44 protein-coding genes, 2 tRNA genes and 3 pseudogenes are annotated in these 53,697 nt (G+C 47.5%); 23 read left to right on the top strand and 26 right to left on the bottom strand.

The annotated features are described in order from the left end of the window. Window positions 1-121: 121 nt before the first annotated feature. From QUA02_RS33685 to QUA02_RS21010, 8 genes and pseudogenes are all read right to left on the bottom strand, one after another. Window positions 122-226 (bottom strand): annotated as a pseudogene (locus QUA02_RS33685) (transposase family protein); the annotation flags it as partial. Window positions 227-918: 692 nt separating this feature from the next. Beyond that, window positions 919-2,265, bottom strand: coding sequence for a dihydrolipoyl dehydrogenase family protein (locus tag QUA02_RS20980; RefSeq protein ID WP_333030338.1), 1,347 nt, complete (start codon window positions 2,263-2,265; stop codon window positions 919-921). 275 nt (window positions 2,266-2,540) lie between these two features. After that, on the bottom strand, window positions 2,541-3,290 hold the full coding sequence (locus QUA02_RS20985) for a glucose 1-dehydrogenase (protein ID WP_333030339.1): 750 nt from the start codon (window positions 3,288-3,290) through the stop codon (window positions 2,541-2,543). A gap of 114 nt (window positions 3,291-3,404) precedes the next feature. Further along, window positions 3,405-4,229, bottom strand: coding sequence for an alpha/beta fold hydrolase (locus QUA02_RS20990; RefSeq protein ID WP_333030340.1), 825 nt, complete (start codon window positions 4,227-4,229; stop codon window positions 3,405-3,407). A 366-nt stretch (window positions 4,230-4,595) separates the two neighbouring features. Next, entirely contained in the window at window positions 4,596-4,931 is a 336-nt protein-coding gene (locus tag QUA02_RS20995; RefSeq protein WP_333030341.1) for a hypothetical protein, read from the bottom strand. A gap of 507 nt (window positions 4,932-5,438) precedes the next feature. Next, window positions 5,439-5,837: pseudogene (locus QUA02_RS21000) on the bottom strand (ISAs1 family transposase); the annotation flags it as partial. Between the two features lie 27 nt (window positions 5,838-5,864). Next, window positions 5,865-6,140 (bottom strand): hypothetical protein, encoded by a 276-nt coding sequence (locus tag QUA02_RS21005; RefSeq protein ID WP_333030342.1) that lies wholly within the window; start codon window positions 6,138-6,140, stop codon window positions 5,865-5,867. Next, the gene (locus QUA02_RS21010; protein ID WP_333030343.1) at window positions 6,137-7,300 is read right to left on the bottom strand and encodes a DUF4347 domain-containing protein; all 1,164 of its coding nucleotides are present in this window, start codon (window positions 7,298-7,300) and stop codon (window positions 6,137-6,139) included. Before QUA02_RS21010 ends, QUA02_RS21005 begins: the two co-directional genes overlap by 4 nt. Window positions 7,301-7,582: 282 nt before the next feature. On the opposite strand from QUA02_RS21010, the gene QUA02_RS21015 reads away from it, so the two are divergent. The 5 genes from QUA02_RS21015 (at window position 7,583) to QUA02_RS21035 (ending at window position 18,666) form a co-directional block, all read left to right on the top strand. Further along, window positions 7,583-8,710: a protein kinase domain-containing protein gene (locus QUA02_RS21015; RefSeq protein WP_333030344.1), complete on the top strand. Its 1,128-nt coding sequence runs from the start codon at window positions 7,583-7,585 to the stop codon at window positions 8,708-8,710. Between the two features lie 641 nt (window positions 8,711-9,351). Then, window positions 9,352-12,864 carry a PAS domain-containing sensor histidine kinase gene (locus QUA02_RS21020; protein WP_333030347.1) on the top strand — a complete coding sequence of 1,171 codons (3,513 nt, stop codon included), beginning with the start codon at window positions 9,352-9,354 and terminating at the stop codon, window positions 12,862-12,864. Between the two features lie 245 nt (window positions 12,865-13,109). After that, entirely contained in the window at window positions 13,110-14,381 is a 1,272-nt protein-coding gene (locus QUA02_RS21025; RefSeq protein ID WP_333030348.1) for an FAD-dependent hydroxylase, read from the top strand. Window positions 14,382-14,719: 338 nt separating this feature from the next. After that, complete coding sequence (locus QUA02_RS21030; RefSeq protein ID WP_333030349.1) at window positions 14,720-15,397, top strand: DNA-binding response regulator; 678 nt, start codon at window positions 14,720-14,722, stop codon at window positions 15,395-15,397. An 80-nt stretch (window positions 15,398-15,477) separates the two neighbouring features. After that, window positions 15,478-18,666: a CHAT domain-containing protein gene (locus QUA02_RS21035; protein WP_333030350.1), complete on the top strand. Its 3,189-nt coding sequence runs from the start codon at window positions 15,478-15,480 to the stop codon at window positions 18,664-18,666. Here the strand turns inward: QUA02_RS21035 and QUA02_RS21040 are convergent. The 5 genes and pseudogenes from QUA02_RS21040 to QUA02_RS21060 form a co-directional block, all read right to left on the bottom strand. Continuing rightward, window positions 18,663-19,043: a hypothetical protein gene (locus QUA02_RS21040; protein WP_333030351.1), complete on the bottom strand. Its 381-nt coding sequence runs from the start codon at window positions 19,041-19,043 to the stop codon at window positions 18,663-18,665. The two genes, QUA02_RS21035 and QUA02_RS21040, sit on opposite strands and share 4 nt — an antisense overlap. Window positions 19,044-19,283: 240 nt before the next feature. After that, window positions 19,284-19,871 carry a hypothetical protein gene (locus tag QUA02_RS21045; protein WP_333030353.1) on the bottom strand — a complete coding sequence of 196 codons (588 nt, stop codon included), beginning with the start codon at window positions 19,869-19,871 and terminating at the stop codon, window positions 19,284-19,286. Continuing rightward, complete coding sequence (locus tag QUA02_RS21050; RefSeq protein WP_333030354.1) at window positions 19,868-20,437, bottom strand: hypothetical protein; 570 nt, start codon at window positions 20,435-20,437, stop codon at window positions 19,868-19,870. The genes QUA02_RS21045 and QUA02_RS21050 overlap by 4 nt, the downstream gene beginning before the upstream one ends. Window positions 20,438-20,458: 21 nt before the next feature. Beyond that, a pseudogene (locus QUA02_RS21055) lies at window positions 20,459-20,671 on the bottom strand (helix-turn-helix domain-containing protein). Between the two features lie 190 nt (window positions 20,672-20,861). Beyond that, window positions 20,862-20,945 (bottom strand) — tRNA-Leu (locus tag QUA02_RS21060). Window positions 20,946-21,173: 228 nt separating this feature from the next. Between QUA02_RS21060 and accC the strand changes: the two genes are divergently transcribed. After that, on the top strand, window positions 21,174-22,529 hold the full coding sequence (gene accC / locus QUA02_RS21065) for an acetyl-CoA carboxylase biotin carboxylase subunit (RefSeq protein WP_333030355.1): 1,356 nt from the start codon (window positions 21,174-21,176) through the stop codon (window positions 22,527-22,529). Between the two features lie 130 nt (window positions 22,530-22,659). Here accC and QUA02_RS21070 read toward each other — a convergent pair whose 3' ends face one another. Beyond that, the gene (locus tag QUA02_RS21070; protein WP_015176974.1) at window positions 22,660-22,944 is read right to left on the bottom strand and encodes a YggT family protein; all 285 of its coding nucleotides are present in this window, start codon (window positions 22,942-22,944) and stop codon (window positions 22,660-22,662) included. Between the two features lie 124 nt (window positions 22,945-23,068). Here QUA02_RS21070 and psbX point away from each other — a divergent pair, with 124 nt between their 5' ends. Further along, window positions 23,069-23,188, top strand: a complete 120-nt coding sequence (gene psbX / locus QUA02_RS21075; protein WP_333030356.1) for a photosystem II reaction center protein PsbX — start codon at window positions 23,069-23,071, stop codon at window positions 23,186-23,188. Between the two features lie 20 nt (window positions 23,189-23,208). On the opposite strand, the gene QUA02_RS21080 is transcribed toward psbX, so the two are convergent. Then, window positions 23,209-23,397, bottom strand: a complete 189-nt coding sequence (locus tag QUA02_RS21080; protein ID WP_333030358.1) for a hypothetical protein — start codon at window positions 23,395-23,397, stop codon at window positions 23,209-23,211. Window positions 23,398-23,471: 74 nt separating this feature from the next. Here QUA02_RS21080 and QUA02_RS21085 point away from each other — a divergent pair, with 74 nt between their 5' ends. From QUA02_RS21085 to QUA02_RS21100, 4 genes are all read left to right on the top strand, one after another. Next, on the top strand, window positions 23,472-24,284 hold the full coding sequence (locus QUA02_RS21085) for a Ycf66 family protein (protein WP_333030360.1): 813 nt from the start codon (window positions 23,472-23,474) through the stop codon (window positions 24,282-24,284). A gap of 283 nt (window positions 24,285-24,567) precedes the next feature. Next, a complete protein-coding gene (locus QUA02_RS21090) occupies window positions 24,568-25,692 on the top strand; it encodes a redoxin domain-containing protein (RefSeq protein ID WP_333030361.1) in 1,125 nt (374 codons plus the stop codon). Between the two features lie 111 nt (window positions 25,693-25,803). Then, complete coding sequence (locus tag QUA02_RS21095) at window positions 25,804-27,252, top strand: trypsin-like peptidase domain-containing protein (RefSeq protein ID WP_333030362.1); 1,449 nt, start codon at window positions 25,804-25,806, stop codon at window positions 27,250-27,252. Window positions 27,253-27,365: 113 nt separating this feature from the next. Then, window positions 27,366-27,992: a pre-peptidase C-terminal domain-containing protein gene (locus QUA02_RS21100; RefSeq protein WP_333030364.1), complete on the top strand. Its 627-nt coding sequence runs from the start codon at window positions 27,366-27,368 to the stop codon at window positions 27,990-27,992. A gap of 397 nt (window positions 27,993-28,389) precedes the next feature. Here the strand turns inward: QUA02_RS21100 and QUA02_RS21105 are convergent, their stop codons facing one another. Then, complete coding sequence (locus QUA02_RS21105; RefSeq protein ID WP_333030366.1) at window positions 28,390-28,578, bottom strand: CAB/ELIP/HLIP family chlorophyll-binding protein; 189 nt, start codon at window positions 28,576-28,578, stop codon at window positions 28,390-28,392. Between the two features lie 94 nt (window positions 28,579-28,672). Then, a complete protein-coding gene (locus QUA02_RS21110; RefSeq protein WP_333030368.1) occupies window positions 28,673-29,689 on the bottom strand; it encodes a succinate dehydrogenase/fumarate reductase iron-sulfur subunit in 1,017 nt (338 codons plus the stop codon). 238 nt (window positions 29,690-29,927) lie between these two features. Here QUA02_RS21110 and QUA02_RS21115 point away from each other — a divergent pair, with 238 nt between their 5' ends. The 4 genes from QUA02_RS21115 (at window position 29,928) to QUA02_RS21130 (ending at window position 32,862) form a co-directional block, all read left to right on the top strand. Then, window positions 29,928-30,170: a hypothetical protein gene (locus tag QUA02_RS21115; RefSeq protein WP_333030370.1), complete on the top strand. Its 243-nt coding sequence runs from the start codon at window positions 29,928-29,930 to the stop codon at window positions 30,168-30,170. 628 nt (window positions 30,171-30,798) lie between these two features. After that, on the top strand, window positions 30,799-31,347 hold the full coding sequence (locus QUA02_RS21120) for an excalibur calcium-binding domain-containing protein (RefSeq protein WP_333030371.1): 549 nt from the start codon (window positions 30,799-30,801) through the stop codon (window positions 31,345-31,347). A 121-nt stretch (window positions 31,348-31,468) separates the two neighbouring features. Beyond that, window positions 31,469-32,200 (top strand): RadC family protein, encoded by a 732-nt coding sequence (radC, locus tag QUA02_RS21125; RefSeq protein WP_333030372.1) that lies wholly within the window; start codon window positions 31,469-31,471, stop codon window positions 32,198-32,200. A gap of 317 nt (window positions 32,201-32,517) precedes the next feature. Further along, window positions 32,518-32,862, top strand: a complete 345-nt coding sequence (locus tag QUA02_RS21130) for a DUF1815 family protein (RefSeq protein ID WP_332984844.1) — start codon at window positions 32,518-32,520, stop codon at window positions 32,860-32,862. A gap of 844 nt (window positions 32,863-33,706) precedes the next feature. On the opposite strand, the gene QUA02_RS21135 is transcribed toward QUA02_RS21130, so the two are convergent. Next, complete coding sequence (locus QUA02_RS21135) at window positions 33,707-34,768, bottom strand: endonuclease/exonuclease/phosphatase family protein (protein WP_333030373.1); 1,062 nt, start codon at window positions 34,766-34,768, stop codon at window positions 33,707-33,709. Between the two features lie 236 nt (window positions 34,769-35,004). On the opposite strand from QUA02_RS21135, the gene QUA02_RS21140 reads away from it, so the two are divergent. From QUA02_RS21140 to QUA02_RS21160, 5 genes are all read left to right on the top strand, one after another. After that, the gene (locus QUA02_RS21140) at window positions 35,005-35,484 is read left to right on the top strand and encodes a DUF4079 domain-containing protein (protein ID WP_333030374.1); all 480 of its coding nucleotides are present in this window, start codon (window positions 35,005-35,007) and stop codon (window positions 35,482-35,484) included. Between the two features lie 212 nt (window positions 35,485-35,696). Then, window positions 35,697-38,291, top strand: a complete 2,595-nt coding sequence (locus QUA02_RS21145; RefSeq protein ID WP_333030375.1) for a ComEC/Rec2 family competence protein — start codon at window positions 35,697-35,699, stop codon at window positions 38,289-38,291. Between the two features lie 60 nt (window positions 38,292-38,351). Further along, window positions 38,352-38,436 (top strand) — tRNA-Ser (locus QUA02_RS21150). 363 nt (window positions 38,437-38,799) lie between these two features. Next, window positions 38,800-39,204 (top strand): hypothetical protein, encoded by a 405-nt coding sequence (locus QUA02_RS21155; RefSeq protein WP_333030376.1) that lies wholly within the window; start codon window positions 38,800-38,802, stop codon window positions 39,202-39,204. Window positions 39,205-39,291: 87 nt separating this feature from the next. Beyond that, complete coding sequence (locus tag QUA02_RS21160; protein ID WP_333030377.1) at window positions 39,292-40,788, top strand: TIGR04222 domain-containing membrane protein; 1,497 nt, start codon at window positions 39,292-39,294, stop codon at window positions 40,786-40,788. A 236-nt stretch (window positions 40,789-41,024) separates the two neighbouring features. Here the strand turns inward: QUA02_RS21160 and QUA02_RS21165 are convergent, their stop codons facing one another. From QUA02_RS21165 to pilM, 7 genes are all read right to left on the bottom strand, one after another. Then, window positions 41,025-42,503: a dihydrolipoyl dehydrogenase family protein gene (locus QUA02_RS21165; protein WP_333030378.1), complete on the bottom strand. Its 1,479-nt coding sequence runs from the start codon at window positions 42,501-42,503 to the stop codon at window positions 41,025-41,027. 331 nt (window positions 42,504-42,834) lie between these two features. Next, window positions 42,835-43,983 (bottom strand): threonine-phosphate decarboxylase CobD, encoded by a 1,149-nt coding sequence (gene cobD / locus QUA02_RS21170; RefSeq protein WP_333030380.1) that lies wholly within the window; start codon window positions 43,981-43,983, stop codon window positions 42,835-42,837. 15 nt (window positions 43,984-43,998) lie between these two features. Then, on the bottom strand, window positions 43,999-44,289 hold the full coding sequence (gene hbs, locus QUA02_RS21175) for a non-specific DNA-binding protein Hbs (RefSeq protein WP_333030381.1): 291 nt from the start codon (window positions 44,287-44,289) through the stop codon (window positions 43,999-44,001). Between the two features lie 561 nt (window positions 44,290-44,850). Beyond that, window positions 44,851-47,247 carry a secretin GspD/PilQ domain-containing protein gene (locus QUA02_RS21180; RefSeq protein ID WP_333030382.1) on the bottom strand — a complete coding sequence of 799 codons (2,397 nt, stop codon included), beginning with the start codon at window positions 47,245-47,247 and terminating at the stop codon, window positions 44,851-44,853. Window positions 47,248-47,510: 263 nt separating this feature from the next. Continuing rightward, window positions 47,511-48,341: a pilus assembly protein PilO gene (locus QUA02_RS21185; RefSeq protein WP_333030383.1), complete on the bottom strand. Its 831-nt coding sequence runs from the start codon at window positions 48,339-48,341 to the stop codon at window positions 47,511-47,513. After that, entirely contained in the window at window positions 48,338-49,240 is a 903-nt protein-coding gene (locus QUA02_RS21190) for a PilN domain-containing protein (RefSeq protein WP_333030384.1), read from the bottom strand. The genes QUA02_RS21185 and QUA02_RS21190 overlap by 4 nt, the downstream gene beginning before the upstream one ends. Before the next feature lie 426 nt (window positions 49,241-49,666). Further along, window positions 49,667-50,761: a type IV pilus assembly protein PilM gene (gene pilM, locus QUA02_RS21195; protein ID WP_333030386.1), complete on the bottom strand. Its 1,095-nt coding sequence runs from the start codon at window positions 50,759-50,761 to the stop codon at window positions 49,667-49,669. A gap of 173 nt (window positions 50,762-50,934) precedes the next feature. On the opposite strand from pilM, the gene QUA02_RS21200 reads away from it, so the two are divergent. Together QUA02_RS21200 and QUA02_RS21205 are read left to right on the top strand one after the other, a co-directional pair. Continuing rightward, window positions 50,935-51,153, top strand: a complete 219-nt coding sequence (locus tag QUA02_RS21200) for a hypothetical protein (protein WP_333030387.1) — start codon at window positions 50,935-50,937, stop codon at window positions 51,151-51,153. Then, window positions 51,143-52,426, top strand: a complete 1,284-nt coding sequence (locus tag QUA02_RS21205; RefSeq protein WP_333030388.1) for an ABC transporter substrate-binding protein — start codon at window positions 51,143-51,145, stop codon at window positions 52,424-52,426. Before QUA02_RS21200 ends, QUA02_RS21205 begins: the two co-directional genes overlap by 11 nt. A 307-nt stretch (window positions 52,427-52,733) precedes the next feature. Here the strand turns inward: QUA02_RS21205 and QUA02_RS21210 are convergent, their stop codons facing one another. Further along, window positions 52,734-52,988, bottom strand: coding sequence for a transposase family protein (locus QUA02_RS21210; protein WP_333030390.1), 255 nt, complete (start codon window positions 52,986-52,988; stop codon window positions 52,734-52,736). 30 nt (window positions 52,989-53,018) lie between these two features. Between QUA02_RS21210 and QUA02_RS21215 the strand changes: the two genes are divergently transcribed. Then, window positions 53,019-53,697: IS630 family transposase (locus QUA02_RS21215; RefSeq protein WP_333030389.1), on the top strand; the 679-nt coding region annotated here is incomplete at its 3' end.

Raw genomic sequence — 53,697 nt, forward strand, 5'->3', positions numbered from 1 at the left:
TAGTCTTACCCGATGGTAATATCTGATTGCCTCTTCTATGATACATTATTGCGTTGACAATTAATCCACCCTGCTTTGCAAGGGGGGCTAGGGGGGGTCGAAGAGTGTTGCACGATTTTAGAGAATTAGTATTAGTTACAATTCGGCAAATCGTTGAAGAGGATACTCCCCAATTTGTCCCCATAGGAAAATAGGTTCGATATTCTCGCCAATATTCCCAAGCCACTCTTAACTTGTTCTTCAAGAGTTAAAGCGCTTCGGCGTCAAGAGTCGATCTTGAGGATTTTCATTCCCGGAATTGCTCTCAAGTGTTAACCATTTCTTTAAACGTTTGAATCTGGACACCAAATCTCCGTTTAAATTGCTCCGGTTTCAAATTTTGATAAAATCGCTTGTTCATGATTGATTTATTGTGTAACTACAAAACACCTTTTTAGCATTTTATGCTGTTTTTAGCATCATGTCCTGAAAATCAGCTAAACCTGCAATTTCCTACACTTAAGCCAAACCATTTATTAGAGCATATTTTTTTGTGCAAGAGGTCTAGTGATGCACAGAAAGCTTTTAAATTGAACAGGGTTGAAAGAAGCTAAAAAAGACTAACTCGTTGAAATTATTTAAGGATATAAGCCAAAAACTTAGGATTCCGACCGAGAAGCTTTAAGCGGAACTACCCCGCAGGGGGTAAGTTCCGTTTTAACCATTTAGTTCAAGAAACTCCCCACGTCTTCTCTCTTTTAAACAGCCTATAAACTGAAGCTGACATTCAATTTAAATTCGGGAATCAACCTTCAGTTCGCTAGCCGAAAATAACTCTCAATCGAGATTTTCTTTTTTGGCACTATTTTATTCTACATTTTGAAGTGCCGAGTGTGGGATAAAACCTCTTCATATATTCGGACACCCAGGCATATTATCTCAAAGCAGCAACCGTGCCAGACTGGGTAAAGCTTCACCATAGGTGGGATGGATGTGAACAGATCGCTCTAACAACTGCCAAGTTGCTCCCGCTTCCATCAGGGATAAAAATACATGAACCAGTTCCGCAGTTTCGTAGCCTACTAGGGTTGCTCCCAGGATTTTGTCTGTGTCGCTGTCGATTACCATGCGATAAAACCCCAGGTCATGCCCCCACTCGATCGCGCGTGCAATTTGGCTCATAGGTAACGTAACCGCACGCGCGTTGATGCTTTGTTTATGAGCCTGTTCTAACGTCATCCCCACTCGCCCAACCTGGGGTTCTGTGTATACCGCATAGCCAAGAACGCGATCGCCTCGCGTCCGGTTTTCTCCACACAAAATAGCTTTTAAACGGCGATAGTCCTCCCATGAAACGTGGGTAAAGGCAGGCTGTTTGGCAGCATCCCCGATCGCGTAGACACCAGCACAGGTTGTATGAAACTGGTCGTCAATTTTGACAAACCCTCGATCGTCTAACTCAATCCCACTGGCGGCGGCATTTAATGCACCTGTATTGGGTTTCCTTCCAATCGCAACTAGCAAAGCTTCTCCCTGAAGTTGCTCACTATTGCTCAGCGTCAGACTAAATACATTATTCTCATAGGCAACCTGATTTACATTCACCCCAAAATGGAGCTGAATTCCATCCTGCTTGAAGGCTTCTGCTAAGACCTCGCTGACATCAGCTTCTTCTCGATCTAAAAGGCGTGAGCCCCGCACAATTAAGTGAGTCTTACTGCCCAAACGCGCCAATCCCTGCCCTAATTCCAAGCCAATATAGCCACCTCCGATCACCAATAAACGGGCGGGTTTAGTGCTCAAGTCAAAGAAATTGCGGTTGGTCAGGTAGGGAGTTTCTGCCAGACCGGGAATCTCAGGAATCAGCGATGACGTACCCGTGTTAATAATTACTAGAGGAGCCTGAACGGTGACATCCCCACCTTTGACCGTCCGTTCACCCACAAAAGAAGCTTCAGCACAAATCACTTTGACATCCGCAGTTTCCAAACGGTTGCGAATCCCCTGATTAAAGTCGCTGCGGATTCCCCGAACTCGCTCCATAACAGCGGGAAAATCCACTTCAACCTCCGCATGGATGCCTAACTTCTTGGCTTGACGCGCCCTACCTGCTGCATGAGCCGCTGCTAAGAACGCTTTGGACGGAGTGCAGCCATAGTTAATGCAACTACCGCCTAAAGCATCCCGCTCAAACAAGACAACCTTGCGCCCCTCATTGGCAAAATCAGTCGCCAGTGGAATGCCGCCTTGACCGCTCCCTATGACAATGACATCTGCTGTTTCCATTAGCGCTAAACTCCTTGGGGATAGTTTACTTTCATAACTCTCTCACACTCCAAGTTCAAAACTCTCTGCTCGTTGAAATAAAGTTTTGATTAAGTTATCACATCCTCATTCGGCATTGCTGAAAAGTAATGATTTTCTTACGTAGGAATTTGCTTTTGAAATAGCTAAATCATTACTAAATCAGCAATGCCTTGCATGGAATGGTGCCGACTGCGGTTAGGATGCTTTAGCTTGGCGCTGTACTTCGTATAGAGAAAAATGCAGCGCTGTCAAAGCTAGTGAAGCCCACCCGAGATGTACAGCGTTTCGCCAGTAATCCATCCTGAATCAGAGGACGCGAGGAAAACAACGGCAGGTGCAATGTCCTGCGGCTGTCCGATTCGACCCAGCGGAGTTTGCGCTTCCATCTGTTTGCGATCTTCGCTCTCAGTAATTCCTGCTGTGTGCGTACCCTCCGTTTCCACCATGCCAGGATTGATGGAATTGACGCGGATGTGGCGTGAACCGAGTTCTTTGGCAAGCGACTTCGTGATGGCATCGACCGCCGCTTTGGTAGCGCTATAGACTGAGCCGTTCGGGGGCGCGAGAGTGCTGACGATCGAACTGATATTGATAATGCTACCACCCTCTGGTCCGAAGTGCTTTACGCCTTGTTGTGAGGTGAGGATCAATCCCAGCACATTGAGGTCAAATTGCTTGTGGAAGTGCTCTTCCGTGATGTTTTCCAGTGGGGAAAATTCATAAATGCCAGCATTGTTGACCAAGATATCTAGCTTGCCGAATGCTTTTTGCGTCTCTGAAAAAAGATGTTCGATCTCTGCTTTTTTGGCAACATTTGCTTGTACTGCGATCGCCTTACCGCCTGCGCTGGTAATTTCATCAACCACGCGATCGGCCCCTTCTTTGCTTGATGAATAGTTAACGACAACTGCTGCACCTTCGGCTGCCAGATGTTTGGCGATCTCGGCACCAATTCCTTTAGACGCACCTGTGACGACTGCGATTTTTCCTTCTAGTTTTTTCATCGTTATAAGTGTTGTGATTGTTGAGTTTGAACCAACTGTCCGAAACGGTTGCGAACCTACGAGAATGCACCCGTTCGGATCTTTAACTGTGATCTCTCACATTCGCGCATCGAGTCAGGACTTGAGGAATTCCAACAGGTCGGCGTTGAGTTGGTCTTTACTCGTGTCCCCCAAGCTATGCGACCCGCCGGGATATATCTTCAAAGTCGAATTCTTGACCAGCTTCGCAGACAACAGGGCAGAAGCACCAATCGGCACGATCTGATCGTCATCGCCATGAATAATCAGCGTCGGTACGTCGAACTTCTTCAAATCTTCGGTGAAATCTGTTTCCGAAAACGCTTTAATGCAGTCATAAGCGTTCTTATGACCGGCCATCATCCCCTGCATCCACCACGACTGGATCAGACCTTGGGAGACTTTGGCACCGGGTCGATTGAAGCCGAAAAACGGGCCACTAGCCACATCGAGGAAGAACTGCGATCGGTCAGCCAAAAACGACGCCCGAAAGCCGTCAAAGACCTCAATGGGCAGCCCGCCAGGATTCGCCTCCGTCTTGACCATGATCGGCGGTACTGCGCCCATTAGCACCGCCTTGGCCACCCGCGATGTTCCGTGCCGCCCGATAAACCGCGCCACTTCGCCACCGCCGGTAGAGTGTCCGATCGTCACCGCATCCTTTAGATCCAGCGCCTCAAAGAGCTCCGCCAGATCGTCAGCGTAGGTGTCCATTTCATTGCCGTTCCAAGGTTGGCTCGATCGCCCATGACCGCGACGATCGTGGGCGATGCAGCGATAGCCGTGCGAGGCGAGAAAAAACATCTGCGATTCCCAAGCATCCGCACTCAGCGGCCAACCGTGACTGAAGACAACGGGTTGTCCTGTACCCCAGTCTTTGTAATAGATTTGCGTACCATCCTTAGTAGCGATCGTGCTCATGGGGCTCCTATGTAAATTGTGCTGATAGTTTCCCAGTCTGTATCTGATTTGGATAGTAAAGACGACTGCATCTGCGATCGGTATCCTATCGCTCAATTACTACTTTATCAGTTGATACATAACTGATTTCAGCAGTCTTATTTTGATGACCCGACGATCGCTTGCGAAGGTGGCCGATCCGCCTTTCAATCAGTTGTCTTCATTCTTCTATTTCGGTTGAATTTAGACCGCTCAAGTTCTTTGAGTTAAGATGCCAGTTAATCTTAGGACTTACGTACTTTGTGACATCAACGAGTAACGATCAGGGCAGCTAGAGCGATCGCGACAACATCCTCAACAAGGGCAGCAGGAATTGCACCAATCCGCTCAATGGCGGCTATCCGCACCGTCCGACCACCATACGCACCGACAGCGAGCACCTAGAACACCCAGGAGCGCTCCAACGAGTGCAACACTGCTGTTTGCTCCAGTGATGAACCATCCCACAATGCCACCACTAAGAATCCGAGCAATCAACGCAGGGGGACTGGTGCGGGAGGGAATTTGCGGCAGCATATCGCCAATTAGCTCAGCCACTGCCAGGACAGCCAGAACGATCCCGATCGTGCCGCCGCGCGCCAGAAATAAAGCAGCCGGGGCTGTCAGCGATCGCAGTCCCGCCACTAACCCAAGGCCAAATGCAAAAATCAATGTCACGAACATAAATAGCCCTCTTGGTAGGTTTGGATGCCATCTTGAGTTCAAACGCAACTTACAGCAGATTCCACATTTATGAAGTACACCCGCCTATCGTGAGCTTCCCATCCCAGGACACGGCAGTGCCGTGTCCCTACACTTCACAAACCTGGAATACGCTGTATCAAGTTGTGGGTGATATTTTTTGTAAAAAACTGAAGGATTGCCCGTGCGACTAGCACAAAGCATAACTGTGAAACAATTGTCCATCGCTTCATAGGTGAGTATTTTACGCTGTTCTCTACTCTTAATGCCCAACTATGGATTCCAACTGGAAAAAATCCAGGCACAATCGCCCTGCTTCAAGACGGGTTCGAGGCCAGGGCTATTTCATTCTAAATAATTCCTTGAGTGTGTTAAGACCAAAGCCAGCAAGTCGTTGAGCTTGAGCCATATTCTGAAATCCATACTCTCGATATAAATTGAGTGCAAAATTACGGGCCGTTGCCCAGATTTGCACGCTTTGGGGTAGTTCTAATCCGTGAAGCATCTTCTACGCCGGGTCACATCCCGTACATAATGCACTTTATTCTCTACTCCCCAATAACCACGGATTCTTTTTCCAAAAGCTTCTGCTGTATCAACAAATGAAGCTATATAATAGCGGGTTTCTGTGGCATACTCGATGATGTTGGCACGATATACTTGTCGTTCTGATTCAACTCTAATCAAGGTCTTGAGTCCAGGAAATTTGGGAAGGTCTGTCAAATCCTGTGTAATACTCACTGTCCTTTTTTCAATACGACCATGACCTTTGTTCATTTTTTGAGCGCTCTGTTGTGATTTAAAACAGCCTTTGACTGCTTTTAGTAATCCAGATTGGTTGCCCTTGAGCGCACCCACGCAATCATTCTCACTGTCAACGATCGCCTGAAGTGTTTTTTTTGGGTGCTAATGGCATCAAAGGCAAAAAACCACGCCCTTGACTGCCATCTGTTCGATAAATGCAGGAATTGCTGTGATTTCGTTTGTTTTTGAATCCACCTCATAAGGTTCCAGAATCAAGCCCCGCTCAACAATGTAGGCGCTAACCAGCATAATAGCTGGATGTGAATCCAGGTAAGGATTCAGGTCTAAAAACTTGCGGCTCCAACGCTTGTCTGGCAAGGGTTTTAGGGCAAAACAAGGGTTTTTGTCTTTCGTGGTTATTGTCAATAAAGGACGAAAAACTGTCATTTTTTGTCATTTATTGAGAATAGAGATTTATTTAGCATCAAGCTCCAGATATAAAGTCTTTGCCCAGCAAGGAGTTCAGTGACCTGAATCCTTACGAATCCAGATGCGGGATCATCGCTGATTGCCTCATATGAACCTCTTACTACTTTACCGTCCATAGCGATTGTTTCTCTTGGCAATGGTTGAACACCAAAAAAAATACGAGTAACTAGGTCAAGCTTGTCATCGCCGTTAAACTCTCCCCAAAAGACGCCGGTGAAAGATGAACCCAAATCAAAGTTGGTGGCCGGACTAAAGCTGCCTTTGCCGTCTCCTAATAAGACAGAAAAGTTTTTATAACTCAAGTTAGTAATGCCTAAATCAAGCTTGCTGTCACCATTAAAGTCTCCTGCCGCAAAGTCGTAAGGAGCTACTCCTAAATTAATTTTGGGGCCAAAGTTAAATGTGCCATTGCCATTTCCAAAGAGAATGCCAATGTTGTTTGACAAAAGATCCATAGTGGCTACGTCAGGCTTACCGTCACCGTTAAAGTCTCCGGCGGTGATATTGGTGACGTAGATTTCTGGATCGTAGTCATTAATTTTAAAGAGTGAGAGAACGTGGCTGTAAGCAGCCAATACCTCTGGTTTCAAGGCTAAAGGTGTTTTGATTTTTCCGGTTTTGATTTCGAGTTCCCAATCGCCGCCCTTGGCTGCACTTCCTGTCAGATTCTGGGAGGCGGCAACGCTGGCTCCGGTTAGTTCGCTCAGCCTTTTGACAAAGGCCATACCTGTGTCGCCTGCTGCTACTTGGCAGCCATAAAGCAGAATTTCTGGTTGAATCTGTTCTGCGCTAGGGCTTGGAAATTGCGAATTTTCTGCACTAATTGGTGTCGCAAACCACTGCTGTAAGGAAATGGCATCCGACTCGATGCTGTCTGCATTCAAGTTGCTGCTGCCCAATTGCAAGCAGCTCGGCGATCCGTGGGAAATTATGTGAATTGCTGAGACACTGCGATTTTGCAAGGCTTCGGCAATTTGTTCGACGCCGCTGCGACTGGCATCTAGTTGAATGACTTCGATTTCTGGGTTAATGCCGTTGGTTAAGGTTTGGGATTCGGGTACGGCACTGTCGATAAATGCGATCGACCTTGTAATTGTCTGAGTGATTGAGTTTGCCATGATACACCTCTAAATATTTTGCTGAAATTGGGTACAGTCAAATTTGCGATGGCCGATCCGGGAATGTATTCCCTAATTAAAAGTTGTCATTGATATAATTATCGAAACTATGGATGATGTCAATTCATAAAAGTCATAACTTAAAGTCATAAAAGTCATATTTGTAAAAATATATTTCAATCAGTAGGCAAAGCTATCAAACTTAAATCAAATCCTGTATAACAGGAATCTAGCGATAGAAAAATGCGTGGCTCCTGTACCAATCACTTAACACCTGAAACTATGACGGTAGAAGAAGCAATAATTTTTTTGGACGATCTTGTATACGAACAAACGGAAAAACACCTGACTCGTTTGCAGCAGTCAATAATTAAAGGCGTTTTAGGGGGTTTGACGTACAAAGAAATTCAGCAAAACGATCCGATCGCCCGCGGCTACACAGTGTGCTACCTAGGTCGCTACGTCGGCTACAACTTGTGGAAAGACCTCACCAAGGTACTGAAGCAAGCAGGAATTATTGAAACAGAAGAAAGAGTAGTCGGAGCAAATCTTTGGGACTGTATGATGAGAGCTGTAGAAAAAGGCACACAACCTGCTAAATCTGTAAATGTGTTCTTGCAAAAGCTGCTGCGGATGCGTTACCGAATCAGAGAACATTTAGTCAGCACCGAGTACAGCGATACATATCTGGCTGAAGATGAGAATTTGCCCGATCGACCTTTGTGCCTCGTCAAGCGCCTGAAAAACCAGTGTGAGAGAACCAGCCAGCTATTCGATCGAGAAACGCGGGTTTTATATCGATTGGGCAAACACGATCGGATACCGGAATTGTTAGCTCGCTTTGAAGAAGATGGATATTTTTATTTAGTCTATCAATTCATCGAAGGGCAGCCCCTGTATCAAGAACTAATCGAAGGTCAACCTTGGGAAGAACATCAGGTTATTGCTTTGTTGAAAGATATCTTGGAAGTGCTTGTATTCGTTCACAAACAAGATGTAATTCACCGCGACGTTCACCCTCAAAACTTAATCAGGCGAACATCAGATAGCAAGATTGTATTAATTGACTTTGGAGCAGTTAAAGAAATTAACACTTCACAAAACAGCACTGGTCAAACGAAATCGCGCGGCGGCACTCAGCAAGACTACATTCCCCCCGAACAAGCCATCGGCTCGCCTAAATTTTGCAGCGACATCTATGCTGTCGGTATCATCGGGATTCAAGCCTTGACAGGGATGCAGCCGAAACAACTCAGAGTTGATAATTTAGGCAATCTCATCTGGCAGAAAAATGCAACTGTCACCCCGGGGTTGGCTCGTGTTTTAGACCAGATGGTGCTGTACGCTTTCCCCCAGCGTTACCCCTCAGCAACCGAAGCTTTGGAAGCACTTCAAAATTTGGGAAAATAAGCTCGAATCCGTCAATCGATTTGAGATTTGAGATTTGAGATTTTAGATTGGAGAATTGAAGAATTGAAGAATTAACCCCGTCCTGAGTCTGCGAAAGAATAAATCCGTTCTCCGGTCGATCCGATACCATGTTGGGAGCATCCCAATTTGGTAAAAAGCGTTTTTTAGGAGTGCGAGCGTCTCGCTCGCGGTAGGGATCGCGAGCGAGACGCTCGCACTGAATACGATCCAAATATATTATTCTGATGCAACCGTCCAGGATCTGAAAGCAAAAATGGGATGCTCCCACCATGTTTTTTATTTCTCCCCGGATTCATCCCTGCTCTTTCATTCTAAAATCTAAAAGCGGCTGACATTTTACGCACAATTTCGGTACAAAACCCGCCCCGCTCAAAATCCGCTCTGATTGCCCCTCCCTAAACTAAGTAAAAAACACTTATATCGGTGGATTGAATCGGGCATCGCGGTTATTTCCCAGATTGATGCCTTCAGAAAACTTAGAGCGAGCATCAAGTATTGTCTGTGACAATAGTGGCTTAATATTTTCTTAAGCCGCTTTTGTATAGCTGGAAACATTAAAAGCTTAGTGTCATTGTTACCATCAATAGGTAACAACAAAAAAAAATTGAGGCAGCGAGAAATTGGAACTTTTTGAACGATCGCAACAAGTGCAAAGGCCCTCAACCCCAATTGCTAAAGTCCAGCCTTTTTCCAAAAAAGCTAGTATTGCAGTAATCGCGATCGGCTGTACAGTCATTTTGGGTTGGATATTCGATCTGCAACTCTTAAAGAGCATTCTGCCCGGACTGGTGACTATGAAAGCCAATACTGCGGTCTGCTTTATTTTGGGCGGGTTTTCTCTGTTCATCCAACAGAGACGGCGCGCCGAATCAACAGCAATAAAGCATCAAAAAATCACTACATTTTTAAATTTTATTTGCTCATTTTTTCTTATATTAATTACCTTCTTAACCATAGTTCAATATAGCTTTAATTTAGACTTAGGCATCGACCAACTGCTATTTAAAGAAAGTTACACCTTGACAAGCCCCGGAACACCAGGACGCATGGCACCGAATACTGCTGCTGCTTTTTTATTGCTGGGAACAGCCCTGCTGCTGCTGTCAGAACGCCGCCCTAAATACCTGCGGGTTCAAATCTTAAGCTGTTGTGCATTTTTAATTGCATTTCTGGGTTTGATAGGCTACATCTACGGCAAAGCTTTATTTTACAGAATTGGCGATTATACAGGCATGGCTTTGCACACGTCCGCAGCATTTATGTTGCTGAGCTTCGGCATTTTATTGGCCAGTCCAGACCGAGGATTGATAGCAGTAATTACCAGCGATCGCGCGGGCGGCATCATGGCGAGGCGCTTGTTGCCGCAGGCAATTATTATCCCGCCTTTAGTGGGTTATTTCATCATATCGGGAGAGCGGTTACAAGCCTATACGCCGGAGGTAGGGATATCGCTGTTAAGCGTATTAAACGTGATTATTTTTACAGTTCTGATTTGGCAGAATGCAAAAACTCTCTGCACCGCCGACCGGAAGCGCTATCGAGCGGAACTGGGACTGAGGAAAGCTAAATCAGACTTAGAAACTAAAGTTGAGAAACGGACTCTCCAACTGCAACTCGCCAACGAGCAATTGCAGCAGCAAATTCTCGACAGTCAAACAACAAAGCAGGCGCTCCAAAACAACTACAACCTGTTGCTGACAGTCATCAACAGTACGCCTGCAGCCCTATTTGTCAAAGATATTCAGGGCCGTTACCTGATGCTAAACGCTGCGGGAGCCAGTATAATTGGCAAGTCTGCAGACGACATTATCGGCAGAGATGACAGCGAGTTATTTCCGACGGAAATTGCGGGCAATATTAGGAAAACAGATCGCCAGATCGTGACAGGGGGAAAAACGCAAGTTATCGAAGAAGAACTGCCAATTAAAGGCAATTTCCAGACATTTCTTTCTACAAAAAGCGCTTACCGGGACGGGCAAGGAAATATCATCGGTATAGTTAGCATCGCGCGGGATATTACCGATCGCAAACAAGCCGAAATCGCCAACAGCACTCTGGCAGCAATTCTGGAAGCAACACCGGATTTTGTAGGTATCTGCGACCTCGAAGGACGCGCCGTTTACATCAACAAAGCAGGCAGAAAAATGGTGGGTATAAACGAAAACGAAGATATATCCAACCGACCAGTTGCAGAATTCACGGCAGCGCCAGCCCGCAGCGCTTTGAATCAAGCGATCGCCACCGCTGTTTCCGAGGGCTTTTGGAGTGGAGAAACAGCCTTCGTGTCAGCATCGGGACTCGAAATTCCCGTCAGCCAAGTTATCATCTCCCACTCCGCACCGGGCGGCAAACTCGCATACATTTCGACGATCGCCCGCGACATCAGCGATCGCTTCCAAGCTGAACAAGCGCTGCAACTGTCTCAAGCTCGTTTCGCCGGCATTGTAGAAATTGCCGACGATGCGATTATTTCTGTAGATGCAAACCAAAAAATTATCTTGTTCAACCGAGGCGCAGAACAGATTTTTGGCTGGGAGGCGGCGGAGGCGATCGGGCAATCCCTGAGCCTGCTGTTGCCCGAAGCTTTTGCCGCCCCTCACAGCCACCTCGTCAGCAATTTCGGCGGCGGCGTTAAACAAGCCCGAAAAATGGGCAACCGCAAAGAAATTTTCGCCCGCCGCCGAGACGGTACGGAATTTCCCGCCGAAGCTTCTATTTCCAAACTCGAAGTTGCAGGCGAAATCATATTCACAGCAATTTTGCGCGACGTGACAGCCAGCCGGCAAGCCGAAGAATTTGTGCGTCTGAGCGAGGAAAGATACCGATCGCTGGCAATGGCCACCGCACAGATGGTTTGGATGACAAACGCTAGCGGAATCCCCGAAGGGCCTCAGCCTGATTGGATAGCTTATACGGGCATGAGCTTTGAAGAGATGAGGGACAACTGGATAGAAGCAGTACACCCAGAAGACCGCGATCGCACAATACAAGGTTGGAAGCGCGCCATAGAAACAAAAAGTCTCTATGAAATCGAGCACCGCTTGCGGGCCGCAGACGGCAGCTACAGACACTTCTGGGTGCGCGCAGTTCCAGTTTTAGTAGCCGACGGCAGCGTTCGCGAATGGGTGGGAACTTACACCGACATTAGCGATCGGGTGGAAGTTTTGGAAGCACTCAAGCAGTCCGAGGGACAGTATCGATCGCAAGCAGCCCAGCTCGAAAAAGCTGTCCGCCAGTTGCACCAAGCTCAAACTCAACTAATCCAAACCGAAAAAATCTCTTCTCTCGGGCAGCTAGTCGCCGGCGTCGCCCACGAAATTAACAACCCGATTAGCTTCATCTACGGTAACATCACCCACGTCAGCCAATACGCCAGAGACTTGTTCGATTTACTCCACCTTTACCAAAAAAAATACCCAAAGCCCCTCCCGGAAATTGCAGAAGCAGCCGAAAATATTGAAATCGATTTCTTAATGGAAGACTTTCCGAAGATTTTGGAATCAATGAAAGTAGGAGCCGATCGCATCCGCGACTTAGTTATATCCTTGCGCAACTTTTCCAGACTCGACGAATCGCAGATGAAGCTAGTGGATATTCACGAAGGAATAGAGAGCACTTTGTTGATTTTACAGCACCGGCTGAAAGCTAATACAGCTCGTCCAGCTATTGAGATTATCAAAGAATACGGCAAATTCCCAAAAGTAGAGTGCTATGCAGGTCAGCTCAATCAAGTATTTATGAATCTTTTAGCAAATGCGATCGACGCCCTCGAAGAGTACAACAGCAATCATTCTTCAAACGAAATATATTCTCGCCCCAACACAATTCGGATTAGCACCAGTGTTAATTCAGACACAGTAACCATTCGGATTGCCGACAACGGGATGGGAATCAATCAAGAAGTTATTCACAAATTGTTCGATCCATTTTTTACTACTAAACCCGTCGGCAAAGGCACAGGCTTGGGACTGTCAATCAGCTATCAGATTATAGTTGAAAAACACCGAGGCAAATTCCAGTGTTTTGCCGTTCCCGGAGAGGGTGCAGAGTTTGTCATCGAGATTCCCCTTTGCCAGCAAGTACCGCCCCCAGTCTCCGAAAATAATCAATTAGCAGTAGTTGGTACTCATTAATCATTAGTCCAGGAATTGATATCAAATCCGGTGGCATCGGAATTAATATTACCCGAAATCAGGACACGGCAGTGCCGTTTCTTGCGCGCCAGATTAATCGTAGGGAAACGGCACTGCCGTGTCCTCTATATCATTCCGGCCCAGCCGGAATTGATATGACTCTGGCTCAAAACTGCCCTAAATCGAAATAATTCTTTACAATAAAAAAGTAACAATCCAATTAACTTTGACAACCTCCCTTGAAAATGCCTGTAAACCAACTTTCTCCAACAACAGCCTCCACACAAACACAGACACTCGACTTTGACATCGCGATCGTCGGAGGCGGCATAGTTGGGGCAACCTTAGCCAGCGCCTTAAAAGATTCCGGCTTAAAAATCGCCATAATCGAAACCCAACTCCCCGCAGTCGCAGCAGCAAAAAAACAAGCTTATGCAATTACCTTACTATCAGGAATGATTTTAGAAGGTATCGGGGTGTGGCAACAAATCTTGCCCCAAATTACCACCTTCGAGCAAATTAGCCTCTGCGACGGCGACTATCCCGGTGTCGTCGAATTCCACCGCCCAGACTTGGGAAATACTGGCAAATTGCCCGTACCAAAAGCAGCTTTAGGTTACGTTGGCGAGCACCGAGTCATGCTGTCAGCTTTGTACGAATCTTTGGCAAAAAACCCGAATTTTAGTTGGGTTTGTCCCGCCGAAGTATTGCAGGTAAAATATTTAACTAATTGCGCCGAAATTGAAGTAAAACAAAACGGTGAAACTCGCACAATTCGCACCAAATTATTAGTCGCCGCCGACGGTTCGCGATCGCGCATCCGCACCGCAGCAAACATTACCACTCGCGGCTGGAAATACTGGCAATCCTGCGTTGCTATCACCATTAAAGCAGAAAAACCGCACAACGATATCGCTTTTGAGCGCTTTTGGCCGAGCGGCCCGATGGGAGTCTTACCATTACCGGGGAACCGCTGTCAAGTAGTTTGGACAGCACCCCACGCGGAAGCGAAAGCTTTGCAACAAATGGATGAAACAGAGTTTTTGACTTTGTTGGAACAGCGCACGGGCGGGCTTTTAGGGCGTTTGGAATTGGAGAGCGAGCGGTTTTTATTTCCCGTGCAGTTAATGCAGAGCGATCGCTACGTTTTGCCCAGATTAGCACTAATTGGGGATGCGGCCCACTGCTGCCATCCCGTGGGCGGCCAGGGATTGAATATGGGCATTCGAGATGCAGGGGCGATCGCCCAAATCTTGCAGCAAGCGCACCAAAAAGGCGAAGACATCGGCGACTTGCGAGTATTGAAACGGTATCACAACTGGCGCAAAAAAGAGAATTTAATCGTGTTAGGATTTACCGATTTTCTAGACAGATTATTTTCTAATACTTGGCTGCCAATTGTAGCATTTCGCCGCTTTGGATTGTGGTGTTTGCGGACAATTCCGCCTGTGAGGTTTTTAGCCTTGCGCTTGATGACAGGCTTGATGGGGCGGCCGCCAGAATTAGCCAAAAATTAGAAGAAACCCGGTTTTTTCCTATGTTGCTTGCACTCTAGCGGTGTTGCCACAACCGCCAAGGGTTGAAACCCCTGGCTAATAGCGAAAGTCGGTTGAAACCGACTGAAAATCCGAGATAAAAATGAAAAACTCTTTAGTCCTCTTCAGAGGACTTTCGCTATGAGACAGGGGTTTCAACCCCTGGCGGACTATCGGGCTAACCGAGGTTTCTCGCCACTCGCACCATCAAAGAAACCGGGTTTTTTTCTCAATCTTTGCAATGTTACGAAGTTGGTCGCAAAAACGCGGTACAATGATCCACTCAGCTCAAACCCAGCCCTGACGGCAATAGACAAACCATGCAACCCGAACAAGAACAAGAAATTCTCAACCTGCGCGATCGCCAATTAACGCCCAAACAAATTGCCCGAAAGTTAGGATTGAAAGCATCCGAAGTCAGTACCTTTATTCAATCTCATGCAGAACAAACAGCCCTCGCTAGCGCCGAAAAAGGAGAGTTATTGCCCGTTGCTCAATGTCTCGTGGATGTAAATTTTGCGAAGGTATTGTTGGGGAATGAAACCCCTGAAACGAGCGGTTTGGGTTTAGTGGTGGTTACCCGTTCCAAGGGATACAATCGTTTTGTTGCAGCCTCTTATTTGATCGACTACTGGTGTTTGGGAGTTAAGGATACCATCCCGCCACGTAACTGCAACGATAGCCAATATAAAAATTTCGTTCAGCTTTGTTACTCGCAGTTTATGCAAGAGTACGAGGAGATTAGTTTAGAACAAGCACAAGCCCTGGTTTGGGGTGCGATCGCTTATGCCAAAACATTAGGCTTTGAACCGCATCGCGATTTCGAGCAGTCGAAGGCTCATTTAGGAGAATCAACCAGCGAAATTGGCTTGAAATTCGGTCGCAATGGAAAACCTTGTTATATTGAAGGGCCTCACGATAATACAAGGAAAATTATCAATACGCTTAAAAACTCTGTGGGAGAGGGTAATTTCGATTACTTGTTCGGGATGGGGTAGAAATTGATACGGGGGAGCGTCAACCGCCAAACCACCAATCGTGATAAAATAAACATCGGTGTTACTGACAACTCCCCACAATGGAAGAAACCCGCGCCCAAGCTTATCTGCAATTGATTGAGACACTTCTGAATTGCCCCAAAGGTGAGAAACAGCAGATTTTAGAGGCTAACTTAGAATTGGTAGATTCGGGGTTTCTGCAAGTTTGCGAGGTAGTAGCAGAAAAGTTGGCAGAGGAAGGACAGGAAAATCAGGCTAATTATTTACGAAATATTGCCAGTCAGATAGAGCAATTCTTGGGGATGAATGATGAGGGAGATAGCGATAACTCTGAAGGTGAAAATCCCCAAGAGTATTTAGAGTTTATCGGAGACTTATTGCAAGCAGAAGCAGAAAGCAAGGGCGATATTAAAGTAGTTTACCCCATGCTGGCCGGGCGGCAACATCTCCTCAATGACCGTTTTGCCGAGATTTTACAGCAAGTGGCCCAGAATTTAATTGCCGAACATCCCGAAGCAATTGAATTAATTCTCGACCTCATTGGAAACTTGAGTAATCATATTAGTAAATTTCCGCTGGGGAAAAGAGCGAATAATCTTGAAATTGCCATTACCGGTTATCAAATACTTTTAAGTAATTGGGAACTCGGAAGCGAAAAATGGGCAACGACGCAACATAATCTGGCAGCAGCCTACAGTCACAGAATCAGGGGAGAGAAAGCAGAGAATATCGAACTGGCGATCGCATCTTACACTGCTGCATTATCCGTCCGCACCCGCGATGCCTTTCCCCAAGATTGGGCGGCGACGCAAAATAATCTGGCAATTGCCTACCGTAACAGAATCAGGGGAGAGAAAGCAGAGAATATCGAAGTTGCGATCGCATCTTGCACTGCTGCATTATCCGTCTACACCCGCGATGCCTTTCCCCAAGATTGGGCTATGACGCAAAATAATCTGGCAGTAGCCTACAGTAACAGAATCAGGGGAGAGAAAGCTCAGAATATCGAAATGGCGATCGCATCTTACACTGCTGCATTATCCGTCCGCACCCGCGATGCCTTTCCCGAAAAATGGGCTAGCACGCAAAATAATCTGGCAAATGCCTACAGTGATAGAATCAGGGGAGAGAAAGCTCAGAATATCGAAATGGCGATCGCATATTACACTGCTGCATTAACCGTCTACACCCGCGATGCCTTTCCCGAATATTGGGCTAGCACGCAAAATAATCTGGGAGAAGCCTACCCTAACAGAATTAGGGGAGAGAAAGCAGAGAATATCGAACTGGCGATTGCATCTTACACTGCTGCATTAACCGTCCGCACCCGCGATGCCTTTCCCGAATATTGGGCCGACACGCAAAATAATCTGGCAAATGCCTACTGTGACAGAATTAGGGGAGAGAAAGCAGAGAATATCGAACTGGCGATCGCACTTTATCGCAATGCTTTAACTATTAGAACTCGCGAGGCTTTCCCACAACGACATACAGAGACTTTATCTAATTTAGGTAATTTTCACCGAAGTAACCAGCAATGGCAACTCGCTTATGATACCTATGCCGCAGCGATTGAAACAGTAGAATTTTTACGGGGCGAGATTCAATCTGGGGATGAAACCAAACAGAAATTAGCCGAAGAATGGAATCAACTCTATCTGGGCATGGTAGAAGTTTGCATCGAACTGCAACGCTACACCGAAGCTGTGGAATATGCCGAACGCAGCAAAGCCCGCAACCTTGTAGAACTCTTGGCCAACCGTGACATCAAACCTAAAGGCAATATCCCCGAAACTGTTCTCAACGAATTGTCGCGCCTCGGTCGAGAAATTGAGGCCGAACAGCGACAACTGGAAATCGAACAGATAAACCGTAACAGTAATGGTGGCAGAATATTGGGAGAACGCAGCCTCACAATCGACAGCCTAACCACTAGCCGCGATTTTACTCATCTCACCAAACTGCGTAAACAACTCGATGAATTGATTGCTCATGAAATTACACCAATCGATCGTGATTTTAGCCTAACCCAAAAAGTTAAGCCCATCCTCTACAAAGACATTCAAACTCTGACAGGTGAAAACACCGCTATTCTTGAGTGGTACATCATGGGCGATAAATTTCTAACTTTCATCATCACCCCACAATCCCCAACACCAATAATCTGGCAATCTTCAAAAGCAGACTTTCAAGCCTTGGTAAATTGGGCTAACGAGTATCGAAAAGAGTACAAAGAGATAAAACCCCAATGGAAGCAAAAACTAGCCTCCCGCCTCCAAAACCTAGCTGAGATTTTGCATCTTGATGAGATTTTAAAGAATATTCCGAAACCGTGCGATCGACTGATTTTAATTCCCCATCGCTTCCTGCATCTTTTCCCCCTTCATGCGTTGCCAATCTCCCACAAAAGGGATTTTGAAAGCGGATGCACCGATGAAATCGATTCTTCTATCACTGTATCCCTGTTCAAATCCGAATCGTGCCTTCTCGACTTATTCCCTGGTGGAGTCAGCTATGCCCCCAGTTGTCAACTATTGCAACAGGCGAAACAGCGACAACGCCCTAATTTTTCTCACCTATTTGCTATTGCCAATCCTACCAAAGACCGCTACTTACTTGAACTGCAAGCCGCTAACATCCGTCACAAATTCAAGTCTAATGATTTCTTGGCAAAAGATGATGCTAATAAGAACGCAATTCTAAAGGCGAAACTCAGCTTTGCCAACTGCGCCCATTTCGGTTGTCACGGCAAGTTCGAGCCTGACTCGCCTTTGGAATCATCCCTGGTATTCGCCAATAAAGAACGTTTGACACTGTTGGAAATCTTTAATCTTGACCTAAATCAATGTCGTCTTGTCACTCTCTCCGCCTGCGAAACTGGATTGACAGAATCCAGAACCAGCGATGAATATATTGGCTTACCTTTCGGATTTCTCTTAGCAGGTAGCCCTAGTATGGTCAGTACCCTTTGGAAAGTAGATGAACTCGCCAGCACTTTGTTACTGATTCGGTTCTATCAAAACCTAGAAACTCTATCAACGGTTACTGCTCTCAATGAGGCACAACAATGGCTGCGGAATCTGACCTCAGAGGGGCTTGAAGCATTATTAAAATGCCTCAAACCGCAAATCGATCAAACATTTAAACTGTTGCCCAAAAAAGAACGCACACGCTTTGTTAATGCTCCTCTGGATGGTGCAGTAAACCGCAAACCGTTTCCTTTTGCTGAACCTCATTACTGGGCTGGCTTCACTGCGATCGGCGTTTAGCAATCCTGACAAAACTTGTCCAAATTTTTCCTGCTTATGTAAATAAGTACCAGTGTTAATGGTACTCCTTGGTAAACGCCAACAGTTATTAGCCAACCCAATGCAAAAGCAAAACCTTGACTCAATACGTCTTTAAAGGCTGGCGTACAAATATGAGGACGTACTTTATCGGCTAATTTTTGTAACCAGCTAGGCTCATTTGGGTTTCTTGCATCTAGATCGTTGTCTAATTCTCCTGACTTAATTGCTAAGGTTTCGGCTGCATATTCTAAATCGCCTTCACACTCTTCAAGTACATCAAGCTCTTTTAGAGCATCGGGATATTCTTGTAATTGGGAGCGGTACTGCTCAATTTCGGCTTGGGTAACGGTAATCATTGGGATAATGGCGATTGAATAAATGAGTAATTCTTATTTTGCCATAATTATTGTACTTCTTTTGTGTAGAAACCCGGCGGTTGAAACCGCGGCTACACAAACAAAGAAACTTCATCCCTTGTTTAGTTCTCTTATAGTTAGTTGCTTAGGCGGTGGAGTCTTGGGAGGAGTTGCTTGGCTAATTGCTCGTAAAGTGTTAAAACCATCATCCGCGCAGACAAGTTTGCCTAGTTCCGAAAATCAACCTCGCTCTATTGATGTGTAATCTCCCTCTGCTTTCGGGTTAATTGCATTCAACCCATCGCCCGAATCAATATCTAGTCGATCTAAAGTTCTCGCATCTAGTTTCAACAAAGGCATGATTTGGTCGTATTTCTGCCATTTACCTCTAGGAAAACCCCCAACAGCAAAATCAAAAAATCCATGCTCCATAGAGAATATGCCACCGCGTTCATACATTAGGATTAGCGGTTCGTAGGGTTCCGGTAGAGTAAATTCACTGACTTTTGGTGAATTTTTCGCGCTATCCCAATGAAGGAACCACTCGCAGGTTTTCTCAATAATACCCGCCACATAAAACGGTGTCTCTGTGAAATGAGTCTTAAGCACTTTAACCTTAGTTTCATCGGCATCTAGAGAATCAATATGAGCAGCCACATCAAAAAACGGCCATTCATCTGTACAATCTAAAGTCTTGGCCCACAGCGCAGCACGTCTCAAGTATTCTCGCAAAAGGGCAATGTGAGAGTTAACGCGACTATCGTCTGGCTCCCATTTAATTGCTAAAATTCGCTCTAGTGCAGTGTCGGTAATTGTTTTCGCAGTCATATTCTTTCTCTAATAGCTTCAAGCAACTCATCAATATTCGAGAGGTTGTCCGCAAGCATCAGTCCTTCCGCTGACTTACCTATTATGTTAACCCAGTGGGAAAATGGATTGGGCTTGCTGGTATGAGGAGCTATATCGTGTGCTCCGAAATTATCCGGGGTTGGCCAGTTGCCAAAACCATACATGGGATGCTCTATCCAAGCTTTAGGCGATCGATAAGGAAGTCCATCGGCCATTAGTGCTTGCTCTATATACTCATGGGCTATCAACCGTTTAAACTTGCTAAGTTCTCTCGGTTGTAGCTCACCATTTTTTGCACTTATCCATAAATCAGCAATCTCACCATCGGGTGTAAAATTACCTCGGACATGACTAATAGTATTTGTCTCATCATTGGGAATGTCAAGCTCGTGTTCCTTGATAAATATGTGTTCTTTTACTTGGCGGATAATTTGTTCAGAAATCTCTAGATAATTAGCAATTTTATATACATCATCCGTCATGGCGATAATTTCTGCATATTGACGGATTTCTTTCTGATTAGCCTCCCCAAAATATTGTGGCACTATCCAACACCATTCTCATTATTATTCTTTGACAACATCCATTAACTCTTCAATCAAAACATCCAGCGTGCGAGCTATTTTTTGAATAGATGTGATATCAACCGTTGCTAGTCCTTCCGATCGAGCATAGTGCCTGACTGTGCTTTACGGAACCTCGGATCGATCGGCAACATCCTTTAGCGTCCATCCTTTTTCGTCAGCAAACTCTCGGATTCGGAACCTAACTAACCCCATTCTACTTGACAAACGATAAGTATCTATGTTTTTAATTCAAACACAATTGTCGATCGACAGCTAAAGAATGCTTAGTTCGATCGAGTTTTCGAGAATCCGATCTAAAACTCGATCGACTTTCTAGAACAACCACTCAATACAAAACAACTGCCAACAGTAAAAACTGTCAACAGTTGTTTTACATATTCAATGCGGATGGCGAGACTCGAACTCGCAAGGACATAATGCCACACGCACCTCAAGCGTGCGCGTATACCAATTCCGCCACATCCGCTCTTTCTGGCAATCTCCGGGATTTTTGCGTTACAAGCTAAAGATTCACAGGTTGAGGTTCCTGACATTTAACTTGTGACTTGCCCTTTTAGACCGCCGATTTACAATCATAGCACCACTACCAGCCAAATGTAAAATAAATTTTTGTGAACAATTTCTGGAAAACGATTATCCAGAACATACCGAAAGGCATTATTGTACAGAATATTGAGTGAATTAAGCAGCGAAGATGGGGTTCTCGAAAATTTTAATCGCTAATCGGGGAGAAATAGCTCTCCGCATACTGCGCACCTGCGAGGAAATGGGGATTGCCACGGTCGCCGTTCACTCCACCGTAGATAAACACGCCCTGCACGTCCAGTTGGCAGACGAAGCCGTTTGCATCGGCCCCCCCACCAGCAGCAAAAGCTATTTAAACATCCCCAACATTATCTCGGCGGCGCTGACGCGCAACGCCGCAGCCATTCACCCCGGTTACGGCTTCCTCGCCGAAAACGCCCGATTTGCCGAAATCTGCGCCGACCATCAAATTACCTTCATCGGTCCAAGTCCTGCTGCGATGCGGGCGATGGGCGACAAATCCACCGCCAAAGAAACCATGCAGCGGGTGAAAGTCCCCACAGTCCCCGGTAGCGTCGGATTGCTGGCGGACGATCGCGAAGCATTGTCGATCGCCCGCGAGATCGGCTATCCTGTGATGATCAAAGCCACAGCCGGCGGTGGAGGCCGCGGGATGAGGCTAGTTAGAGAACCCTCCGAACTCCCCAAACTATTCTCAGCCGCCCAAGGCGAAGCCGATGCAGCCTTCGGTAATCCCGGACTTTACCTCGAAAAATTCATCGAAAAACCCCGCCACATCGAAATCCAAATCCTCGCCGACAACTACGGTAACGTCATCCACCTCGGCGAGAGAGATTGTTCGATTCAGCGCCGACATCAGAAACTCCTGGAAGAAGCCCCCAGCCCAGCCCTCACCCAGAAACTCCGAGATCAGATGGGTCACGCCGCCGTCGCCGCCGCCAAATCCATCAACTACACAGGTGCCGGCACAGTCGAATTTCTGCTTGACAAATCGGGTAAGTTCTACTTCATGGAAATGAACACCCGCATCCAAGTAGAACATCCCGTCACCGAGATGATTACAGGTCTCGACTTGATAGCCGAACAAATTCGCATCGCCCAAGGCGAAAAACTGCAACTCAAGCAAAACCAAGTAGTTCTCAGCGGCCACGCCATTGAGTGCCGCATCAATGCTGAAGATCCCGATCGCAACTTCCGACCCCACCCCGGCAGAATCAGCGGTTATTTGCCTCCCGGCGGCCCCGGTGTGCGGATGGACTCTCACGTTTACACCGATTACGAAATACCCGCTTACTACGATTCTTTAATCGGTAAAGTAATTGTCTGGGGGCGCGATCGACCGACAGCCATCCGCAGGATGAAACGGGCATTGCGGGAGTGCGCCATCACCGGCGTCCCCACCACCCTCAGCTTCCACCAAAAAATCCTCGATAGCCCGGAATTTCTCAACGGCGAAGTTTACACCAATTTCGTCGAACAGTTCTTGAACCAAAACAGTCATTAGTCAGTTGTCAGTTGGCAGTTGGCAGTGGGTAGTTGGCAACTAACCCATGCCCGATGCCCGATGCCCGATGCCCGATGCCCGATGCCCGATGCCCGATGCCCGATGCCCGATGCCCGATGCCCGCTGACTATTACATCATCATTGTCAGCAGCCCTTGCTGACCGAGAATCATTTCTCGCAGCAAGCTACAGATACCGACCCAAATAATCGGCGTAATGTCCACCCCGCCGATCGGCGGTACAATCTTTCTAGTTACGGCTAAAAAAGGTTCCGTCGGCCAAGCAATCAAACTCAACGGCAACTTGCTCAGGTTCACTTCGGGATACCAAGTCAGAACTATCCGAAAAATAAAGAGCAAAGTCATCAGGACTAGGACAGAGCCCAGAATCCAACTTGCAACGGTAATACCAGTCATGGGTCTTATCTCGAAATCTTAAGTTTTGTTAAGTCTGCTATTCATAATTTTAACCGTTTGACAGGTGCGATCGAAAGTATAAAATTAATAAAAATCAAATTGTTGTAACAAAGGCTTTGAATCTATGACTCCTTCACTCGCGAACTTTTTGTACAGCCTGCTGGTGGGCGTTGGGCTAGTAGTGATTCCAGCAACGATCGCCCTGATCTTCATCAGCCAAAAAGACAAAATCAAGCGCACCTAAAAAGTCTGGGGGGCTTCCTGTCAGGCGTGAAAGTCAATTTTCGCCTGCACGTCGGGCATTTCCCCGATCCGAGAAACCTCGGCTACCAGCAACTGTGAAGGCAAAACCTTCGGTTGACTGCCAAGCTGAGGTTTTTTCCCGTTAAACTCATTATTATATGGCTCACTTCCCAAGCTGAAACCCTGACCGTAAGCTGCCCCAGAAAGCACAGTCGGGCTGACAGACTTAATGATAGATGTAAAATCTAACTCGCTAACATAGGACAGACATAGGAGATAGGCTAATGGTCAATTTAGGATTGAACTGGAGCAGCCTGTTAGGGATCATCCTAGCAGTAGCAGGGGCAGGACTGTACTTTCTGCGATCGTGGCGTCCCAAACTAGCCCGAGACCACGATATTTTTTTTGCAGCAGTCGGCCTGCTGTGCGGCGGTATTCTGTTATTTCAAGGATGGCGGCTTGACCCAATTCTGGCATTCGGTCAATTTCTGCTCACCGGTTCCGCCATATTTTTTGCAGCAGAAAGCATTAAGCTGCGGGGAGCAACCACAGCACAAGCCAAAAGTCGCGCCCAATACGTAGATGAAGAGCGACCGGTCAGCAACGCCTACGCTTACGACGGCTACGATTCCGAAATCGAGCAGCTAGAACCAGAGGAAGACTACCCGCAGCGTCCCCGGATTAGAGGCAGCCAAGACAACCGTTCCTCCCGGGAAGCCTACGACGATGAACCCCGCCGCCGTCCCTCGAATCGCAACGGCAGCATTAACAACTCCAAGCCAGAGTCGATCGATCGATCGTCCTCGCGCAAACGTCCCGCCCGCCCGGAAGCCCCGCCCGCCCAAGGGCCTGACAACTGGGACGTTTCAGACAACTCCGAAGAAAGGCCGGCGCCGCGCCGCAGCAGCCGCCCCCCAGCTTCCGAAAACCGCAGTTCCGATACTGCGCCGAGAACCAAAAAAACCCGTCCTGGCGAAGCATCGAGGTCTCGCCCCAGCAACCGCGACGTGGAAGCACCGCCGTCAGACTACGTGGAGTATCGACCAGTAGAATACCCGGAAGACCAACCGGATACTTCCCCCAATTTCGACAAATAGGCAAATATAAGTAGGTGGGTGAAACTAAACATTTATCCCGCAGCTCCGGCTTGGGAAACCGCAGAACTCTAAGTTGCGTTTATTGATACCCATCTACTTATTATCCGATATTAAACTTCTTAAAAAAACTCTAAATTGCGAGTGTGAAACCGCAGAAAAACGCACATATACACAGATACAAACTAATTCTTGTGTAACTAAACAATTTTAACATATCGAACCTGTGGAACTAATCGACAGCATAATAATCTAAATATAAAATCCCAAATCTCAAATCAGCAAGATGCCATTACTAGAAATAGGAGATCCGGCTCCTTGGTTTTCCATTCCTTCTACAAATAACCCCTTATTTCATTTCTCGACGGTTGGCGGCCGGCGAGTCGTGCTGTTTTTATTTGGCAGCGCTGCTTTTGCACAAGTCCAAGTTATCCTCAAAAGCTTTCAAGAGCTTTCAGAAGAATTCCAAAGCTTGCAAGTACCGCAGTTCGGAGTGAGCGTTGATGCAGCAGACAAAGAACAAAACAGACCGACAACAATTGCTCCGTCATTCATCTTTTTCTGGGACTTGGATAAAACAGTTAGCCAGCAGTACGGGGTTTGCCGAGATGTAGAACAAAATGGAACTGTTGGAGTTCATTATGCCCCTAAAACTTTTGTTCTCAACGAAAACCTGCAAATAATTAATATTTTCCCGATGGGCGAACCGCACCAACACGCCCAGCAAGTATTGGATTTTATTAAAAGCTTGACTCCAATCGAGGAACCCCGACAGGCAAATCCTCACGCCCCGGTGCTGGTAATTCCTAACGTTTTGGACAAAGCATCTTGCCGCAGTTTGATCGATATGTACAAAACTCACGGCGGCAGCCCCTCGGGCTTTATGAGGCAAATAGAGGGGAAAACAGTTGGCCTGCACGACGACACTTTCAAGAAGCGCCGAGATTTCTTTATTAGAGATGAGGATTTCCAGCGACAATTGAGTGCGATTATTTTCCGCCGGGTGCGGCCGGAAGTAGCAAAAGCTTTTCAGTTTACAATTACTAGGTTTGAACGGTATTTGATAGGTTGTTATGATGCCGAGACTGGCGGTTATTTCCAGCCCCACCGCGACAATACGAGCAAAGGTACTTTGCACCGCAGGTTTGCGATGACGCTAAACTTGAATGTGGGAGAGTACAAGGGGGGATTTTTACGGTTTCCAGAGTACGCGCCGCACGGTTATAAAGGCGATTCTGGCACGGCGATTATTTTTTCGTGTTCTTTGCTGCACGAAGCGACTCCCGTGATTAGCGGCCAGCGTTTTGCTCTGCTGTCATTTTTCTACGGCGACGAGGATGCCGAGGTGCGGAAAGCTAATTTCAAGTATCTTGCTGCTGACTCAGATTCCCGAAGAGGAGAACCGGCGTGAGGAATGTCACTACTGTTGTACAAGTCCTAAAATAATTATAGAAGGTAGTTAGCAGTTAGCGACCACACCTAATTACTAGCTACCGATCGCTAAATACTAAAATCGATCGCCATGAATTTAAAACTTCTAAGTTTAGCAGTATCGGGAATTTTAACAGTTGGGGTTGCAGCCAGCGCTGCTGCGGTTGTTACGGCGCCCCTTGGAGGGTCGGAGGCAGATTTAACCGAATTTAACTCGGTGCATTCCCAAGGTGCGATCGCCCAAAATGTCGAAGAACAAACCAATATTCGGGTCTACGAAAAGGCCAGTCCGGCCGTTGTTACCGTCGATACAGATAAATCTAACGGCAGCGGCACAATTATCAGCCCCGACGGCATGGTTTTAACCAACGCCCACGTTGTGTCCGCCGGCGGTACCGTCAATATCATTTTGTCAGACGGCAGAAAACTTGTCGCCGATGTCGTCGGATTCGGCGAAGAAGGTCTAGACTTAGCCGTGGTTAAGATTCGCAATCAAAACAATTTGCCCACAATTCCTTTAGCCCCTCCCGGTTCGGTGAAAGTCGGGCAACAAGCATTTGCGATCGGCAATCCATTCGGTCAATTTCAAGGTACTTTTACAGTCGGAATCGTCAGCCGCATCGACCTCCAGCAGGGCTTAATTCAAACTGACGCCGCCATCAATCCCGGCAATTCTGGAGGGCCGCTGCTCAACAGTTCAGGAGAATTAATTGGCGTCAATACTTCTATTTTTACTCGCGGTCGGGGCGGAGGCAATATCGGTATCGGTTTTGCAATTTCAGCAGACAAAGTACCCGCTTTCCTGACAGCGGTGCGAGAAGGGCGAGCTCCCCGCGTGGCTCAAGCCCGATCGCCCTTCGGCAACAAATCACCTCAAAAAGTTCCGTTAAACGGGCCCGCCGTCAGCGGTAAACTCACCGACAAGTCTAACGTTCTGCCCACCGACAACAGCTTTTTTGACCTCTACTCCTTTGAGGGAAAAGCGGGCCAGCAAATCACAATAGAAATGAAAAGTCAAGAAATTGACCCTTATTTAATTTTGCTCGGGCCCAACCAGCGCGAAATCGCGCAAGACGATGACGGGGCCGGCAGTAAAGACGCCAGAATTACAGTTAGGCTACCAGCAGACGGCACTTACACCTTAGTGGCAAATTCCTACGAAGCTAGGCAGTCGGGGGCTTATACGTTAGAACTGAAAGCTAGTGCTCCTACGCAGCCTTCTCGGGCAATTTTGCAAGAAGAAGCTGCTTTAGTCGCAGGCGGTCCGGTATTGCCGTCTGACAACAGTCTGTATCGCGAGTATACTTTTGAAGGTCGATCGGGTCAGTCTGTAGCCATTTCCCTCGAAAGTACAGATTTCGATCCCTATGTGGCTATCTTTGGCCCTAACGGCCGATTAGTGGCAGAAAATGACGATGCGAGCGATTCGACTAAAAATGCGTTTCTGAGTGTTACTTTGCCCGCTACGGGTCGCTATCGCGTAATTGTCAATGCTTATGATGCTTCGGGCCGGGGTCGTTACACTCTAACTGTCCGTTGAAAATTGGCCAAACAGGGCATTGGTAGCACCTAACAAATAACTCATGACTACTGACTACTGACTACTGACTACTGACTTCTTCCTTCCTTCTTCGTTGCAAATCGAGGTAATTCATGCGTCAAGTTAGATTTTGGGCGATCGCGCCAATTGCTCTACTAGCTACTTTTTCTGGCAAACCGACTCTCTCTCTGCCAGTTTCAAATTCAAGTGGAGTTGCTAACAGCAGTTCCACCTTCATTTCAGCAGAATTTCCTCAAAAGTCACTTGATGCGACCCTTGCGAGCAAGGCTGTTTTAGCTCAAGCAAGCCCCAGGCCGTCGCCATCTCCATCTCCACAGAGTTCGCCAACTCAAAGTCCAACTGTACAACCTTCGCCGAGTCCCGATCCGGGTTTATCTAAGGTCATTTTAGAGCAAAACGGAGAACTCACCCCTGCTAAGTCTTCTGTACTGCCCTCGGACAGCAGTTTGTACGACGAGTATACCTTTGAAGGCACTCAGGGTCAGAAAGTGGTTGTTACCGTAGAAAGTACCGAGTTTGATACTTATCTCGCTATTTTCAACTCCCAGGGCGAGCTACTTGCAGAAAATGATGATGCCACGCAGCAAAATTCCAATTCTGAGCTTACTGTTACCTTGTCTGCGAACGGTCGCTACCGCGTCATTGTCAATGCTTACGAGCCGCCTCCAAAAGGTAGAGGCAAGTACAGTTTGACCGTCCGCGACACAACTGGAAATTAATTGGCTCGAAATCGAGGATCTATGTCAATAATTCCTCGAGCAGCGGGCTGCAAATCAGGCTCGCAAGTACAGTTTAAATTTGCAACAACTTAACTCTATTTCTGCTTTTGACAAGCACGGATGCCGGTAAAAAATGGATAATTATCTATTTTTTTACCGGCTTTTTTATGAAGAGGATTTACGCACGGCTAGCCTGAAATCGTTTTTTTTACCAAAATACTTCGCAGCAGCTCTAAAATAGGTAAAAAACCCAGTTTCAGATACGATTATCAAAAAAAAGAATGCAACAGCAGGCAAGCTCTAAACCCTTACACAATCAGTCTGTCCCACTTCTTTAATCTAAAATCTAAAATCTAAAATGGTATGAGCGTCTTGAGCGCGTCATAGACCGATGGATTTAACGCAGCCCCAGCCAGGTGAAAAAATCCTGGCGGGTGAAGAATTCTAGCAGCAAAAGTCCCACGAACCCCACCATCGCAAATCGTCCGTTGATTTGTTCGGCATAGGCATTCCACCCAAAGGCTGGTTCTGGTTTTGGGATATTTGGGGTTGTCGGTTTTGGGGATGGAGGAGTTTGAGCAGTCATTTAAAAGTTTTAAGTTTCGAGTTTTGAGTGATGATTTTTGGGAAACTTTGCGATCGCACAACTTGTAATTTACCAGGAAAATGACAGCCGATCGCTAATCTGCTGACTTTTCTAAACTTTGAACCGATTCGATCAGATTTCGCACGGTTTCGGTACCTTCAGAAGGCTCAAAAAACAGCGGGAACTTGCCGCGAGCGATCATTCTCAAACCCAACGGGCCCAGACTCAGCAAACCTTTAACGTCGCGGAAGTAGTTTCCTACTACTTCGATGCCAAATTTGCGCTCATCTATCCAGCCGCCTTCTTTGACGAGCTCGATTAAAACTTTGCGGTGGCGGATCGATCGACTGGCTTGGTCGTCTTTGCGATCGAGAATCTCCTGTTTAATCTTACCAATTTGATCCATCGGCGCAACTTCCATCGGACAAACCGAGTTGCAGTAGTAACAGCGAGTGCATCCCCAGACGCCTGCGGTGCCTTCGTTGTATTTTTCGAGCCGATTTTCGGTTTCGCTGTCGCGGGAGTCGGCGATCGTGCGGTAAGCTTTGGCGAGGGCGTGGGGGCCGACAAATTCCGGGTTGACTTCGCGGGCGTTGCACTCAGAATAGCACGCGCCGCAGAGGATGCAGTTGCCGGTTTGGTCGAGTTTCGATCTCTCTTCTGGAGTTTGCAGAAATTCGCGTTCTGGAATTGCTCGCGAAGCGGTGCTGACATAGGGTTCCACTGCTTCCAGGTTGTCCCAAAAACTGGTCATGTCAACAACCAAATCTTTAATTACCGGCATATTTCCCATTGGGGCGACAGTAATTTCTGGGATAAAGTCGATCGGCTTTTCTGCTGAACTGGACTGGGCTATTTTGTCAAGTCTTGCGAGTTCGCCGGCCACATTTTCTTTGCAAGCTAATGCCGATCGACCGTTAATTCGCATAGAACAACTGCCGCAAATTGTATTGCGGCAATTTTTGCGAAAAGCTAAAGTGCCGTCGTGCTCCCACTTGATGCTGTTGAGGCAGTCGAGGATGGTATTGCTCTCTTCCACGTCTAGGGTGTAAGTGTGAACGCGGGGAGCCTCGTTTTGATTTTGGCGGACTACGTTAAAGCGGACTTGCATATTTTGAGTGAGGAATTTAGTGTCTATTTTAAGCAGAATTTTCTGGTTCTCTAGAAAGCTCTTATTTTTTTAACAACTACCTAAAGGAAGAGATTTTAAAAGAATTATTATTGTTTGATAAACATCAATAATTCTCAAGTTATAAATCCTAAATTGCCACTTTTTTAAGCGGATTTGTGAGCTATTAATTGGAGATAAAAGTAATCGATCGCTGCAATTCGCTAGTTGGAGGTGCGTGATGTCCAGCTTGTTTGTATTAACTTTCATGTTTTCAACGCCTGCTTTTTGTCTGGGTCTGCTAAATCCTCAATGGGTGGGACTGGGAACTCGCAAGCGATCGGCTGCCTTGTACGGCGGGTTGATGGCAGTTTCGTTCGTTTTGCTTGGGGTGACAGCACCTAAGCCGCCGCAAGCTGTTTCCTCGGGGCTGCTGGCCTCAACTGAATGGCCAGAATTTAGGGTACGCGCACCTTTGCGCTGAAGGTAGCTGGGTATGCTTCTCAATTTTTTGGCAGCATTACAAGAAATTTTACCAGGACTTACGCCCGGTTGGGGCGAGAAACGTAGTTTTTTAAGAAAAATACTTGGTTCTACTCATTTACTGCAATTAAAAACCCCGGTTTATAGGCGTCGGAGTGCGATCGCCAACTGTAGGAAAAAATCGTAGATTTAGTAAGGAGAAATACCCTAACAGGACTTACGCAAAAAACCCGGTTTCTTCCACAAATCGTCGCTTTTTCGAGAAATATTGACGCAGAAACCGGGTTTTTGGTCTTTGAGTGCGCTCGCGAACTGACTAAGAAACCCGGTTGCACCAGGGTCGGGTGTCCCACGTTCTAGTTTACTTCGTAAATCATAGGGATTTGTGAGTTTGCCTGCCGATAAATAAGGAAGTTAACTTCTCAGGACTTACGCACAGGGATTAAAGAAATCGGGTTATTTAAACCGATATCCTTCGTGCTTTACCTCGTATTTTTGTAAAAAAAAACCTGTTTCTGCGTCCTGAACTCCTTCTATTTTTTACTGGTAAAAGTCGCTATGTTTAATTTTTTCGTTTTAAGCTTTCTATTGTCGATACCTGCCTTTTTTCTGGGCATTGTTAATCCGAAATGGGTGCACCAACCCGCAAGCGATCGGCCGCGATGTACGGCGGGTTGATGGTTGCTTCGTTTGTACTTGTTGGTGTCACCGCACCCAATCCGTCTCAGGAAGTTTCAGTGGCGCTTCCGGCCCCAAGCGATCGGCTAGTATCATCTCAAACCGCTAAGCCGTCACTGCTTTCGGCAGTGCCGGCACTGAAGCCGGAGACTGTAAAAACGCCCACACCAACACCGAAACCTGCAATTTCTGCTGCCACACCTGCACTTGCCAAACCAGAGCCCGATCGCAAATTGCCATCTTCAGTCAAATCTGTGGAACGAAACGCAGAGATTGCTCTTGATGCACAGCAGCCAAAGAAAGACACCAAGAAATTTATTTACGAGTCTTCTAAAGTGAAGGTTAAAAGTGCCGATTTTCCGAGTTGCGTTAACTCGGATTGCAACTGTTCTGACTTTGCGACTCAAGCCGAAGCGCAGCGAGTGTTAGAGGCATATCCGGGCGATCCTTTTAAGCTCGATCGAGATCGAGACTCGATCGCTTGCGAAACGCTAGGTTAGATTTGCTCTGCCAACAGCCTGGGTTAATGATGAAGGCTTTTTGGGTGATTGTACGAATTGAAAAACGCAAATCGATCGGCTAAAATTGTGTAATTGTTGAGCTTGCGGTGCGGGTGCAGCTATGACTTACAGCTTGAGAATTGTCGATTTGCCAATGAGTGAACGGCCACGGGAACGGCTGATGGCGGGTGGCCCGAAAAGTTTGGCGACTGCGGAATTGATTGCGATTCTCCTGGGCACCGGTCAGGGAAAGGGCAAACTTTCGGCTGTAGGGCTGGGACAGTATATTTTAAATCAGTTGAGTTTGCATTCCCGCGATCCTCTGGCTGTGCTGCGCAGCATTAGCGTCCAGGAGTTGACGCAGATTCACGGGATTGGGCCTGCTAAGGCGACTGGGATTTTGGCTGCGGTGGAGTTGGGCAAGCGGGTGTTTCAGTCGCGCCCGCCGGACATGGCGGTGGTTGACTCTCCGCAAGCGGCCGCGGATGCCCTGAGTCAGGATTTGATGTGGCAGTCTCAGGAGCGTTTTGCTGTGGTGCTGCTGGATGTGAAAAATCGGCTGCTGGGAACTCAGGTAATTACGATCGGCACAGCAACGGAAACTTTGGCTCACCCACGGGATATTTTTCGCGAGGTAATCCGCCAGGGGGCGACGCGGGCGATTATCTCGCACAATCACCCCTCGGGGAGTGTGGAGCCAAGCCCGGAGGATATTGCTTTGACGCGGCAGTTGCTGGCGGGAGCGCAGTTTTTGTCGATTCCGCTGCTGGATCACTTGATTTTAGGAAACGGCGAGTTTCGGAGCTTGCGGCAGACGACGACGCTTTGGGAAGAGTATCCGCAGGGCGATTGAACTTGTCTACTTAACTAATTGGATAGGTCTGATTAGTTATTTGTATCTTTGGTCTGTCTGAGGGCTGAAGCAGCCGTCTTAGAAGGGGGATTTTGGGGCTGGACTCCGTGAGGGCAGCTTGTTTTGATTGAATGTCGCTGCTGATACTTAGTTTCGATCGCAACTCGGTTAATCTAGTATAGGTAAGCTGAAGAGGTCGGTAATCCGATTTTTTTAGAGCATACTGAAAGTATACTGAACCAGCACATAAATACCCACTTATTAAGAAATTATTAAAGTGGGTGTAAAATACACGGCGTGGTGATAGGAGAAAAACTGTGTTTCTGAGACTTGCAGAACAACACCGTAAATTCGTCCAAGATTTGGTAATGAACCTCCAAGCTTTAGCGATCGTGCTAGAGCGCAGGGGTTATCTGGCATCCTGCTACACTTGCGGCGGCCAGATGAACAGTGCCTCATTTATGGTCAGTTTGACGGACAACCATCTGATTCGATTTTTGGTTTCGGATTATGGCATCACTTGGACTGAGATGCGGGACGACCGCGAACTGATGAAACTCGAAGGTGCAGAAGCTATCAGTCAGTTACAAGAACTGGCAAATCTCGTAAAGTATCAGATCCAACCTTCGGAAGCTACTTTAACGACGGCGCAGCGGGTTTAGCGATTGCACGGTTCCGAGGAAGGTGACAGCGAAAGTCCGTGCTTGCGTGCGAAGCGAGCGAATCCCCAGCCACTTTGTTGAGAGGGTTCACGCCTTGCACAGCGATGGCAAGTTAACAGACAAGGGTGCTTCCAGGGTGCCTTCAGATGCTCAGTTTAGCGCTCAATCGATCGAACTCTCATCGGTCAGACGGCATAGTTTGTGCAAAAAGTGTCAAACTTGGAACCTCTAGTTTTTTTTTCAGCAGTTGGTTCTCCCTTGAGAGCCATTGGCAAAATCTGGAAGTGCTACTTACTGCTCGTCGGCTGCGATGTTAATTTTCCCCTTTGGCATTCAAAAGTCAAGGAATTGAAATTAACTTTGAGCAGGAAGGTAAAATTTAACATCCAGAGTGAGGATGAGGCTGTGAAGATGGGGTGAAGCGCAGACCGGGGGCTATAGCCTAGGGGCGATTCAGCAGTCAACTGCAAAGTCGGTAAGGCTTAATTCGAGCCATTAGTCTGTGCTTGATTCAAAACCTCTTCATTTGTCTAAAATTCCTTGTTTGTATAGCCGCGAATTCCCTGAGACTGTTGGCGAATCAATACTTTGTTTCTGTGGGGGGATTTAATAATGAACAATGAACCGCCAAGATGCCAAGTACGCCAAGAAGGAAGAAGAAAGAGGAAGAGGGATAGAAAAATTAATTGCGGACAATCACCGGACACGATCTAAGAGGGGTGCGACGGGAGCAAATGTCAGGTGTCACTCTTCACGGATTCGCCAACAGCATCACGATCTTAGCCCGGAGCTTAAATTGACACCAATGCCCTTGCGATCGCCCCACCAAAGTGTTGCGCACCCCCTACACTCGTCCCAATTCCGGTTGCATCCGCAGTTGGGCCCACACCGGCAGATGCTCTGAACCAATTGCCGGTAAAACTTTTGCTGATTTTGCCCCCCAGTGCTTAGAATACCAAACATAGTCAAGCCTCACGAGGGGAAAAGTTAATTTCCAGTTTAACTGTTTAACCAGTAAATTCAGATCCCATCCGTTAGGAAAAGTAAAGCCAAAACCCAGTCCTGCTGTTCGGAAAGCATCTTGCATAACCGCTTTCAAATAATAGTAGTCTTGAGACTGGTCAGTCAAATTAAAGTCCCCGGCGGCAATAGTCGGCAGCGTTTCTTTCTGGAGTCGCCGCACTAAATCTTGAATTTGTGCCGGTCGGTCGCCGTACTCGTAAACTGGGATTTTGAGGAAAGGCAAAATTTTATGCTGGCGAAACCACGGTGGAGTTGTTGAAATGTTATAAAGAACTACATCTTGCTGGTTCATTTCGATAATAGCTCGTTCCTGTGGTTCGTTCCCACCGGCTAGCTGTAACTTTTGGAAAGAGCGAAAGGGATATCTGCTGAGAATCACATGGTATCCGCGCCCCTGGTGGTGCGGGTATAATGCGGCTAACTTAGAGAATACTTCTTTGGCGTAATCCTCGTTAATTTCTTGCAAACAAATGAGGTCTGGTTTTTCTTCCTGAATTAGGTTAACCAAAGCTTGTGGGGATTCGTGATGCCAGCCGAGGTTGAGAGAAAAAACCTTGAGAGTTGGCTGGGAGTCACTGATGTTCGCGGGCTGGGGAGAAAAGTAGGTGACGTGTAGCCAACCCAGCAGGCAGATGCCAGCCACAGATGAAACAATCGCGAACCAGCGTTTCTTTATGAGAAAAAACCCTAGAATTGGCAGCAGGAAGATTGGCAAGAAAATCCAAGGAACAAAATCCCCCATCAAGGCAACCGGCCACAGCCTGTCCCAAAAGATCGGTCTCAGAATCAAATAGCCGAAAATCAGTGCTGAGTAGGCGTAGGCGAACAGTTGAGCAATTCGCTGCAAAAATCGATAAGGCTTAATCATAGCGCCGTCTGCCATAGCATCCTCTTACTGGTGTGGGGACAAAAAACTGGATATTGTCAGCTCAAATTAACTGAAATGACCGCTTCCCTGCTGAGGCTAGGCAATATACTTCTCTTGTGTCCGGCTCTTTTATTTTATACAGACTTCTGGCTGGAAAAAGTGATTGAAAATCGCGATCGGTATATTGCTATTTAGAGTAAGTTGTTGGTTAAATCAAAATTAGCGATCGCAAAGTTAGGAATCTCAAGCAAATGATCGATCTCAGCGAACTACTAGAACCCATCGCCAGTCAATTTCGCAGTCTGGGAATTCCCGAACCGATTACCCATTGGGGACACCCTGTAATGATGGGGATCGTGGTGGCGGCGATGGGCAGTTTTGTCGGGTATACGGGATGGCAGGGACGTTTGGCCGCCGATAAAGATGTCGCGCTCAAAAGTCGATCGGATCACCGCAAGCTTGCACCGTGGATGTTTCTGTTTCTAGCTTTGGGCTATACAGGCGGCTTGCTGTCGCTGGTGATGCAGCACCAGCCAGTCATGGAAAGCCCGCATTTTTGGACTGGTTCGGCAGTGCTGGTTTTGCTGGCTGTTGGCAGCTTGATTTCGCTGACGGGTTTTGGGGGCAATAAGCTAGCACTGCGCGCGGTTCACGCTTATTTAGGCACGACGGCTTTAGCACTTATGGTGCTGCACGCGGCTTTCGGTTTAAAATTGGGGCTGTCTATTTAGAAGAGGAAGAGGAAGGGGAAGGGGAAGGGAAAGAATGTAAGGAAAGAAATTTTGCTATAACTTACGCACTCCTGGGCCAGAAACCTGGTTTTTTACCCAAATTCACGGCGTTTAGCTTTTTACTCCGGTTTAAAAACCCGGTTTCTTGGGTAAGGAATCCATAAGTCCCGGATTGGTTTCCCTGAAATATTCCCCCTCTAAAATACTAATTAATGAATCAAGCAACGGGTGTCATTTTCTGTCTTGCCTACATTTTGGGATTGATTTCTACAGCGGTTTCTTGGGGTAGATACGGGATACTTGCTTTGGGAATAGCGGCCTCCGTCGCCCTGCCGAAATTGTTGCAAAAATTTGCTCGAAATTCTGTCAAAGTTACCAAGAAAAGACGCAGCAGACAAAAAGAAAATGCTCTGGAAGAACCCTTAGATGCGAGGGAAGAATTGAGTTTGTTCCAGATGCTGCCGAGAGCGAAATGGGTGTGGGCAGTTGCGGGTTTGGTGGCATTTCTAGCTAGCGTTTATTTTGCAGTTCGATCGCCCCAACCGACAGTTAATGACATCAGCAAATTGATTCCGGCTGGCGGCAACACTCAAGAAGTGGCGGTGACAGTTCGCGGTAGAGTTGTCAGTACGCCGCGATTGACTCGATCGGGGCGATCGCAATTTTGGCTAGAAACAGATTTAGTTAGCGAAATCAACGGCGGCGAGGGAGGAGTAATCGTCAACCGCCCAGTATCCGGCAAACTCTACGTTACAGTCCCCCTGCTGCAAGCAACGGGCTTGTACGCCGACAATACGATCGCAGTTGTGGGCTCGCTGTACAAACCGCAGCCGCCGTCGAATCCGGGGGCTTTTGATTTTCAAGCATATTTAGCCAGAGAAGGGGCTTTTGCAGGGCTCAAAGGGCGTCAGATTGACTGGAGGAGAGAAAATGCGATCGCGGATGTAAATCGAGTTAACAGCCAAGCGGCTGCTTTCTGGGAGTCAAGCGGGATGCAGCCATCGAAAATTCAAGCGATGCGACAGCGGATCGTGCGATCGCAACTATCGCAGTTGAATGTTCCCGAAGGGCCCTTGATAAGTGCGATCGCCCTCGGCAAACAAGCAGTTGATTTACCTTACAACATCCGCGATTCTTTTGTGCAGGCTGGATTAGCGCACGCGATCGCAGCTTCCGGCACTCAAGTTTCGATGGTTTTGGCTTTAGTTTTAGCTTTAACCAGGCGTTTTTCCAAACAATTGCAATTTGGCTTTGGCGTCGGTGCTTTATTTTTACTCGTGGGATTAACAGGCTTTGAAGCTTCAGTATGCCGCGCCGCTTTGATGGGATTTGGTACACTATTTGCTTTGGTGCTAAGTCGCGAAGTTAAGCCGCTGGGATTGCTGTTAATCGCTGCTACTATTTTACTGCTAGTTAACCCTTTGTGGATTTGGGATTTAGGTTTTCAACTGAGTTTTTTGGCAACTTTGGGATTAATAGTAACAACGCCGCCTCTGATGGCAAAGTTGGACTGGATGCCGCCCGCGATCGCTTCGATTGTGGTAGTTCCAATCGCGGCTTCAGTTTGGGTGCTGCCGCTGTTACTTTACGTTTTTAGCGTGGTATCACCTTACAGCATTTTAGTCAATATTATTGCGGCTCCTTTGCTGTGGATTTTGAGTATTGGGGGGATGATTAGCGCTTTAGCTGGATTGATTTTTGGGCCTGCGGGCAGTGTTTTAGCGCAACTGCTGGACTATCCGGCAAAGGGGTTAATTGCGATCGCCCAATATTTCTCGCAATTGCCCGGTAATTCGGTAGCTGTCGGTCAAGTATCGGTGTTTCAGCTAATCGCGCTTTACAGTTTAATTTGCTGGGTTTGGATCGGGGAAGGAAGAAGGAAGAAGGAAGAAGGAAGAAGGAAAAAGGAAGAGGGAAGAAGGAAGAAGGAAGAAGGAAGAAGGAAGAAAGAAGAAGGAAGAAAGAAGAAGGAGAAAAGTAGAGTTATTGCGCTGCCAGTTTTTTCTGCGGCTTGGATTTTACCGCTGGCGGTTGTGGCGGGAATTGGGATCGTAGTTTTGCCAGCTTGGCACGTTCAAGCATCTTTGTTTCAAGTTACTTTGCTGGCGACATCTAATGAGCCTGTTTTTGTAATTCAAGATAAGGGAAAAGTGGCGCTGATTAATAGCGGTGATGAAAATACCGTGAGGTTTACAGTGCTGCCTTTTTTGCAGCAGCAAGGAGTTAATTCTGTGAATTTTGCGATCGCCACTCACGGTCATTTAGGTTTGAGCGCTGGTTGGGGAAAATTACTAGAGCGCTTGCCAATTAAAACATTTTATGATAATAACGATCCCAAACAAATTCACCGCGCCAGCGATCGGGAATTCATGACGGCTGTACAATCTCGCCAAGGCGTTTACTTTCCTTTAGAAACTAACAGTACCGTCGATCTTGGTTCGACACAGTTGCAGTTCGTAAATGCGGAGATTCCGGTGGTAGAATTGCTGGTGGGCAATCGAACTTGGTTGCTCCTCGGTGAAATGACACCGGAAGCGCAAAAAAAATTGGCAGCAACGGGAACCTTGAAGCCGGCTCAAGTGCTGTGGTGGTCTGGAAAAACCCTGACGGCCGAGTTATTGGCCGCAGTTGGGCCGCAAGTGGCGATCGCATCTGCTGACGAAATCGACCCAGAAACCGCAGCCCAACTGCGCCAAAATAAAACGCAGATTTTCTGGACAGGGCGCGACGGAGCCCTTCAGTGGACTCCAGCCGGGGGATTTAAGACCACTCTGGAGTCCGAAGAAAATCAAACTTCTTTTTTATAAAGATTTACAATGTGGCGCACTATGCGGTAAAATACTTTTAGCTCGCATCTCAAATCCATTGGAGAGGTGGCAGAGCGGTTGAATGCGGTAGTCTCGAAAACTACTTTAGGGCGACCTAACGTGGGTTCAAATCCCACCCTCTCCGTTTAACAATCAACTTTTAGGGCATTAAAAAACCCGGTTTCTTAAAAAAACCGGGTTTTTTAGTATTTCTCGTCCCAGATTTGTTTGTAAGTAGGTCAACCTAATTAAACGTAAGACGCAATCGCTGTTAGATCCCCGACTTCGCCTTCATTTGTCGGGGCTCTGGGTATTCTGTTTAATATGACTTTTATGAATTCAAATACTATGACTTTTATGAATTCAAAAAATGAATTTATGAATTGACTGTAAAACAGCTTTTATTGATAATTGTTACATCAGCCGATCGCAGCACGGGTAAACTTCTATTCTGCTGACATCTGCCTTTCTCATCTATTCGTACTATCTTCCTACAAGGAAATCCGATATGAAAACAATTACCTATTGGTTATTCAGCGGTCAAACCGCTCGCACATTCATCGAAATTTTGAACAAAATCAGGTTATTCTCTGCTGAATACGGCCGCAAAGTTGGCAGAGAACTTACTCAAGGATCGCTCCCATCCATACAGCAATCCGCTGCTCAAATGGCAGCAAGTTATCAGTGCGCGAAAGAGCGATACGACACCAAACAACAGGAATTCCAACAGGCCGAACAACAAGCGATTTTAGCTCATCAAAGTTGCAACAAAGAAGCAGGAAATTTAGCGATGGGAAAGGCGATCGCAATCAAACTGATTTTACCACAGTTAGCGTCACAATTTAGGCAAGCCGAACAGGTGTTAAAAAACCATCATAAGCTGATGCTGTCAGCAAAGGAGCACAAGCATTGATGGTAGCGCCCCACATCGCTCGCATCGATTGATACGATCGCAACTTCTGAAAAATACTGTGATTATTTTGGAAATAAGGAGCTATCTATGAACACCAATCAATGGGAACTATACCACAGCATAGAAACATTTTCTTTGGATGAACCCGATACAGCTTTACCGTTTAGTGAGCGGCTGGCGCGAGATAACGGCTGGAGTGCTAATTACACTCAGCGCGTCATTGCCGAATACAAAAAGTTTGCCTTTCTCGCAGTTGTTGCCGGACATCCCGTAACACCTTCGGATCAAGTCGATCAAGTCTGGCATTTGCACTTAGTTTACACGCGCTGTTATTGGGACGAATTTTGCCCGAATGTCTTAGGAAAAGCTCTGCATCACGGCCCAACTCGCGGCGGAGGCAGCGAACATGACAAATTTAATGACTGGTATAACAAGACTTTAGCTAGCTACCAACATTTCTTCGGGCAAAAACCGCCAGAAGATATTTGGCCGCCAGCACGGATTCGTTTTGGTCGCGACCTGCATTTTCGGCGCGTTAACACTCAACAAAAGTGGATTTTGCCGAAGCCAGATTTACAGCAAATCCGTCTGGATTTAGAACAATTGCGCTGGCAGCAATTAGGGTTCGCTTTCCTAGTTTTCGCCTTAGCACTAACAGTTACAGCCTGCCAGCCATCTATTTTGGCAAGCCTCCCCAACCCGCTTGATTTCACAGGGCCTGAGTTTCTATTTTTTTACATGGTCGTGGCAAGTGTAGCGGTTTCATTGACAGTGCTTTTGCGCTGGTTTTTGCGAGAATCAAGCGGCGATTACTCTCAGGAATTACCAGATTTATCTGTTTATGAAATCGCATATTTAACTGGTGGGGAATCCCGCGCTGTAGAAACAGCGATCGCGAGTCTCGCAGAACGCGGATACTTGGAACCGCTGCCCTCAACACGAACTTTGCAGTTAGCAACCGCCTTACCACCAAATAGCGATCCTTTAGAAAAAGCCGTCGTGCAAGCAGTCAGCATTAACGGCTACGTCTGGCGAATTAAGCAATTGGTGCCACCTGCGACAAACTACATCCGCGATCGCTTGCAGAACCTGGGGCTGTTAGCGAATGAAAGCCTAACCAATATCATGCAGTTGTCTGTACTTCCGATCTGGCTAGCGTTGATATTAGGAATTAGCAAGATTTTAGTGGGGATTTCCCGTGGCAAACCAGTAGGCTACCTGGTAGTTCTTTGTAGCATCACAGTAATAATTGGCTGGGGGTTTTCGCCACCAAATTCGTCGTGGCTCACCCCCTATGGCGCTCGCGTGCTGGAACAATTGCGATCGAGAATTATTTTCAGGAGAATTAATCCCAGACCAACCGATCAAATTGTGCTAGCTTTTGCTCTCTTGGGTCACACTGTTTTAACAGGCAGTTCTTTGGCAGATTTGTCGCAAGTGTTAACACCGTATGCGAGTAGCAGCAGTGGTGGCGGAGGCGGAGGCGACGGTGGCGGCGGGGGTGGCGGCGGGGCCGGCTGCGGTGGCTGCGGTGGCGGAGGCGGTGGCGGCGGGGGTGGCGGCGGGGCCGGCTGCGGTGGTTAAAAAAAGAGCGATCGATCGCCCTTTCCATTCATCCTTTTTTTCGATCTCAGTGGAACAGATATCTTGCAGCATTCTTAGAAACGGTCAAGATGCCCACCCCACAAAAATTTAATTTTATTGTGGGGTGGGCCGGAGATCCGCCCTGGCCGATTGACAATGATGCAATATCTCTGTTTACCAATTACCGATGCCCTGTTTGGCCAATTCCCAATTCCCTGTTTGGCCAATTCCCAAAACTATCTTTTCCAATACCTGCGCCAGTGAAACAAATTCTCCCACAAATTTTGCATAAAAGTATTGCTGCGTCCGCGCTGTGACTCCCAAACAGCAGCAGTTTGACCGCTAATTGCCGAAAAACTCGACCAAATATAAGGAAGTTCGGCGATCGCCTCAACCTTCATCCCGTGACGCACAGCCAAACCGATCGTATGAATCAACTCAGCAGCTTGCGGCCCCACAATACTCGCTCCCAAAATCTCCCCGTTGCGGCGCCCGACAATCTTACAAAAACCAGTTGTCTCCCCGCACATTTGAGCTTTTTCAATATTCTTAAAATATTCCCGACTAATAATTAGATCGTCTCCAAAACGGCGCCTTGCTTGCGCTTCAGTCAAGCCAACCCTCGCCAACTGCGGGTCAGAAAAAATCGCCCAAGGAATCCCGCGATAATCTATTTGAAACATCGGCAAAAACAAAGCATTTTTCACAGCAACCGCAGCTTCGCAATTAGCGATGTGAGGGAACGGATAACCCCCAGCAACATCGCCGATCGCGTAAATGCGGCGATTAGTTGTTTGCAGCTTGTCATTTAAAATTACCCCCCGATAATTGAATTTAACCCGAGCAGCTTCGAGATTTAACGATACAAAATTGTGCCCTCTACCGGCGGCCAGAAAAATCTCCTCAGCTTCGATCGCCGCACGCCCAGCTTGAATCCACTTTTTACCCTCAATCACCCTAGCTTGAGTCACCTCAGTTCCAGTCAGAATCCTCACTCCTTCAGCTTCCATTGCAGCTTGCACCAACCCAGCAGCCTCTCGGTCTTCTTTAGCCAAAATGTGCGAACTTTTCACCGCCAAAGTGACAGCAACCCCCAGTCGAGCCAAAGTCTGAGCCACTTCGACACCGCTGGGATCGCCACCGATTACAGCCAAACTTTTAGGCAATTGTGGAAGTTTTGCTAATTCCCCGACAGTTTCCGAAGTATAAAAGCCAGCAGACGAAAGTCCTTCAATATTTGGAATCGCCGGTAGAGTTGGACAAGCTAGCAAATAACAGAGCGATCGCAATTTCCTGCCGCCTGCAACAAAAGCCAAATCCGGTTTCGCCACAAACTCGCCATTGCCAAAAATAATATCGACACCGCGAGCAGCCAAAACGCCGAGATCGTCAATTTCTGACAAATTAGCAACAACACCCTCGGCCCACTTGAGAACCCCATCAAACCGCAATTCGATCGGCATTTTGGAATTAGCCACTTCCCAGCGAACTCCCAACTGCTGGCGGCCGATCTGCTGGGAAAAACGAGCAGCCTCGCTCAAAATTTGGCTGTATCTCAAACCAAGCTCGATCGACTCTTTCCTCCCTGTCGGCAAATCTTGCGAATTACTTAGCGGTTCCACCAAAGCAACGCGAGCCGGGAAATTAGTTGCAGTTAAAGCAGCATAGCGTCCGGCCGGAGTTCCACCAATAATCACTAAATCATAATCAAGCATAAATAAACAAGTCAGTAGTCATTAGTCAGCAGTCATTAGTTAGTAGTTTAGGACGATCGGCGCGCGGGGTCAGAAACCGGGTTCTGCCTGGATTCTTCGCTGCAAAACCCAAGATTTACAGCAGATTCCACATTTATGAAGTACACCCGCCTATCGTGAGCTTCCCCGTAGGGACACGGCACTGCCGTGTCCCTACAATTCACAAACCTGGAATACGCTGTATCATAGAAACCCGGTTTCTTGGGTATGTCCGCTCGAAGGACCAATAAAATCGGTTTGTCAACTGTTATTGGTTGCCAACAGTTAACAGTCAACAGTCAACTGTCAACTGTCAACTGTCAACGGTCAACTGACTAATAACATCCGCAACTCCCACAATCAGCCGCATATTGTCCGCCCTTGAGCGCACAGCCACCCGAAAAAACCGATCGCCCAACTCAGGAAAACTCAAGCAATCCCGAATCAAAATCCGGTGTCGTTCCAACAGAATTTTTTGAATCAGAGAAACCGACATCGACGACTCAACCAACAAAAAATTAGCTGCACCCATCCAAGGCTGCAAACCCGGTAAACTAGCCAAACCCTCAAACAGCTCAAGGCGAGCCACAGGCAGCCAATCCCAGGTTTGCCGCTCAAAAGCAGCATCTCGCACCGCAGCAGCAGCAGCAGCAGCAGCCAAAGCATTCACAGGCCAAGGATCGCGCTGCAACTGCCAGCGGCGGAGGATATCGGGATGAGCGATCGCGCATCCCATCCGCAGTCCCGGCAGAGAATAGAATTTAGTGAGCGATCGTAAAATCACCAAATTCGGAAACTCCTCAACAGCATCGATCGAACTCTCCTGTTGTTCCGGTGGCAGAAAGTCCATAAAGGCCTCATCTACCACCACCAGACCCAACTGCTCCAAATAAGGCAAAATCGCCTCCCTACCAAACAGCAAACCCGTAGGATTGTGCGGGTTGTTCAGGAGCAAACCTCGATCGGCATCGAGAGCAAGAGGAACCGGGAGACACAGAGAAGGGGAGACAAGGGAACGGTTAGAAACCGACAAACCATCCGTTACTAACCGGCGAACAGGCTCCGCGTCCAACGATTGGAGATCCAAAGGACATTCCAGCACCTGCGCGCCGAAAGCCTTCAGAGCCCGCCAGTAATCGCCAAAAGCCGGAGTCACCAAATAAGTCGCCTCCAGCTTCGACAAATCCCAAGCCGCCCAAGTCAACAATTCCGCCGAACCATTCCCCGGCAATATCCAATCCGGGTCAACATTCAAAGCCTCACCCAAAGCAGTCCTGAGCTCTCCATAATCCGGGTCTGGGTAAGCCGTCAGACTGCTCAAGTGTGCTTGAATCGCATCCAGGGCCGACTCAGGAGGGCCCAAAGGACTGATACTCGCAGAAAAATCGAGAATAGCAGAGGGAGGGCAGCCTGCCAGTGTGGCTGCCCAAGCTAAATTCCCACCGTGTACAGGTCTAATCAAGACTCAGTTCGCCAGTTATTCGGGGTTTTTCGGCGGTGCAACTCTGTCCTTAAACAACTTCCCTGCAGAAAATGCAGGAACTCTAGTTGCTGGGATTTCCATCTTGTCGCCAGTTTTGGGATTGCGACCCTCGCGGGCCTTGCGTTCCCGCGACTCAAAAGAGCCAAAACCGACCAGCGTCACCTTGTCGCCGTCAGAGACAGCTTCCATGATTGCTTCCAAGGCTGCACTCAAAACAGCATCTGCCTGTTTTTTAGTGACACTAGCCTTTTCTGCCACTACATCAACCAATTCACCTTTGTTCATTGCGCACTCCTTCAGGGTTTGCAAAATACGTCAAACAGAGTTCAACTATTAGCTGTGAGGTATCAACTGCATGGGGGTGCGGCTTGGGAGGTTTGGGTTGTTCCCTAGGGCTCCTGTCCGCTTCCCCAATTCAAAACTCCTGCTGAATACTAATTACCCTAGGGTAATTGGTCAGAAAAGGAATTTTTGTTTCTAATTGCTGAAAACCCCACAGCATCTAATTTTCACTGCATTATTCTAAAGTCTTGCCGACCGTTATGGATCGGTGGAACCTTTAATTTATATGGAACTCGCCAACTTTTTTTAATTAATCCCAAAATTTAGGTAAAAAAAACCACCTTGGAGAGAAGATTTCTCGCCTCAGTGGATTTGAGAGCCGAAAAAAAGGAGAAATAGAAAGAATAAAATGTCATTTGTCAAGGGCTAAAGGAAAATTTATTCCTTCTGATTTTGTTATTCTCAGGAAAAAAGGCAGAAGTCAGAAGGAATAAAGTCTGAATTGTCAAGGGCAAAACTAAATTTCTTCCTACTGACTACTGACTACTGACTGCTGACTACTGACTACTGTCTCGGCTGGACGGGCTGACTGCGCTGCAACAGTTGGCGGGCGTCGGGACTGATGTTGTTTTGGTAGCCAAAGTTCGATCGATCGCTATCATCCAAAATCTGCGGAGTCAGCAATACAATCACTTCCGCCCGCTGGTTGGTCTTACTGGTTCTCCTGAACAAGGAACCAATTATCGGCAAATCTCCTAAAATTGGAATCTTGCTCGCTTCAACCTGTTCGTTGTCGCTGATAATCCCCGAAACAATCAAAGTCTGGCCGTCCCGCAGGCGGATTAGCCCCGATTGCAAAGATCGCTCAGTAAGCAGTCTGATCTGATTGGTGTTATTACCGTTAGTGACGAGGTTTTGAGCTACGCCCACTCCCCTGACGATCGGGTTCACCCGCAGAGAGACAAAACCGTTGTCGTCCACTCTATCGATTGCCACCCCCAACTGCAAACCAGCCTTGTCTTTGACTGCCGTCACCGTTGTGTTACTTGTATTTCCGGTAGTCTGCGTTTCCGACGTGATGTTACTAAGCACCTCTTGAGTAATATTCACATTCGCCGTTTCCCCTTCTTGGACAACCAGAGTCGGATCAGTCAGAATTTTGGCATTCTGGCTGAGAATCTGTGCCTGCACCGTAGACAGGAACCTCCTGGGATATTGGAAAAGCGGGAACAAGCCGAAAGTCGCACTTCCCACAGATGTTAGCGCCCCAGTGGTTAAGTCTCTCTGAAACGGCTCGTAATCCGTAATCCCAACTCGCGTAGGGTCAGTAGTAATCGGCGCTGTCGGCTGCACGAACAACCCGCCACCCGGTGCTGTCAGCGGCACGTTAATTAGGCTGCCGTTCGGATCGTAGAAAGGCTCCCCGGTTACTGGGTTGTTGACGATCGGTCGATTAGTTAGGCCCCCAACAGCAGCGTCCCTACTGGGCGGATTGATGCCACCAAAATTGAGACTTGCCGCCCCGCCGTCATTGACGAAGAAATTGTTATTAATTCCGAAAGAGAAACTGCTGTTAGCGGTGTTGTTTCCCGACAAGTTGATATCGATCACCTTGACGTTGACAGCTACTTGACGGCGGCGTAAATCTAGCTGTGTCAAGAAAGCCACAGCCATGTCTACTTTGCGCGGGTCGCCCACCAAAGTGATGGAATTGAGCCTCGCATCGGCCAGCACCGACAGTCCTCTCAGCAACAGCGGCCCCGTGCCTTCCCTAGCGCCGATCGCCTTAATGTCCGGTTCCCGAATTTCCACATCCCGCGCCGAATTTCCCTGGCCGACGGTTTGAATAGTCACCCGAGTAATCGGCAGTTGAGTTTCCGCGCCTTGAGCGCTCAAAAAGTTAGCTGCATCGGTAGACCTAACTTGATTGAGCCGCAGAGTCCGAATGATAAGATTGCGCGAGTCGATCGGCAAGTTAGTCCCTACAAAAATAGTCCGCCCCTGCCGGTTAGCTTGCAGCCCGCTGAGCCGGAGCACGTAGTTAAAAACATCTTGCACCGACTCATTTTCGATGTCCAAAGAAATCTTCGGCCCTTCATCTGAGCCGGAGGCTCCCGGCTGACCCGGCACTGCGGGCTGGCCCTGTTGACCCGGTGCCCCGCCGCCTGTAAAAGCGATGTTCAGTCCCGCAGCGCGGGCCAGCAGAGCTAAAACGTCCCGGACTGGGGCATCGCGCAGCACCAAGCGGGGGATACGTTCTCCCGAACTCAGTTCAATATTTCCCGCGCCCGGGGCGATGTTAGATACGGAGATATCTCCCAAAGGCGGCGGCACGGCCCGCGACTGGAAAGGCGGAGCCTGATTGGTCTGGGATTGTATTTCGCTGGGGAGGGGCGGGCGATCGTTCCTGGTAACAGTAACTTCGGGATTTGGCAGCAGCACGCCTGGATTTTGCGACGTGCGGACTTGGGGAGCCGACCGGGGAGCTGTTTGGCTCAGCGGCAGTCCCGGAGGCGGCGGAGGTGCAGTTTGGGCAGACTGCGCAGTCCCGCCCTGTCCGGCAACGCTGAGAACGATGCTTTGGCCTTGTCCCGGAACAATTTGTCCGTTGGGAACTCCGTTGGTTCCCGCCACCACAACGCGGATGCTGTTAGCCTCTACCTGGCTGATTTCTACTGAAGAAATTCCCGGAGCGGGGTTATCTTGACGGAAGCTGTTGCCTTGTGGCAAGCGGAGCTGGGTGTTGATAATTGTGGCTTGGTAAGTATTGCCGTTATTGATTGCGAAAACTTGCGGGCGATCGCCCTTTTCGGTAGCCAGGACAATATTTACCCCATTATTGGCTTGACTTACTTGCACTCCTGTGACTTGAGTTGGCGCCGCCCAGACGGGGGCTTGGGCTACGAGAACTCCGGCCACGCTGCCAAAGAGTCCTCCACATAACCGTAGATGCTGTTTCACGTTCTCTCCTCAACTACACTTTTTTATTTGTTGTTCGCAGTCTTTTGTGCGAGCTTCTTGCACTGACTGAAACATTCTCGATTCGAGCCTATTTTGAAAGGGAGAAGTTAGAATAATTTCGGCAGGAATTATCATTTTATATTGCCCTATAAAAAACTAATTTTCTGCCTTCATAATTTCTTGAATTCTACCTTCTATCTTCAACCTTCAACCTTCTGCTGAAACAGACTTTGGAACCATAGCTAATCTCCGCAAAAATACCGCTACTTAGCAGCAGGACTCGGAGCCGGAGTTGCCGGAGCAGAAGAACTCGGAGCCGGAGTTGCCGGTTTTTCTTCTTGCTTTAACGGCAGCAGCGCGTGCAAGTCAAAAGCCGTTTTAATTTTAGTTTGCGGCTGCCCCACCTGGATTATTTTCCCTTTCAAAAAATCAATTTCAATTGGCTGAGTTGATGCTAGCAATTCTGATTTCAAATTTCTCACTACCAACAGCGACTGCATCAACTCCAAGTTACGCATAAAATTGCGGGTTTGAGCGAAATTGCCTTCAAACTCTACCTTAAATTTTTTGCGTCTGAGCTTGCCAGCCAGGGACGGCCCGAAGGACGTATCTTTCAGAATATCTGGGTCTAGAGATCCCGGCACGGCGGTTGCTGCTGCTACTGGCGGGATATCCGGCTCAAATTTGGTAATTTTAGCCTTGAGGTCGTCTCCTTGCACCCCCGCGTTGATTCTATTAACCAGTTGGGTCATGTCAAGCAGCAGCGTGTTGGCGCTCGCATCGCTGGCAAACATTGCCGTCACGTTGGCCCGGCGCTGTTTTGCTTCTTCTTGTTTTGCTTCTGCTTCTGCCTTTTTTTGAATTAGAGATTGCAATTGCTGTTGCGTTTGCTTGCTTTCGGCAATTTTTTGCTTGATCTCGCTGCCTTTTTGGAATTCTGGCAGTACGAATTGGTAGACGAGGCCGCCGGCAATGACCAGGCCGAGAACCGCGACGCCTATTGCTTGGACTTGGGGTGTCAGCTTAATGCCGAATATTTCCTGAGTCCCTGTCTCTTCTGCTTGTCCGCTAGGACTATACTCTGCTGCTGTCATGGTTTTTTCACTTCTCCTTTTTGTGGTTCTAGCACTCCTTTTTCTTGAAGTGTTTCTATCCGTATTGCTAGCCCGTCTGCTTGCTTGCTCCGCAGTTCGGGGAGCAACTCCGAGGCCCCAGTCGGGCTAAGGCTGGTTTCAATTTTATATTCCACCACCGGCCGCAGTTTGGGAAGTTCTACTGCTCCTACTGCGCTTTGGTTGCGCAGTTGTACTTGTGCGGGGTTGTTTTTTAATGTGGCCGCTACCAGTTTGGTATCGGTGTTGAGGAAGAAAGGAGAGCGCTGGACTAGCAGCATAAAGTCGTTAACTTGAGCAAAGGTGCTCGCTACCCCTGAAATTACGACTTTTGCTGCCTGCGTCGGGAGGACTGGGGCGGGAGCAGCAGCCGGGGTGGGGCTGGCTGGGGAGGGACTCGCCCCAGGGGAGGCGGCGGGAGTTGCTGCGGGCGGAGGGGGTGCTGCCACCACGGGGGAGGGACTGGGGTCGATTTGCTCGATTTTGGCAATTTGCACTCCAGCGGGAGTGCGGGCGCTCAGGTCTTGCAGCATCGCCGACCAAGGTTTAATTTGGTCGAATACTCCGGCTAATGCTTTGTATTCGGCGGTAACTTTGTCGGTTTCGGCGTTGATGGCTTTGATGGCGTTGGCTTGAGTGTTTAACTTTGCCACTTCTTGGTCGAGGCTTGCTTGTTCTGTACCCAAGTTGGTATTTTCGTTCGTCGCCCACCACCAGGCGCCCATGACTGCGGCGTTGATGCCGAAGGCAAACAGCACCGCCCCAATTAGGGGCAGTTGGTCTTTGGCTCCGCCAGAAGTTTTTTTAGCTGAGCTTTTGGCTGCTGCGACGGGTTTGTAGTCGGGACGGTCGTTGAGAAAATTAATATCTAGGCTGTACATGGCTTCACTCGATTTTATAGCAGAAGGAAGAAGGTAGAAGGCTTTAGTTATCGTCGCGAGAGAAGAAAGAAGGCAGAAGGCTTTAGTTATCTGGAAGAGAAGGAAGAAGCAATCGACCGCTTATGTTTGGTGCAATTAAGAAGGTCCTAACTGTCTTGGCTGTTGCTATTGATTTAAATTTGAAATTTTAGATTTTAGACACAGCGCAAGATTGCTGGTACAAGTGAAGGATTTATTTAGGGAAGAAAGAAACAACTTTCTGCCTTCTACTGAAGGAAGGGCTGCTTCTACCTCAGATATATTCTACCTTTTACCTTCTACCTTCTACCTCCAATATTCTACCTTCTGCTTTCTGCCTTCTTCTTTTGGAAGGGGCTTTTACCTAAAATTCTCAAATCTGTTTTTCTCTCATCTAAAACTGTTAGGTCACATAACCTCCCTGAGTCCTAAACCTAGGGCGACTCCTAAACCTGCTCGCTGTTCTGGGGTAATTTCTTCGCTGATTTCGAGTCCTAGGGTTTCGATGGGATCGACTTGAGATGCGGGCAAGCTTAATCTTTGCATGAAAAATTCGTCGAGTTTGCCGATCGCAGCTCCCGGGCCTGCTAGCAGCAGTTGCGCTACTTCGAGTTCTTCGCTCTGGTTGAGGTAAAAGTCTACTGAGCGGCGCAGTTCGTCTGCTAGTTCTCCCAATACTTTAATCATCGCATTTGTGCCTGGATTGCCGTCTCCCGAAGCACCCATTGTATCTGTGACTGGCAGGGTCATGCCTTGCAGTTCGCTGGTGTCTCTGGTTGGCGGCAGGTTCATGGCTTGGTTGAGGGCGGTCTGGATTTGGTAGGTGCCGATCGGGATGGTACGGTTGAACTGAGGTATGCCGTCCACTACTATAGCTAACTCGGTGCTGTCAAATTCTATGGCGGTGAGAACTGCGGCTTCTTGGGACGAAAATTGTTGCAGTTGGTCTTTGAGGGTGCGGATTAGGGCAAAGCTGGTTACTTCTAGTACGTCTATAATCAGTCCGGCTTCTTTGAAGGTTTCGATGTATGTGTCGGTAACTTCTCGGCGGGTTGCTACTAACACGACTTGCACTTTTTCTACGCCGTCGTCATCTACAAAAAGGCCTATTTTTTGATAGTCTACGTCGGCGTCTTCTCTGGGAAACGGCAAGTACAGTCCTGCTTCTGCGTTCATGTAATCCCGCAGTTCTTCTTCGTTGAGCTCTGCGGGAACTGGGATGAGGCGGATGACGGCTTCGCGGCCGGGAATGGCTGTGGCTACTCGCTTGGCTTTGATTTTGTTTTCGGCGAGGACGGCTTTTATTAGTTCTGCCATTCCCGGCGGATCTACTATTTGTCCTTCTTGTACTATGTCTTCTGGAACTTCTATTGAGGCTAGGGTGGCTAATTTTAATGTCTGAGCTTTCTTTTCGAGCTGAATGATGTTGATGCGGTCTGGGGCTATTTCGATCCCGATTCCTGGCTGGCGTTGGGAAAGTAGACCTTTGAAAAAGTTAACCATGTGATTGGGTCGCCGGTAATTGCTATTTTTTTCTTTTGTAGTTGGCCAGCCTGATTCAGCGCGCCCGGTGTTGGAGGGTTGGTTTCCAACTGCCGAAAGAGTGCTGTAATCTCGGTATCCCGCCGTAGCGATCGCGGATCTGTCTGTGTTGCGCGATCGCCCGTTCCGATTTTATGCTACCCAATTTACTTGACAATAGCTATTCTGCTGCAAATGTCAACAAATTCCAGCTCGATCGACCGAAAACCTGCCGATTTTGCACAAAAACCGACTCTCTCGATCGGGGGCCCGGCTACAAAACTCTCTCTCGCACTCGATCGCGCTTGATTCGGGCGATCGCGCCTTTGTCTGACGGTTCCCATAACTCTCAAATTTTATTCTATGAAACGTAAATCTTGGCAACTGTTTGCTGTTTTTGGGCTGGTGGGGCTGCTGCTGGCTGCGGTGGTGAGTTGCAGCAAGCCTGCTGTTAATTCCCAGGCAAATAATACGCAGGAAATCGAGTTCTGGACTATGCAGCTTCAACCTCAGTTTACTGAGTATTTCAACAAGACGATCGCCGGTTTTGAAGCCCAAAATCCGGGGGTGAAGGTGCGCTGGGTGGACGTTCCTTGGTCGGCGATGGAAAGCAAAATTTTGGGGGCTGTTTCGGCGAAAACTGCGCCGGATGTGGTGAACCTAAATCCCGATTTTGCTTCGCTGTTGGCGGGACGCAATGCTTGGCTGGATTTGGATTCTCGAATTCCGCAGCAAGTTCGATCGCTCTATCTCCCAAATATCTGGAAAGCTAGTATGCTCGACGGCAAGAGTTTTGGCATTCCTTGGTATCTCACGACTGGGGTAACAATTTACAATACGGAGTTGTTGAAGAAGGCTGGAATTGCTAAGCCTCCGGCTACTTATGCCGAGTTGGCACAGGTGGCGAAACAGGTGAAGGAGAAGACTGGTAAGTTTGCTTTTTTTGTGACTTTTGTGCCGGAAGATTCGGCGGAAGTTTTGCAATCTTTCGTGCAGATGGGTGTGCCTTTGGTAGATGCTAAAGGCAAGGCGGCTTTTAATACTGATAAAGGGAAAGCTGTTTTTCAGTATTGGGTGGATTTGTACAAGGGCGGACTTTTACCGCAGGATGTTTTGGTGCAGGGACATCGCAGGGCGATCGAGCTTTATCAAGCTGGGGAAACTACTTTGTTAGCTTCTGGGCCTCAGTTTTTAAAAGCGATTTCTGAGAATGCTCCGAGTATTGGTGCTGTTTCGGCTGCTGCGCCTCAAATTACGGGGGAAACAGGCAAGAAGACTGTGGCGGTGATGAATTTGGTTGTGCCCCGCGACAGCAAGCGCCCTGATGATGCTGTCAAGTTTGCTCTGTACGTAACTAATTCTCAAAATCAGTTGGCTTTTGCAAAGGCTGCTAATGTTTTGCCTTCTACGGTTGAGGCTTTGCAGGACGATTATTTTAAGAACGTTCCCGCTGATGCTCCTGCAGCCGATCGAGCTCGCGTTGTTAGTGCTTCTGGGTTGAGTTCCGCCGAGCTATTGATTCCGCCTCTCAAGGATGTTAAGAAGCTGCAAAAGGCGATTTATGACAATTTGCAGGCGGCAATGTTAGGGGAAAAGTCGGTAGATCAAGCTGTGGCTGATGCGGCTAAGGCTTGGGATCAAAGGTAGTTTTTAATTGAAGCTGGGGCGGGATTTTTTTTGATCTCGCCTCTTGCTTTTTTACGTGACTTGACGTATTATTAAATAATGGGAATCCGTGTGGCCATATAATAAACGTAAATCTGCTTTTAACTGTAGGGTGCGTCGCATCGAATAGCTTCAAATCATCGCGAAAAATTCAAGGGCGACGCACCCTACGATTACGATCGTCACAGCAATGCTTGCGATCGCGTCTCGCCAAAAGTCCGATCGATTCCCTAAACTAAGGACAATACTAGACCTCTTGCAAAAAAGATATATGTTATAATCAAAGGTTTTAAATTTGAGCCGCTAGAGCTAACTCATAATTGTAAATTGCTGACAACAAATTACAACGCAGACCATAACGGCGACGGCGATTCCGATAACGACTCGACAATATTTTAAAAATTTTGAGACTCCGATTAACGTGTTCAATAACAATTCGCTCCTGTGCTAAGACTCGATTGTAGTCTTTTTCTATTCGAGATAGTTTACCATTTTTAGGTTTTTTTCTAGGGATAAGCTGTTGTACCTTTAAATAGGGTATAATAAAAAATTAGTTTAGTCAATCAATACAAAAATGCCAGCCAAAAACCATCTCAATTCCCAACAAATAGAGAAACTACAGAAAGCCTTAAAAGAGGAAGAAAAGGCAAATATTAGAGAAAGAATTCTGATTTTGTTATTGCTCAATGACGGAAAAACACAATCTAAAATCGCTGATTTTTTGGGTTGTTCAATAAATAAAGTATCTTATTGGTGTATCAAGGGAGATCCCGACAATCTAGAAAGTCTAATAGATGAAAGGATGAAGGGAAATCACAAAAAAGCCACAGATCAATATATAGAGATATTATTAGAAACTATAGAAAAAGACCCTCAAGAATTAGGATATGATTTTGGACGATGGACAGCGCAGAGATTAGCAACATACTTAGAAGAATCCACCGGAATAAAATTAAGTGGAGGACAAGTTCGGAGGATATTAAATAAAAAAAAGTATGTTTACATCTGGGCTAAGTATAGCCTAGAGTCCAAGAGAAATCCCGAAAAAAGAACAGCGTTTAAAATAAAGATAGCCGAATATTTAAAAATAGAAAAAGAATCGCCCAAACGTTTACAGGTATGGTTTTGGGACGAGAGTGGATTTAGTTTAAGAGTCACCAGAAGAAAGAACTGGTCTAAAAAAGGCAGCCGAAAAAAGATCCGAGGAGACAGGAGAAAAGGCAGAGTTAATGTAATGGGAGGAGTGAGAAATT

It is taken from the genome of Microcoleus pseudofavosus SVA1_A4, assembly GCF_036700565.1.
GTDB lineage: Bacteria > Cyanobacteriota > Cyanobacteriia > Cyanobacteriales > Microcoleaceae > Microcoleus.

Bases quoted from the DNA above. Each gene is read 5' to 3' on its own strand.
- QUA02_RS20980 (WP_333030338.1), bottom strand. From the start codon at position 2,265: ATGGAAACAGCAGATGTCATTGTCATAGGGAGCGGTCAAGGCGGCATT.
- QUA02_RS20985 (WP_333030339.1), bottom strand. From the start codon at position 3,290: ATGAAAAAACTAGAAGGAAAAATCGCAGTCGTCACAGGTGCGTCTAAA.
- QUA02_RS20990 (WP_333030340.1), bottom strand. From the start codon at position 4,229: ATGAGCACGATCGCTACTAAGGATGGTACGCAAATCTATTACAAAGAC.
- QUA02_RS20995 (WP_333030341.1), bottom strand. From the start codon at position 4,931: ATGTTCGTGACATTGATTTTTGCATTTGGCCTTGGGTTAGTGGCGGGA.
- QUA02_RS21005 (WP_333030342.1), bottom strand. From the start codon at position 6,140: ATGACAGTTTTTCGTCCTTTATTGACAATAACCACGAAAGACAAAAAC.
- QUA02_RS21010 (WP_333030343.1), bottom strand. From the start codon at position 7,300: ATGGCAAACTCAATCACTCAGACAATTACAAGGTCGATCGCATTTATC.
- QUA02_RS21015 (WP_333030344.1), top strand. From the start codon at position 7,583: ATGACGGTAGAAGAAGCAATAATTTTTTTGGACGATCTTGTATACGAA.
- QUA02_RS21025 (WP_333030348.1), top strand. From the start codon at position 13,110: ATGCCTGTAAACCAACTTTCTCCAACAACAGCCTCCACACAAACACAG.
- QUA02_RS21030 (WP_333030349.1), top strand. From the start codon at position 14,720: ATGCAACCCGAACAAGAACAAGAAATTCTCAACCTGCGCGATCGCCAA.
- QUA02_RS21035 (WP_333030350.1), top strand. From the start codon at position 15,478: ATGGAAGAAACCCGCGCCCAAGCTTATCTGCAATTGATTGAGACACTT.
- QUA02_RS21040 (WP_333030351.1), bottom strand. From the start codon at position 19,043: ATGATTACCGTTACCCAAGCCGAAATTGAGCAGTACCGCTCCCAATTA.
- QUA02_RS21045 (WP_333030353.1), bottom strand. From the start codon at position 19,871: ATGACTGCGAAAACAATTACCGACACTGCACTAGAGCGAATTTTAGCA.
- accC (WP_333030355.1), top strand. From the start codon at position 21,174: ATGGGGTTCTCGAAAATTTTAATCGCTAATCGGGGAGAAATAGCTCTC.
- QUA02_RS21070 (WP_015176974.1), bottom strand. From the start codon at position 22,944: ATGACTGGTATTACCGTTGCAAGTTGGATTCTGGGCTCTGTCCTAGTC.
- psbX (WP_333030356.1), top strand. From the start codon at position 23,069: ATGACTCCTTCACTCGCGAACTTTTTGTACAGCCTGCTGGTGGGCGTT.
- QUA02_RS21085 (WP_333030360.1), top strand. From the start codon at position 23,472: ATGGTCAATTTAGGATTGAACTGGAGCAGCCTGTTAGGGATCATCCTA.
- QUA02_RS21090 (WP_333030361.1), top strand. From the start codon at position 24,568: ATGCCATTACTAGAAATAGGAGATCCGGCTCCTTGGTTTTCCATTCCT.
- QUA02_RS21095 (WP_333030362.1), top strand. From the start codon at position 25,804: ATGAATTTAAAACTTCTAAGTTTAGCAGTATCGGGAATTTTAACAGTT.
- QUA02_RS21100 (WP_333030364.1), top strand. From the start codon at position 27,366: ATGCGTCAAGTTAGATTTTGGGCGATCGCGCCAATTGCTCTACTAGCT.
- QUA02_RS21105 (WP_333030366.1), bottom strand. From the start codon at position 28,578: ATGACTGCTCAAACTCCTCCATCCCCAAAACCGACAACCCCAAATATC.
- QUA02_RS21110 (WP_333030368.1), bottom strand. From the start codon at position 29,689: ATGCAAGTCCGCTTTAACGTAGTCCGCCAAAATCAAAACGAGGCTCCC.
- QUA02_RS21115 (WP_333030370.1), top strand. From the start codon at position 29,928: ATGTCCAGCTTGTTTGTATTAACTTTCATGTTTTCAACGCCTGCTTTT.
- QUA02_RS21120 (WP_333030371.1), top strand. From the start codon at position 30,799: ATGGGTGCACCAACCCGCAAGCGATCGGCCGCGATGTACGGCGGGTTG.
- radC (WP_333030372.1), top strand. From the start codon at position 31,469: ATGACTTACAGCTTGAGAATTGTCGATTTGCCAATGAGTGAACGGCCA.
- QUA02_RS21135 (WP_333030373.1), bottom strand. From the start codon at position 34,768: ATGGCAGACGGCGCTATGATTAAGCCTTATCGATTTTTGCAGCGAATT.
- QUA02_RS21140 (WP_333030374.1), top strand. From the start codon at position 35,005: ATGATCGATCTCAGCGAACTACTAGAACCCATCGCCAGTCAATTTCGC.
- QUA02_RS21145 (WP_333030375.1), top strand. From the start codon at position 35,697: ATGAATCAAGCAACGGGTGTCATTTTCTGTCTTGCCTACATTTTGGGA.
- QUA02_RS21155 (WP_333030376.1), top strand. From the start codon at position 38,800: ATGAAAACAATTACCTATTGGTTATTCAGCGGTCAAACCGCTCGCACA.
- QUA02_RS21160 (WP_333030377.1), top strand. From the start codon at position 39,292: ATGAACACCAATCAATGGGAACTATACCACAGCATAGAAACATTTTCT.
- QUA02_RS21165 (WP_333030378.1), bottom strand. From the start codon at position 42,503: ATGCTTGATTATGATTTAGTGATTATTGGTGGAACTCCGGCCGGACGC.
- hbs (WP_333030381.1), bottom strand. From the start codon at position 44,289: ATGAACAAAGGTGAATTGGTTGATGTAGTGGCAGAAAAGGCTAGTGTC.
- QUA02_RS21185 (WP_333030383.1), bottom strand. From the start codon at position 48,341: ATGACAGCAGCAGAGTATAGTCCTAGCGGACAAGCAGAAGAGACAGGG.
- QUA02_RS21190 (WP_333030384.1), bottom strand. From the start codon at position 49,240: ATGTACAGCCTAGATATTAATTTTCTCAACGACCGTCCCGACTACAAA.
- pilM (WP_333030386.1), bottom strand. From the start codon at position 50,761: ATGGTTAACTTTTTCAAAGGTCTACTTTCCCAACGCCAGCCAGGAATC.
- QUA02_RS21200 (WP_333030387.1), top strand. From the start codon at position 50,935: ATGCTACCCAATTTACTTGACAATAGCTATTCTGCTGCAAATGTCAAC.
- QUA02_RS21205 (WP_333030388.1), top strand. From the start codon at position 51,143: ATGAAACGTAAATCTTGGCAACTGTTTGCTGTTTTTGGGCTGGTGGGG.